The sequence below is a fragment of the Thermogemmatispora aurantia genome (assembly GCF_008974285.1).
Taxonomy (GTDB): domain Bacteria; phylum Chloroflexota; class Ktedonobacteria; order Ktedonobacterales; family Ktedonobacteraceae; genus Thermogemmatispora; species Thermogemmatispora aurantia.
Genome location: NZ_BKZV01000003.1, coordinates 517,303 through 574,973 on the forward strand (window position 1 = coordinate 517,303; position 57,671 = coordinate 574,973).

General features: G+C 60.3%; 41 protein-coding genes and 1 CRISPR repeat array (2 of these 42 only partly in view). Of the genes, 25 read left to right on the forward strand and 16 right to left on the reverse strand.

The features are described from left to right. The 6 genes from KTAU_RS11795 to KTAU_RS11820 form a co-directional block, all read right to left on the reverse strand. Positions 1–1,675 carry the 5' portion of a TOMM precursor leader peptide-binding protein gene (locus tag KTAU_RS11795; RefSeq protein WP_170293238.1) on the reverse strand. It extends 365 nt beyond the left edge of the window, so only the first 1,675 of its 2,040 coding nucleotides appear in the window; the start codon lies at positions 1,673–1,675; the stop codon falls past the left edge of the window. Next, the gene (locus tag KTAU_RS11800) at positions 1,665–3,854 is read right to left on the reverse strand and encodes a TOMM precursor leader peptide-binding protein (RefSeq protein WP_151728565.1); all 2,190 of its coding nucleotides are present in this window, start codon (positions 3,852–3,854) and stop codon (positions 1,665–1,667) included. Before KTAU_RS11800 ends, KTAU_RS11795 begins: the two co-directional genes overlap by 11 nt. A gap of 180 nt (positions 3,855–4,034) precedes the next feature. Continuing rightward, positions 4,035–4,232 carry a thiomuracin/GE37468 family thiazolyl RiPP peptide gene (locus KTAU_RS11805; protein ID WP_112425978.1) on the reverse strand — a complete coding sequence of 66 codons (198 nt, stop codon included), beginning with the start codon at positions 4,230–4,232 and terminating at the stop codon, positions 4,035–4,037. A 92-nt stretch (positions 4,233–4,324) separates the two neighbouring features. After that, positions 4,325–4,525, reverse strand: coding sequence for a thiomuracin/GE37468 family thiazolyl RiPP peptide (locus KTAU_RS11810; protein WP_223258147.1), 201 nt, complete (start codon positions 4,523–4,525; stop codon positions 4,325–4,327). 144 nt (positions 4,526–4,669) lie between these two features. Beyond that, positions 4,670–4,879, reverse strand: a complete 210-nt coding sequence (locus KTAU_RS11815; protein WP_223258146.1) for a thiomuracin/GE37468 family thiazolyl RiPP peptide — start codon at positions 4,877–4,879, stop codon at positions 4,670–4,672. A 1,153-nt stretch (positions 4,880–6,032) separates the two neighbouring features. Beyond that, the gene (locus tag KTAU_RS11820) at positions 6,033–6,977 is read right to left on the reverse strand and encodes a class I SAM-dependent methyltransferase (RefSeq protein ID WP_151728566.1); all 945 of its coding nucleotides are present in this window, start codon (positions 6,975–6,977) and stop codon (positions 6,033–6,035) included. A gap of 818 nt (positions 6,978–7,795) precedes the next feature. Beyond that, positions 7,796–8,647: direct repeats of the CRISPR family, unit length 38 nt; unit sequence GTCTGAAGTAGCTCCCCTGCCCGTCTGAGATTGAAAGT. A 122-nt stretch (positions 8,648–8,769) separates the two neighbouring features. Here KTAU_RS11820 and KTAU_RS11825 point away from each other — a divergent pair. The 18 genes from KTAU_RS11825 to KTAU_RS11910 all read left to right on the forward strand — a co-directional run bounded on the left by KTAU_RS11825 (position 8,770) and on the right by KTAU_RS11910 (position 32,090). Continuing rightward, a complete protein-coding gene (locus KTAU_RS11825; protein ID WP_151728567.1) occupies positions 8,770–9,219 on the forward strand; it encodes an HIT family protein in 450 nt (149 codons plus the stop codon). An 855-nt stretch (positions 9,220–10,074) separates the two neighbouring features. Then, a complete protein-coding gene (locus KTAU_RS11830) occupies positions 10,075–11,376 on the forward strand; it encodes a TolB-like translocation protein (RefSeq protein ID WP_151728568.1) in 1,302 nt (433 codons plus the stop codon). Between the two features lie 524 nt (positions 11,377–11,900). After that, positions 11,901–12,284 (forward strand): toll/interleukin-1 receptor domain-containing protein, encoded by a 384-nt coding sequence (locus tag KTAU_RS11835; protein WP_151728569.1) that lies wholly within the window; start codon positions 11,901–11,903, stop codon positions 12,282–12,284. Positions 12,285–13,118: 834 nt separating this feature from the next. Next, the gene (locus KTAU_RS11840; RefSeq protein ID WP_228026420.1) at positions 13,119–14,915 is read left to right on the forward strand and encodes an ABC transporter permease; all 1,797 of its coding nucleotides are present in this window, start codon (positions 13,119–13,121) and stop codon (positions 14,913–14,915) included. 80 nt (positions 14,916–14,995) lie between these two features. Further along, positions 14,996–16,414, forward strand: coding sequence for an ABC transporter ATP-binding protein (locus tag KTAU_RS11845; RefSeq protein WP_151728570.1), 1,419 nt, complete (start codon positions 14,996–14,998; stop codon positions 16,412–16,414). A gap of 549 nt (positions 16,415–16,963) precedes the next feature. Beyond that, a complete protein-coding gene (locus KTAU_RS11850) occupies positions 16,964–17,629 on the forward strand; it encodes a DUF998 domain-containing protein (protein ID WP_170293239.1) in 666 nt (221 codons plus the stop codon). A 2,134-nt stretch (positions 17,630–19,763) separates the two neighbouring features. Beyond that, a complete protein-coding gene (locus KTAU_RS11855; RefSeq protein ID WP_170293240.1) occupies positions 19,764–23,240 on the forward strand; it encodes an AfsR/SARP family transcriptional regulator in 3,477 nt (1,158 codons plus the stop codon). A gap of 364 nt (positions 23,241–23,604) precedes the next feature. Next, positions 23,605–24,063 (forward strand): hypothetical protein, encoded by a 459-nt coding sequence (locus KTAU_RS11860; RefSeq protein ID WP_151728573.1) that lies wholly within the window; start codon positions 23,605–23,607, stop codon positions 24,061–24,063. A 32-nt stretch (positions 24,064–24,095) separates the two neighbouring features. Continuing rightward, complete coding sequence (locus tag KTAU_RS11865; protein ID WP_151728574.1) at positions 24,096–24,548, forward strand: hypothetical protein; 453 nt, start codon at positions 24,096–24,098, stop codon at positions 24,546–24,548. A gap of 46 nt (positions 24,549–24,594) precedes the next feature. Continuing rightward, positions 24,595–25,059 (forward strand): hypothetical protein, encoded by a 465-nt coding sequence (locus KTAU_RS11870; RefSeq protein WP_151728575.1) that lies wholly within the window; start codon positions 24,595–24,597, stop codon positions 25,057–25,059. Positions 25,060–25,187: 128 nt separating this feature from the next. Next, positions 25,188–25,664: a hypothetical protein gene (locus tag KTAU_RS11875; protein ID WP_151728576.1), complete on the forward strand. Its 477-nt coding sequence runs from the start codon at positions 25,188–25,190 to the stop codon at positions 25,662–25,664. A 227-nt stretch (positions 25,665–25,891) separates the two neighbouring features. Next, positions 25,892–26,932 (forward strand): radical SAM/SPASM domain-containing protein, encoded by a 1,041-nt coding sequence (locus KTAU_RS11880; protein WP_151728577.1) that lies wholly within the window; start codon positions 25,892–25,894, stop codon positions 26,930–26,932. After that, a complete protein-coding gene (locus KTAU_RS11885) occupies positions 26,929–27,840 on the forward strand; it encodes an ABC transporter ATP-binding protein (RefSeq protein ID WP_151728578.1) in 912 nt (303 codons plus the stop codon). The genes KTAU_RS11880 and KTAU_RS11885 overlap by 4 nt, the downstream gene beginning before the upstream one ends. Next, on the forward strand, positions 27,833–28,702 hold the full coding sequence (locus tag KTAU_RS11890) for a hypothetical protein (RefSeq protein ID WP_151728579.1): 870 nt from the start codon (positions 27,833–27,835) through the stop codon (positions 28,700–28,702). Before KTAU_RS11885 ends, KTAU_RS11890 begins: the two co-directional genes overlap by 8 nt. A gap of 268 nt (positions 28,703–28,970) precedes the next feature. Next, positions 28,971–29,204: a PLD nuclease N-terminal domain-containing protein gene (locus tag KTAU_RS11895; RefSeq protein WP_228026421.1), complete on the forward strand. Its 234-nt coding sequence runs from the start codon at positions 28,971–28,973 to the stop codon at positions 29,202–29,204. 1 nt (position 29,205) lies between these two features. Further along, the gene (locus KTAU_RS11900; RefSeq protein ID WP_151728580.1) at positions 29,206–30,171 is read left to right on the forward strand and encodes an ABC transporter ATP-binding protein; all 966 of its coding nucleotides are present in this window, start codon (positions 29,206–29,208) and stop codon (positions 30,169–30,171) included. Further along, a complete protein-coding gene (locus KTAU_RS11905; RefSeq protein WP_151728581.1) occupies positions 30,168–30,944 on the forward strand; it encodes an ABC transporter permease in 777 nt (258 codons plus the stop codon). The genes KTAU_RS11900 and KTAU_RS11905 overlap by 4 nt, the downstream gene beginning before the upstream one ends. Before the next feature lie 207 nt (positions 30,945–31,151). Beyond that, entirely contained in the window at positions 31,152–32,090 is a 939-nt protein-coding gene (locus tag KTAU_RS11910; protein WP_151728582.1) for a WD40/YVTN/BNR-like repeat-containing protein, read from the forward strand. Between the two features lie 540 nt (positions 32,091–32,630). On the opposite strand, the gene KTAU_RS11915 is transcribed toward KTAU_RS11910, so the two are convergent. After that, a complete protein-coding gene (locus KTAU_RS11915; protein ID WP_151728583.1) occupies positions 32,631–33,683 on the reverse strand; it encodes an NAD(P)-dependent alcohol dehydrogenase in 1,053 nt (350 codons plus the stop codon). A 520-nt stretch (positions 33,684–34,203) separates the two neighbouring features. Between KTAU_RS11915 and KTAU_RS11920 the strand changes: the two genes are divergently transcribed. After that, positions 34,204–34,992, forward strand: a complete 789-nt coding sequence (locus tag KTAU_RS11920; RefSeq protein WP_151728584.1) for a phosphate signaling complex PhoU family protein — start codon at positions 34,204–34,206, stop codon at positions 34,990–34,992. Positions 34,993–35,139: 147 nt separating this feature from the next. Here KTAU_RS11920 and KTAU_RS11925 read toward each other — a convergent pair whose 3' ends face one another. Beyond that, entirely contained in the window at positions 35,140–36,303 is a 1,164-nt protein-coding gene (locus KTAU_RS11925; RefSeq protein WP_151728585.1) for a baeRF3 domain-containing protein, read from the reverse strand. 444 nt (positions 36,304–36,747) lie between these two features. Between KTAU_RS11925 and KTAU_RS11930 the strand changes: the two genes are divergently transcribed. After that, a complete protein-coding gene (locus KTAU_RS11930) occupies positions 36,748–37,818 on the forward strand; it encodes a universal stress protein (protein ID WP_069802342.1) in 1,071 nt (356 codons plus the stop codon). Between the two features lie 138 nt (positions 37,819–37,956). Here the strand turns inward: KTAU_RS11930 and KTAU_RS11935 are convergent, their stop codons facing one another. The 4 genes from KTAU_RS11935 to KTAU_RS11950 all read right to left on the reverse strand — a co-directional run bounded on the left by KTAU_RS11935 (position 37,957) and on the right by KTAU_RS11950 (position 40,523). After that, positions 37,957–39,150, reverse strand: a complete 1,194-nt coding sequence (locus KTAU_RS11935) for an NAD(P)/FAD-dependent oxidoreductase (RefSeq protein ID WP_151728586.1) — start codon at positions 39,148–39,150, stop codon at positions 37,957–37,959. A 30-nt stretch (positions 39,151–39,180) separates the two neighbouring features. Continuing rightward, positions 39,181–39,432 (reverse strand): sulfurtransferase TusA family protein, encoded by a 252-nt coding sequence (locus KTAU_RS11940; RefSeq protein ID WP_069802346.1) that lies wholly within the window; start codon positions 39,430–39,432, stop codon positions 39,181–39,183. A 94-nt stretch (positions 39,433–39,526) separates the two neighbouring features. Further along, positions 39,527–39,943, reverse strand: a complete 417-nt coding sequence (locus KTAU_RS11945) for a DsrE/DsrF/DrsH-like family protein (RefSeq protein WP_151728587.1) — start codon at positions 39,941–39,943, stop codon at positions 39,527–39,529. A gap of 94 nt (positions 39,944–40,037) precedes the next feature. Continuing rightward, positions 40,038–40,523 carry an OsmC family protein gene (locus KTAU_RS11950; RefSeq protein WP_228026422.1) on the reverse strand — a complete coding sequence of 162 codons (486 nt, stop codon included), beginning with the start codon at positions 40,521–40,523 and terminating at the stop codon, positions 40,038–40,040. 362 nt (positions 40,524–40,885) lie between these two features. Here KTAU_RS11950 and KTAU_RS11955 point away from each other — a divergent pair, with 362 nt between their 5' ends. After that, on the forward strand, positions 40,886–41,902 hold the full coding sequence (locus tag KTAU_RS11955) for a universal stress protein (protein WP_170293241.1): 1,017 nt from the start codon (positions 40,886–40,888) through the stop codon (positions 41,900–41,902). A gap of 126 nt (positions 41,903–42,028) precedes the next feature. Here the strand turns inward: KTAU_RS11955 and KTAU_RS11960 are convergent, their stop codons facing one another. Both KTAU_RS11960 and KTAU_RS11965 read right to left on the reverse strand, forming a co-directional pair. Beyond that, positions 42,029–43,813 carry a bifunctional aminoglycoside phosphotransferase/ATP-binding protein gene (locus KTAU_RS11960; RefSeq protein WP_151728589.1) on the reverse strand — a complete coding sequence of 595 codons (1,785 nt, stop codon included), beginning with the start codon at positions 43,811–43,813 and terminating at the stop codon, positions 42,029–42,031. 301 nt (positions 43,814–44,114) lie between these two features. Next, positions 44,115–46,184 (reverse strand): heavy metal translocating P-type ATPase, encoded by a 2,070-nt coding sequence (locus KTAU_RS11965; protein WP_151728590.1) that lies wholly within the window; start codon positions 46,182–46,184, stop codon positions 44,115–44,117. A gap of 305 nt (positions 46,185–46,489) precedes the next feature. Here KTAU_RS11965 and mgtA point away from each other — a divergent pair, with 305 nt between their 5' ends. After that, the gene (gene mgtA / locus KTAU_RS11970; RefSeq protein WP_151728591.1) at positions 46,490–49,093 is read left to right on the forward strand and encodes a magnesium-translocating P-type ATPase; all 2,604 of its coding nucleotides are present in this window, start codon (positions 46,490–46,492) and stop codon (positions 49,091–49,093) included. Between the two features lie 188 nt (positions 49,094–49,281). On the opposite strand, the gene KTAU_RS11975 is transcribed toward mgtA, so the two are convergent. Further along, positions 49,282–49,554, reverse strand: coding sequence for an SHOCT domain-containing protein (locus KTAU_RS11975; RefSeq protein WP_151728738.1), 273 nt, complete (start codon positions 49,552–49,554; stop codon positions 49,282–49,284). A gap of 330 nt (positions 49,555–49,884) precedes the next feature. Here KTAU_RS11975 and KTAU_RS11980 point away from each other — a divergent pair, with 330 nt between their 5' ends. After that, positions 49,885–52,692 carry a bifunctional acetate--CoA ligase family protein/GNAT family N-acetyltransferase gene (locus KTAU_RS11980; RefSeq protein ID WP_151728592.1) on the forward strand — a complete coding sequence of 936 codons (2,808 nt, stop codon included), beginning with the start codon at positions 49,885–49,887 and terminating at the stop codon, positions 52,690–52,692. A 126-nt stretch (positions 52,693–52,818) separates the two neighbouring features. On the opposite strand, the gene KTAU_RS11985 is transcribed toward KTAU_RS11980, so the two are convergent. After that, entirely contained in the window at positions 52,819–53,844 is a 1,026-nt protein-coding gene (locus tag KTAU_RS11985; RefSeq protein WP_151728593.1) for a universal stress protein, read from the reverse strand. 423 nt (positions 53,845–54,267) lie between these two features. Between KTAU_RS11985 and KTAU_RS11990 the strand changes: the two genes are divergently transcribed. Then, complete coding sequence (locus KTAU_RS11990; RefSeq protein ID WP_151728594.1) at positions 54,268–55,410, forward strand: MFS transporter; 1,143 nt, start codon at positions 54,268–54,270, stop codon at positions 55,408–55,410. A gap of 61 nt (positions 55,411–55,471) precedes the next feature. Further along, positions 55,472–57,671 carry the 5' portion of a molybdopterin oxidoreductase family protein gene (locus KTAU_RS11995; protein ID WP_151728595.1) on the forward strand. Its footprint extends 89 nt past the window's final position, so only the first 2,200 of its 2,289 coding nucleotides appear in the window; its start codon is at positions 55,472–55,474; its stop codon lies off the right edge, out of view.

A 57,671-nucleotide genomic window follows, 5' to 3' on the forward strand; every position in this document is an offset into this window, starting at 1 on the left:
CTGGCAGGCAGTAGAGCAAAGCATGATCGCGCATCTGGGTGACACGCGAGGAATCGGCCAGCATACTGCGAGCGTGCTCCCGCTCCTGGCGGTAGAGGCCGATATGGCTGCCTACGATCGGCGCCAGCTCCTGCAGGGCATTGATCAGGGCCTTTTCTGGCAGCAGATGCGAGCCAGCGGCACACAACACACGCGGATAGTCCGGACGTTGTTGCTCGTCAACAGCCATCACCCAGAAGCAAGGGATGCGCTCCGGCAGGGTGATATTGAAGGCATGGACACTATAGCCCGTGAGATGATACAGACGCTCGCACATCAGCCCGACCAGTGGGTCGCGGGCCGACTGCAGCTCGATGCGCGGCATCGGCAGACGCGCGTACCAGGTCAGCAAAAAGGCGTCGCGCTCGGCAATCTCCAGAATACCGTGCAGCAGAGCCTCCTCCAGGCAATTGCCGATCGCGCAACCGTTGGAGATCTCATAGACGTACGGTCGCTCGTGCGTCCAATAGTGGAGACCATAGTAGACGTTGCATTCAGGCACCAGCACTGGCTGCTGGCGGGCGAAGGAATAGCCCCAGACCCAATTGAGCACGAGGTCATCGCTATAGCGCACGTAGGGGAAATGAGGCAGGCTATACTGAGCCTCGCTGTGCAATCCCAGCGTGCGCGGATCAATAGCGGCCTCCCCCAATTCACGCCGACAGGCTCGCACCACTGTACGCTTGCCGCCTGGCCGCATACCAGCGTAGCGCTCCAGGGCCTCGGCGATGGCGGCCACCTGACCCTGTTCGTAGTTGAAAGCCCTGCCGAAGCCAACCTCTTGACGCCTTCCCTGCTGAAAGTGGATGTGGGCAGCGAAATTGGCGTAGAGATTGCTACTATCTTTGGTCAGGCCGCAGATCAGACCGCACTCTGGATCGACGTAGCGCGCCAGCAGTCGATCCTTGAGAGAGAGCAGGTCGCGCACACGGTAAGTCTGAGGAGCGAGTTTCTGCCGCGTGACGAGCGTCATCGCCGTCTCGGCGGCAGCAGCGCTATCGTCTGGCAGAGTTGAGCAGTCGGGACAGTGCGGCTCAGGCAGGAAGGGATGACGGCTGATTCTCAGCGTTGCCAGATCCAGATAAAGCAGCGCATTGAAGGTCAGCATGGCCTCTGGTGCCTGCAGAAATTGCACGACCTCCCGCGCAACCTGCTGCACCAGGATGGCCTGGGCAAAGGCTGTCAGCCAGGTTCTGGCCAAGGCAGAAACCGAATCTGGTCGCAGCTCAGAGCGCGCCTGCTGCGCCAGATAGGCCCGCTCCGCCTGAAACTCTTCCGCCCGCTTGTGGGCGTTGACCCGCCGCAGCTCGGCACAGGTGAAGCAGGCGCTGTGCCCCGGCAAGACACACGGACCGAGCACGGCGCGCCCTGGCTCGATCGATAGCCCCAGCCAGGGTCTGCCGCTGGCCAGACTCCAGCGATTGGCCTCCTGCAGCAGCGGCCCATGCCAGCGCTCACTGATCACCAGCAGCAGCGCGCAGGCCGGCACTTGTCTCGCCCGCAGATCGGCCAGGGTGACCTCCACAGGTTCACCCCACTCGCGCAAGACCTCACGGACGGCCTGACCCAGGTGGTGACCTTCGGCCAGCAAACCCAGCAATGGCCTGGATTGGGCATCCTTCAGATCAGCAGCCATCGTCGGCCCTCCTCTTCCCCAGCACAATCCGTACAATATAGGGGAGCGCCTCACTGAGCGCCGCATCGTGATCGAGTGGCACAACCAGCGCTCGCCGTCCTTGTGACTGCAGGGCAGCGAGCAGGGCCGGTAGCATCTGCTCCCACACTTCTACCGACGGATAGAGGGGAGCGATCAAGGTCTCGCCGCGCAGCGCTGACGGTAGAGGAGTGACCGGCGACAGTGCATAGTCCGACTCACTATTACGCAGAGCCTGAGCGTGCTGGAGGCAAAGCTGCAGGCCCTCCTCGATGGCTGCCTGGGCCTGCACGTGACAGGTATAGGTCCAGGTCTCCTCATGGCAGCAGAAAGCGAAGGCCAGCAGCCCCCAGTCGGAGAGCAAGGCAGAGAGATCATAGACAGTGATGGCGACCTCTTGCAAGGCCAGCAAATGCCTGTAGCGCTGCGCAGCCTCGGAGAGAGCCAGGGCCCCAATCTCAACCTGGGGAAAGGGTTCGCGACTCTGTGCTAGACGCTGCTCAAGAGCCGCGCGTCCATGAGTGAAGAGCGCGCGACAAAGGGCCTCGGACCAGCTCATACCGGCGGCCACGCCGATGGGCGGCAGCTGAAGACGCCCTTCTTCAGCGGACAGAGGAAAGATCGCCGCAGCCGGGACCAGGGCGACCTGCTCGTCCGGCAGCTCCCAGGCCCAGAGGTAGTCTTCTTCAGGGTCAAGGCTGGTCGATGGCTCCAGGCTGCGTGTGTAGCAGGTGAACGATTCCGGGGCCCTGCCAACAATTTCTGGCGCACTCCCGCTCAGGCTGCGTCGGGGATCATAGCACCAGGCAGCGTAGCCTTCGCAGGCGCGCAACGTTGCTGCCCGACGAGCCGCCCCAAAATCGCTGCCGGCGCCGAAAACGCGCCAGGTCTCTGCTCTGGACAGATAAGGCGCTGGCCGTGCCAGATCCACACGCGCAATATTTAAAGGAATCTGAGTGTAGTTGTGTTCATCCAGGGCGCTGAACAGCCCCAGCCTGGGATCGAACAGATGGGCCGCCTTGCGGGAGAACTCTTCCAGAGAGAGGACAGGCCCCGTGCTGCGCTCCCTCACCAGGTCACGGAAGTGCGACGCTGTCAGCGGGCCGGCCTGGCGGCAGCAATGGCAGTGGGCAGAGGCGTTGAAGGGATGACGCTGGCTCTGCAGCGTTTCCAGATCGATGAAGACCAGATGGCCGCTCGTCTCCAGCGGTCCCGCTTCAGTAATATACTTAAATAGTTCAAAATTGAGAGTATTGGCGACGACGGCGGCGGTTGGCCCAGCCAACGCATAACTCAGGGGAGCCTCGGGGTGATCGGCGAAGTCGTAGAGGGTAGTGGCCATTTCAGACGGCAGATTAGCCAGCAAGCGCAGCCAGGCGCATTCCCAGCAGCCGCGGCTAGCTTCCTGTCGCCCCGGAGCGGGAGAAACCAGCGGTCCCAGCCAGGCTTGAGTGTCCAGGATCGTCGCGCCGAGGAAGAGTTTGCCTTGTTGGTAGCAGAAGCGGTTGAGCAGGGCGCTGCGCCGCAGCATTGGTCGATCTGAGAGATGCAGGACGGCCTCAAAGGGTGCGAGAGCGCGCGCCACAGCCTGCTCGTCGTCCCAATTGAGCGGTTCCAGCATGTGAAGCTTCTGGAGCGGATCGCGCGTCCGGCGCAGAGCCAGATATTCCTGCAGGCGCTGGCGATCGAGCGAGCACTCGCTTGTGATCAGGACAGAGATGTCTGCCAGGCCACTATGCAGGGCGGCCTGCACCAGCGCCTGGAGCGTCAGACCGGAACCGATGAGCAGCACGCGGCTCTGGCGGTAGCGTTCGAAGCGCCAGGCACTCGAATCTTGAAATGCCTCGATGAAAGCGATCTCCGCCGCGTAGGTCTCCTGCTCCCTAACACTCAGCTGATGGGGATGATCGGGAGTCAAATCCCTGATGAAGCCGCGAGCGGTCAGCATCTCAATGAGCTTGCTGATCAAAGCGCGCTGCTCCTCTGGCGCCTGCTGAGTGATCTCTTCCAGTGTATACCGACCATCCAGATAGGGGGAAAGCAAGTCGAGCAGGCGAGCGAGACCTTTGCCTTTCAAGTGGAAGGCGCCTTGATTGTTACGCAGGTAGACCCCTTCAGGGGTAGGAAAATAGAAGACATCGCCTCTCATCCTGGGGCGCATGGCCAGTTTCTCTCCTCATCGTGCGCATAGATGCCCTGCGGCGACGGGCTGGGCTGACAGATGGTGCGTGAGGTGCAGCATAGCGGCTCAGCAACCACGCTGCACCTCAGATAGGCCAGGTAAAGGAGAGCCGGCCTGGTTTATTTCCGCCGGCGCTCTCGATCTCTGTCTTGCAGCTTGCTACCAGCAACAGCAGCAGGGTATGCAGCAGCTGCAGCAGCCCTCGGGAAGGACAGAGGCGCCTATCTCGATCATACCGTGACCAAGCGTGAGCGCTTCCAGCCCATCACGATCTGCAGTGAGTGGCTGGATGTTCAGCTCGTCCAGCTGCAGCTCGTCAAGGGTCAGGTGAGCCAGCTCCTGTTTTAGATCTTCCATGCTGCGATCTCCTTTCTCCCGTCGGGCAAGTCGTGTATCGCCTCAGTAAGCAGGCAGATAGAGCAGTTAGCTACACCTTAATTAGTTAGCGATTACCAGCAGCAGCAGCAGACAATACAGCAGCTACAGCACGCGGTCTGGCCCGAGGAGGCGCCGATCTCCACCATGCCGTGGCCGGTCGTGAGTAGCTCCAGGCCGCCTTCGTTGGAGAGCTTCAGATCCTCGATCTCCAGGCTATCGAGGGAGAGGCCTTCGAGTTCCAGCTGGGCAAGTTCGCCGTGCAGATCTTGCATGAGTAACCTCCTTGCACATCATGTAGATGGGATGGCGCTTGTGGCATGAAGCGATGCCTGCCCTCCTGTCAGCCGCTAGCCCGCGCGGGAGGCCGATCAGTCTGCCGACCGGCGCTGAATATCTTGCCGAGTGGTGAGCCTTACTTAACCCAGGCAGGGGCAGCAGCAGCAGACAATGCAGCAGCTACAGCAGGCGGTCTGGCCCGAGGAGGCGCCGATCTCCACCATGCCGTGGCCAGTCGTGAGTAGCTCCAGGCCGCCTTCGCTGGAGAGCTTCAGATCCTCGATCTCCAGATTATCGAGGGAGAGGCCCTCGAGTTCCAGCTGGGCAAGTTCGCCGTGCAGTTCGTTCATTTCAGACTCCTTTCTCTTCAAAAGCTCTATTTGCAGCTATGTGAAGGCAAAAACTGCTCCTCTGCCGCTCTTGACGAGCGATACACGACAGATCTAAAAATACGTCTAGCGGTTAAGAGGGCAGTATCACCTCATGCCCGTAGTTTGGGTGCTGGTGCTTGGATGACTGGAGACGAGAAGGAGTGGTATGCCTCTAGCGAAGCTATGGGCGCGGCCTCTAACGTATCTGATTTTGCGGAGCCGGCGCTGGTAATCAGCCAGATTGCGATGGCAATCACTCCTGTGATACACCTGACAGTACTAGGCAGATGCTCCTTCACATCCAATCACCGAGCAGCATCGCTCTTGAGTGAGATGTCATCTGGCATGGTAGACCAGCCTTATAGCACGGCTCAGGCCCACGATAGAATTTTTCTATTTATCTATTCATTACCCAGCCTGCCATCCAGCATGGCTGAGCCTGCCTGGAAGCGATCTACCTGACAGCGATCTGAGGAACTGGGCGCGAGCATGGCGAACTCAAGGGAACCTTCGCCCTGGGCCTTTCCCCCCCAGGAAAGGACAGGTGGGTTGACGTTCGCATGGTGACGGAGGAGCCGGGCGATCTGCACCAGGCCTGTCTGGCTTTCGACCGTCCATCTCGATGCCTCCCTGTCCAGATGGAGGCTATTCATGCTCACGCTTCGAATATACCATTATGGTGGAGTTAATGTCAAGTGGGGTAGCGAGTCTAGAGAGGGATGTGACCAAGAAGACGTTTCGTAGCCTCTCTGGAGCTTTTGCCAGCCCCGCCCGGGGGTAAGGTGAAACCTCTCTTGTTTGGTGAACATGAAAGGCTGTAAGAGCTGGCCTTACTTATTCTTCCGATCCAGCAGTATGGGCCTGAAAAATTGATCTGGGTGCACTCACTGTGATCCCCTCTTGTGTCCGCAAGCGCCGCCTGGTAGCCCCATCGTCAGGCCCCATGCTGACCCATGCTGAGCGCCGGTGGCTGGTCAGGCACCCCTGGCACCAGATCCAGCAACCGCTGTGGCACCAGGGGCGAGAGGGCCAGCCGCTTGTCTGTCTTGCATCCTTCATGCTCCTGCTCTACCCCCAGGAAGGTGAGATTAGGGCGAGGCAGGCTTTCCTTCTGCAAGAGACGGCTGGGGGATCAGAGTTTCCGTCCATAGGCGGCGACAAAGTGATACATCGTTTTCAGCTCATTGCACTCTTGGAGCATGGTCTGAACAAGCGACTGATACTGCTGTTGACTCAGCTGAAAGCGTTTTGTTGCCGCCCCGCTCAGGGCCAGGGCGAACTCGCGGAAGTCCAGGGCTAGCAGGGAGCCGATGCGCCCGCCCCAGTCTCCAAAGGGGACTTCGATCACTTGTCGCTGCACCTGTGATAGACCAGCCTCCCACAAGTAGCGATCCAACGAGGCGGTGACAGCTCCTTCGCCATCCAGCCCCCTGAGCGCCGCCAGTTCCTTGATCATGGCATCCAGTTGGCGATGCGTCGGCCCCATAGGAGCCGCTTCCAGGCCAGGTTCCAGCAGCTCAACCCAGCCGCCAGGGGCGGTCACCCGTGCCAACTCTTGCACCACCCGGGGCCAGGCTGCTAGTGGCAACGCTGTCCACAAGAAGCGTTGATGGACGAAATCGAAGGAGTGATCCGGGAAGGGCAAGCCATTGAGCACATCCCCTTTGACAAAGCGGTAATTGGGCGGGGGTGCTGTCTGTTGCTTCGCCTCCTCTACATCCAGGCCCACTACGCTTGCCTGGGGGAACTCACGCGCCAGCTCGGAGGCCCATTGTCCAGTGCCACAGCCAACATCAAGGATCTGGCGCGGGGTCTGGATAGGAGCCAGATAGTTGCGGCGCAGGGCAGCACGCAGCACGTAGTGCTGAAAGTCGAGACGGTTGACTTCCTGCAGGTCCTTGGGCAGCAGATAGGGCTGCTCCTCAAGATAGCGGCGCTGATCTGTGTCGACACGGTCGGCTAGAGTGGTCACGTTCGCCCGACTGGAAAATTGGGCTGATTCGGAAGCGTCAGAGACCGATGGGGAACTGCTCTGGGGCACTGTTGGGCGCTTGCGTCTGAAGAACCACCAGGGCATACTGCTACCTCCTTGTCATCTCAGCTGGTCCTGCTCTGTCCGAAAAGAGCCAGTATGAATGAGAACAGATGGAGAGCGAACACTGTCAGTCTAGGAAATGAGAAGAAGGATGTCAACGAGAAGCGATTGCTATAACGCCTGATTATTGATTTTTTTATGATTTCCTAATGCAGAACAGCGCTGGCAGGCCCGGCTGGGGAACTTGCTCACGCGGCGTTCTCGGGCAGAGAAACAGTCAGCTCAAACGCCGGTCTGTGGACACCTCACATGGAGACCGGGGCAGAACGGGCGCTGTTGGACAAAAGTTCATTTTCCACCTCATCTATGCATCTGTACAGCAGCTATAGAGAGTGTTCAAGGTTTGTTATCGCGCACGCACAGCTCTGTCGTTGCTGAGACGGAGGCGCGGACCTGCCGTCGGTGGGGGAAGCAGCTCACGCGCCGGAACCAGCGGCAGATCTTGATTGATAGCTCCAGCGTCGTTAGAGGCTCTGCTGCGCTGCAGGAGCCTATCGCAGATCAGTCCACCAGCCAACAGGTCGACAGGCAGGTTTCTCAGACTCAGGCAGTTATGCCTATTTTTATTGATAATATTAGATAACATATATTTTGCATTTTTTACCCGATATACTCGTCGCTTCGAGGATCTCGGCACCCGACTTCTCACGCAGCGATCCTCGAATGGCTTCAGAAGTGCTCGGAGTGGCAAAGTGCCTGGCATCATTACCGTTCTAGACCGGTCACTAGTGACCGTTTTTTTGGGATCATCGAATCTGCTTGACGGAGGCTGCTCCAGATGCTATCTTAGAAGGGGTACCGTCTGAAGTAGCTCCCCTGCCCGTCTGAGATTGAAAGTTTCCTCGAAAATATCCTTCTGCATCTCCTCGAGATGTCTGAAGTAGCTCCCCTGCCCGTCTGAGATTGAAAGTGCGTGCGCGCGCTTTCGCTGCTTTTGCTTGATTGAGTCTGAAGTAGCTCCCCTGCCCGTCTGAGATTGAAAGTCCGTCCGCACACGCGGGTAGCCAACACGTACAGCAACGTCTGAAGTAGCTCCCCTGCCCGTCTGAGATTGAAAGTTTTGTCATTAGGACTGCCAGGAGGGACTATGTCCTCTGTCTGAAGTAGCTCCCCTGCCCGTCTGAGATTGAAAGTTGAAAAAACTTCGTGATCATCCATTTTTCGACTATGTGTCTGAAGTAGCTCCCCTGCCCGTCTGAGATTGAAAGCTGGCAGCGAGCCGTCCGGTCGACAGAAGATCGGAAGTCTGAAGTAGCTCCCCTGCCCGTCTGAGATTGAAAGCTCATCAGAGTCCTCGGTCCACCGGGTCCACCGGCGAGTCTGAAGTAGCTCCCCTGCCCGTCTGAGATTGAAAGCTCATCAGAGTCCTCGGTCCACCGGGTCCACCGGCGAGTCTGAAGTAGCTCCCCTGCCCGTCTGAGATTGAAAGCCTTCGTACAAACCAGCACTGGGTGCCATTCAGGAAGTCTGAAGTAGCTCCCCTGCCCGTCTGAGATTGAAAGCTTTTCTTGAAATTTCTCTGGCAATTGTCTCGAATTGTCTGAAGTAGCTCCCCTGCCCGTCTGAGATTGAAAGTACGAGAAAAGGTGCATCAAAGCCAAACTCAGTATGCGGGTCTGAAGTAGCTCCCCTGCCCGTCTGAGATTGAAAGCACCGAGATCATTGGCGAATGTCTCCGGCTCTGCGGCGCTCTGAAGCAGCCCTCCTGCCGGTCGGAATTTGAAAAGCGAGAGAGCATGGTGCTGCTGTGGCCTGCTCTCCAAAGGAAGATCCTATGAAGCCAGCCGCTGCCTGCTTCGTCTGCCAGAAGGTACGAGGCAAGATTGCTATTCCTGGAGGACTGATCTATCGAGATGAGTTAGTACAGGCAACGCATCTGTTTCCCAACCAGCAAGGATCGGTCTATCTGGGCTACCTGATGATTGAGCCGCTACGTCACGCGCCGGAGGTGGCGGATCTGACTGTGGAGGAGGCCCAGGCAATCGGACTGCTGATGAGCAGGCTTAGCCGGGCTCTTAAGGAGGTACTCAAGGCGGAGCATGTATATGTTTTTGTGCTGGGTGATCATGTGCCACATCTGCATCTGCATCTAGTGGCTCGTCATCCTGGGGCCCCCCAGCAATACTGGGGTGTGCACGTCACGGAATGGCCAGAGGCTCCACGAGGAGGAGAGGCGGAGATCAGCACGCTCACTGCACGCCTGCGTGCTTTCCTTGCTCGTTGAGCACCAGCTCTCGCCTCGCTTACTGTGCGCTGGCCTGGACAGCATCTTGCAGCGTCCAAAACGCAGCGCTACCTGGTATCGGTCGAGGACGTCTTCCCTGATCGGCTCATGGAACTGCCCGACGGCGACCTCCGCTGTCTCGCTCGGCCTCAACAAGCATAGCTCCCAGCCAGACCCACGAGTCCCCTCGCCGTCGCAACGGGCCATGATACCTACCAACGACAACGCTCGCACCCCCGACGTTGCCTGGCGCTTTCGTCTACTCTACCTACTCATCTCTTCCAGCGCTGCGATTCCTGGCTGCTCCGCTAATGCAATGCGCTGAGCAAAGCGAGCAGCAGCAGGACGACATCATCGATCACGACCGACCCCACTCCCCCACGAGAAAGTTCCTCCGCAAGCAACCTGGGAGGGGCCTCCGCTTCTCACCGCCAGTGTCTGCGCCAGGATCTGCACGAAACTCTGACTCATCCAAAGACGGCGGTAGGGAAGGCTGGTTCGGTAGATAGGTAGTTATGAACGAAGTAACAATGCCACCGTGGAATGGCTCATAGCTGCCTGCGGCTGCAGATGCTAAATGAAGCAGTGAGAGTGCACCAAAGCATTCGCTCCCGAGTATCTCAGCGAAGATCTGAGGCCCATTGCAGAGGTGAAACCATGAGCATCATCGCACGGAGCATAGCCAGACCAATAAGCTGGCTAGTGGTTTTCTTCTGTCTCATCCTGACGGGTTGTAGTGCAGCTATCAGCGTTTCTGGAGGCGGCGGCTCCGGCCTCCAGCAAGCGAGAGCAACGCCCACGACGCCAGTGCAACATCCGCCGACTTCTACTCCCACGCCCCGGAAGAGTGTGCCCATGCCAGTCACTCAGACCTCCTGCCCCGACATCTCGCCCACCAACCCCTTCGGTACGCGCCCGGCGGTCATGCGCCCGCTGGCTCTGGGAAGCCATCAGAACCTTGTCTACATCTATAACGAAGGCCGGTCGCAAACCTCCACGGCCCACGGCCACCTTGTGCGCTACGACGTTGCCACCGGTCAACGAGTAACTATTATCACCAGCGGCTTGCTCATCAGCGAGGCCCAGGTCTCTGCCGATGGGCAATGGATTATGTTTCTCAGCCTGCCAGATCCGCAGCGCGACCCCAACCATGCAGCGCTGCTACAGATGGTACGCATGGATGGACAGGGCCTCCAAACCCTCTATTGCTTCCCCAAGCTGCCCTATACTCCGAAAGGCAAGACCTTCAGCGCCTTCGAAGGACGGGGCCTCATCAGCTATACTGGCTATCCCCCAGTTCGCTTTGTCTGGTCTCCCGACGAGCGCAATGTTCTCCTGTCTGCCGATTTGCAGAGCACTACCAGCCTGATGACGCTCCTGGATACCAGGACCGGGAACTTACGGCAGCTCTTGCTATACTCACAATTTTGCTCGATGGCCATCCCTTTGACCTGGCTTAACAGCAGCCAGGCCTACATCGCTACAGAGAGCCGCGCCACCTGCGGCTCTCCGCCGCTACCAATGAACCTCTACCTTATCGATGTCAACAAAAGCATCAATCCAGCCAATCCTGTATGGAACGATGTAATAGAAGAAAATGTTCGCTATACAGACGTAGCAGTAGATACCAGTCCTGATGGTTCACATCTCTTTGTCTCTACATGCGAACAAACGGAACCAGCAATCTCCACCATCGTGAGCGAGCCAGCAGCGGGGGGATCTCAGACGACCATCTACCGTCAGCTGGCTTCGGCCCAGAATCCCGAAAGCTGCGTAGAGAGCATACGGGCCGCTACGACGAGGACGCTACTGGTGCTCATGCGTAGCGGAAACCCGTATCTCCAGTGTGGCGCACCATACCAGGCCACTTTTCAGCTCGCTATGCTCAGTAGCGATGGTCGTGGTCAGCCTCACGTGCTGGCGAACCTGGAACAGGGGAGCAGCTATAGCCTGGACCAGGCAGTGCCTGCGTTCTGGTCCCTGATCTCCCGTGACGGTCACCTCTATGCCATGACAGGGAGTAAACTTCTAGCCTGCAGCAATAGCCTGATTGAGGAAACGACGGTCTTCTACGGGAGTCTAAGCGGTGGGAAACCTGTAGCCGTAGCGACAGTCAGCAACGGCACGGTTGATGTTGTCGGCTGGACGGCACTCTGATCTGAGAGGAGAGAGAAACTGGTGCAAGCTGCCCTGCCGGTCTTGGGCAGTCTGAGGATCTGAGGAAGTCCCGGCAGAGGAAAGAGCCGCGCCGGGCATTGTGAGCCACCATCCACAGTCAGGTCGACAGGATCTTCTCAAGACGAGATCCGGGTGGCAGGCACGTCGCATTTCTGATCTCGAGGCCATGATTTCGCCCGAAGTCACGGGTGGTCGGCCCGCGCTTCGAAACGGCGTCGGCCTTGAAGGGCATTCAGGAGCCAGATCATGCCAGCCTGGCACAGCGCCGCCTGTGCCCGATCGAGATCTGACGCCTTCAGCACGATTGTCTGGCAGAGAGGCCGCCTTGGCTGATCGGCTGATCAGCAAGCCTGGCATGTCGCTCCTTGTCCTCAAGCGTTTGAGGACAAGGAGCAGCCTCTCGAAGTGTTCTGCTCCTGGCGCGAGCGCGTGCTGACCGCCCTTAAGCCGCTCGAACAGCAGGGGATGATCTCGCTCTGGCACGAAGACCTGCTCCCCCCTGGTTGCGACGTCGACCAGGAACGTGCCCGCGCCTCTACCATACCATCCTCCTCTTGCTCAGTCCGGACTATCTGGCTTCCGAGCAGGGCTACAGCGAGCGACAGCAGGCCCTGCTCTGCTACGATGCCGGTGAGATTCGGCTCATTCCCGTGCTCCCACGGGCCTGCGTCTGGGAAGAGGCGCTTGGTCGCGATCTGCAGCCACTCCCCTCCGATCGCCAGCCCCTTGCCGAGCGCCCCTTCTCCATCCGTGAGCAGACCCCTGGCCCACACCATCCTCTCACGGGCCAAAGTCGCGACGCGACCTCTATCGCCATCTCCTGCAGGCTCAAGATAAGCCGTGATCACTCTCGCGCTCCTCTTCAGGCGAACTCGCGCGCGCCTTGACCAGGGACCGACGGTAATCGTCCCGCCGCGCGAGTATGCAAGGAACTCACTGGCTTGCCTCGGGTCCGCTGCAAGCCCCTTGACCGCCTTCCTCTGGCAGCTATATAATTCTTCGCAGAGATTGTCTAGTTTCAAAAGCGGGCCTGGTATGATTGCTGCTGAAGATCCCCCGGCAGGCAGATCAACCTCGGGTAGAGAGTCAGAAGCCATCACCCCAGGCCAAAGCTCAGGAGGATCGTGACCATCTATGGAACCGGCGAGTAGATGCTCGGAACCACCGCCACGGCGAGGGACTTTCCTACGCATGGAATGGGTGAGTGCTGACGGGAACAGGGGGTGGAAGCCTGACTGAAGCAGGACACCAGTTCGTAGACTCCCCCCTCAGAACCTCTCCCTCAGTGTTGCTCCCCACCTCATCCCTCTTTTCTTGCGTGAGCGCTGACTCGGCTCTCAGCTTTCTTGTCCTTCTACGATACGAAGTGTTGCAGGCTCATCAGGATCGGGTCCTGCCACTTGCAGCCGATCTCTGTCTGCCTGGCAACAATCGGTCGCTTGACCCTCGCTCAAGAGGCACCGGGCCCGGCAGTACAACGTTATAGCTGCTGCCAATGCGCTATGCCTGAGCGTGGGGAAGCTCTCCTGTGCGCACGCGCAGTGAGCGGCCATCGTGGAAGCCAGTAGTCGGTACCTACTGGAAAGGGAAGCTATGCCTTCGCCCAGGCATGGTTGCTTGCTTGCTTTTGTGATGGTCCACTCACGCCAGCTGTGCGCCCTGGTCGTCCAGTGATGGGCATGATCGTCCTGGCCTATCTCACCAGACACAGGAGAGACACTATGGCTCGCATGCTTCAGGTCCTCCCGCAGCAGCGGGGAAGCCGGCACGGCCTATCCGGGTCAGCCGTTTATCGCTGGCTCTGGCTACGGGATCTGATTCTGGGAGGGAGTTTTCTCTTTCTGTTGTGCGCCTTGCTTGTGCTGGCCGCCTCACGTTGGGCAGCTCCCCTGACACCAGTCGTTGCCATCTCGCTCTCACCGCTGGCGCTGCCACTCTATGCCGGTTACTCCCTGCTGCGGATGCTCCTGGCTTATGGGCTGGCGCTGCTGTTCACCCTGCTCTACGGCCACGTGGCTGCAACCAACCGCCAGGCCGAGCGCGTCTTGATTCCATTGCTTGATCTACTTCAAAGTATCCCCATCCTCTCCTTCTTACCAGCGGTGGTGCTGGCTCTGGTGGCAGCGTTTCCGCAAAGCAATATCGGGCTGGAATTGGCCAGTATCCTGCTGATCTTTACCAGTCAGGCATGGAATATGACCTTTAGCTTCTACCATTCTGTGCTGACACTCCCCCGCGATCTGGTCGATGTCTGTCGTTTGCTGAGGTTACGACCCTGGCAGCGGTTCTTGAAACTGGAACTTGCTGCTTCCATCATCGGCCTGGTCTGGAACAGCATGATGAGCTGGGCCGGTGGGTGGTTCTTCCTGATGGCCTCCGAGCAATTCTCGTTAGGGAATCGCTCCTTTCAACTGCCCGGCCTCGGCTCCTATCTGCAGCTCGCTGCCAACCGAGGCGATCCCAGGGCGCTTACCCTTGGGCTGCTCACCTTGATCGGTCTGATTGTCTTCCTCGATACCTGTCTGTGGCGTCCACTGGTGGCCTGGGCAGAGCGCTTTAAGCTGGAAGAGCAGGCCGAGACGACTCCGCCGCACTCGCTGGTGCTCGATCTGCTGCGGGCCTCACCGGCACTGCACTGGCTGCGACAGCACCTTGGAACCCCCCTGTGGGAAGCACTGGCTCAGCTACTCACTCGCCTGCAGCCGCCGGAGGGGAGACCAACGCTCACATCTGGCCTGGAGCGTGCTCATCACGAGCGGTCTCGGTCCTGGCTGCAGCGAGGGGGAACCATACTGATCCTGGGCTGGCTCGGGCTACTGGCCATCGGGATCTGCTGGCAGGGAGGACAGCTGCTCCTGCACGTGCCCCCTGCGACATGGGGACGCCTGGTGCTGGCCGCCGGGGCTACCTGGCTACGCACACTGGCGGCCCTGGCCATTGGCACCCTGTGGACGATCCCCGTTGGGGTGGCGATTGGCCTCTCGCCTCGCTGGTCGCGCCGTTTGCAGCCGCTGGTCCAGATCGTTGCCTCCATCCCCGCCACTGCACTCTTTCCGGTGCTGCTGGTCCTGCTGATGGCGTTACCCGGCAGCCTCTCGCTGGCGGCAATTCTGCTCATGCTGCTGGGAACCCAGTGGTATGTCCTCTTCAATGTCATTGCCGGGGCGATGGCCATCCCTCGCGACCTGCTGGAGGCCGCGGCCCTCTTTGGGGTGACTGGCTGGCGCCGTTGGCGCACCGTGATCCTGCCCGCCATCTTCCCGTACCTGGTCACTGGGCTGATTACGGCCAGTGGCGGCGCCTGGAACGCCAGCATCGTCTCCGAGCTGGTGCAGTTTCATGGAGAAACACTCCGCACCTTCGGGCTGGGAGCCGAAATCGCGGCGGCGGCAGGGGCTGGGAACTATCCCGTGCTGTTGGCCGGAACGCTGCTCATGGCAGCACTGGTCGTGCTGCTCAACCGGCTCGTGTGGAGGCGGCTCTATCACCTGGCCGAACGGCGCTACCGCCTGGCTTAGGTCCAGCCGTGCCTGGGAATACCATGTGCCCCATCAGGGAAGGCGCTTCCTTAGCGGGGCCTGATGAAAGGAGGAAGACGATGGCTCAGAGACAAACAAGCGAGACAGACGGGGCTGTGATCCTGGAGGCTCAGCGGATCACCCATCTCTATCAAGGACGAGGGGAGCAGGGACGGAGAGGACACGCCCCTGTCGTGCTGGAAGAGGTGTCATTGCAAATCCGCGCTGGTGAGCTGGTGGCCTTGCTGGGACCTTCCGGCTCGGGGAAGTCGACGTTGTTGCGTATTCTCGCGGGATTGATTCGCCCCACTCAGGGAGAGGTGCGCGTTCATGGCCAGCCGCTGCGAGGCCCTACCCCATCGTGCGCTCTGGTCTTCCAGAGCTTCGCCCTCTTTCCCTGGCTGACCGTGCTCCAGAATGTCGAGCTGGGCTTGGAGGCGCTGGGACTGCCACGTCTGCAGCGCTTGAAGCGCGCCCTGGCCATCATCGATATGATCGGACTGGATGGCTTCGAGGAAGCCTATCCCAAAGAGCTGTCAGGCGGCATGCGCCAGCGCGTAGGCTTCGCGCGTGCACTGGCGGTCGAGCCGGAGCTGCTCCTGCTGGATGAGCCTTTCAGCGCGCTCGATGTGCTCACGGCGGCCAATCTGCGTCGCGAACTACTGCAGCTCTGGTACCAGGCGAAGATTCCTACCCGCGCCATGCTGCTGGTCACCCACAATATCGATGAGGCCGTCAGCATGGCCGACCGGTTGCTGATCCTGGGGGCCGACCCCGGGCATCTTCGCGCGGAGGTCCAGGGGCTGCCTCGTGGGCAGCGGGAGCCACATAGCCCTGCCTATACTCATCTGGTCGACCTGCTCTATCGGCTCATGACGAGTCCGGATGAGGATGGAGCAGCGTTGCTCGCTGCTGAGGAGCCAGCCTTTGTGCAGCGGGGTCAGCCGCGTCCAACGCGCCCTTATCAAACGTTGCCCCACGTCGCCCCAGCAGATATGATCGGCTTGCTGGAATTGGTCCAGGCACGAGGAGGGCGGGCCGATCTGGCAGAGTTGGGTCGGGAGCTGCAGCTGGAACTGGATGAGCTGCTGCCGTTGGTGGATGCAGCGGATCTGCTCCAGCTGGCGTGTCCGGAGGAGGGAGATCTGGTGCTGACAGCAGTGGGGCGCCTGCTCGCTGAGGCAGACGTGCAGGAGGAGAAGCGGCTCTTCCGCCAGCAGGCTCTGGCGCGCATCGCCCTGCTGCGCCGCATTGCCGAGGATCTGGCCGCAGCACCGGGCCATCGAGTAGACGAGGAGCGCTATCTCGAACGCCTGCGCGAGCACTTCAGTGAGGGGGAAGCGGAGGCACAGTTGCAGACGATCATTGACTGGGGCCGCTACGCAGAGATCTTTACCTACCAGGAAGAGGCAGGGGTTTTTGCGCTGGAAACGGATGAGGAGACGGAGGAGCAGCCCACCGAGGCCGCCGGCGACACATGGCGGAGAAACATTCGATGATTTCCTACCTTCTCTTCCTTTCCGTGCTCAGGACTGCTGCATGCAGACAGCATTTTGAGGAAGTCAATAGCCACTTGAGGCTGGGGCGTACCACTTCGCGCCGCTGGGGGCACAAGCCAGGCGAAGAAAAGGCTTGGCGAGGGTTAGGCACTTGCGGAATCCGCTGGCGGTGATACAATAATCTTGTTGTAAGATCGTTTGTTCCCACATCATATAATAATGCCAATTTATCGACCTTAACAGGTGCCACTTGTGGCACTCGAAAACTTACTTATGCAGCTTGTTGGTGCACGTTTCCTTGAGGAAAGGAGATCTGAAAGGCTTTGGCCGGGCTATGAAAGAGTCCGAGGAACCGTCATATAGCTTCGATCCAAGATCCAGCAGCACCCTGCTATACCTGCTTGAAAAGCGTGCATTTTATTGCACTGGAGATGAGAGGCACATATGCCTGAAGAACCCTCGATGTCTGGACCTTTCTCGCAAGGCCCCCCTGTGAATCAAGCAACCTCAGCCAGGAGCACGGCAGTAGAGTCAGGATCTCTCATACCAGTGCCGCGGAAACTGCTCATGTGGCTGACCTATGGGACAGCTGGCACCGTGCTCTTCCCTGTTATCTACCTGATCGAGGGTGCCACCCGCCCCGACTATAATGCCCTACAGCAGGCCATCAGCGCGCTCAGCCTGGGTCCAGATGGCTGGATACAGCAGGTCAATTTCGCTCTCTGTGGTGTAAGCGTCCTCTGGTTGGCTTTTGTCTGGCGCCAGATCCTCAGAGACGGCGTCTGTGCGACTCTTTATCCCATCATCCGTGGTATCGAAGGAGTGGGATTAGTGGCTATTGCAATCTTCTCGCAAGATCCAGGCTATGGCTATCCTCCTGGGGCGCCAGCCGGGGCGGGACCCTCGACCCTTGGGGGCACGCTTCACCTGAGCTTCACGATCCTGGTTGTACAGGCTATGTGCCTGGGCTTACTGGTCATTGCCTGGCGCCTCTGGAAAACTCCCCACTTGCGCGGTTGGGCAGCATTTTCGCTGGCGTGCGGTCTTCTGCCAATGGTGTTTATGCCTTTTTTCGTTCTCGCCCAGAACAATCCCCACAGTGCATTGGCTGGATACGCTGGCCTCTTCGAGCGCCTGGCAACCAACGCTGACACCATCTGGGGAACTGTGTTACTCATTCCTCTCTGGGCCGGAAAGAGGTTGATGCGGCCTTAAAGGAGAACTGGTTTAGAAGAGCGGGCAGATCTATTACTTCTTTACCTGCAAGGCCGGGATGCCCAACTCTGTCAGTAGAGAGGAGAGGCACGCAGGAAATTTCATTTTAAGCGACCAGGGCATCGTTGCGAGCGCTGTAGATGACTCGTTTGCGGATAGTTAGTTGGGGAGCCTGCTGATGGAGCTGCTGCTCACAGGATGCTGCCCGACGGGCGTCTGGGCCAGAGAGCAGCCTGAGCTGAGCATGGGAGTCCAGGCAGCTATTTCCGCTGAGGCAGTGGCGCAAGGTCACCACTGAGAGTTTCGGAGAACGTTCTCACTGCCGCCTTCGCTCAGGGCAGGCTGGGCTGTTCTGCTGACAAAAGCCAGCCTCAGTTGCCTCAGCTGCTCTGTGAGGCAGGTTTCCAGGGTATCTCTTCTGGGTCCTGGTAACAACAGGAAGCTTCCCCGGGTCCCAACCCCTACCCTGGGGGTACCCACTGGGGCACCGCTCCCTTTCTCCATGATCTTTCCGGAGGTTTGCTCTCTCCATCGACGTCGCCTGGTCCTTTTGGAGGAGTTTGGGGGCGAGCACCATGACCTCCCCTGGTATTGCCAGATCCTGCTGAACAGGCTCATCCATTGACTCTGGGATGCAGAAAGCTCCTCATGAAAGTATGGACAACAGGGAGCTAATTTGTTATCCTCTACAGAGGGAAACTCTCCAAACAGATCGAGCACCAGGGTATCTCTGGCGCCGGACTCAGCAAGAGGAGAAAGCGGTTTGCCTCGGCCAGGTGCTTTGCTCTGGGTGTGATTCTGGGGAAGAGCCGCTCTGCTCGCGTGTCGAGTGGAAATCACACGAGGGCAGAAACTGACATCGACGGATTGTCAGGCTCCAGGAGAGAGAAGTCAGGAGGCATGCTGAACCGTTACATAGACGGTCTCCGATCTTGGCTATCGTCGGACAACCGGAACGAAGGGCCAGGGAACCAGTGAAAGCCAGCCTACGCTGACATGGGGGTGTCAGCGTACCTACAGAGAAAACCAGGCTGTTGATCCTGGTAGAAGAGGACGGACTTTGGCAGAACCTGTAGCAGGCAGAGCAGAGAGCCACACGTGGTAATTGCTGATAGCAACCACAGCAAAGGTGAGTGTGTTCTGACAAAAGCCGACCTGAACTGTACCTCATACACACGAGAGCTGGTGCGATGTGATCCAGGGATACTTCCCTGGCAGCGGGCTTGCCCGTTCTGAGAGCACAAGCAGGCCCAGTCCTCCCCAGTCGTGCGGGGAGGGTGAGGCTGTTTTTGCCTGGCAGACGCATCAGGCAAGAGCAGCTGGCCTCTCTTGGGCAGAAGCCCAAGGGCCAGGAATCAGGTGTTCATCCAGCTCTACTAAGCTTGGGTTGACTTCGTTGAAGCAATGAAAGCGAAAGCCTGGCATGAGCGCCCTGAGCAACTCAAGAGCACTCCGGGACGCGCCCCTAAATCTTTGCTACACGGAGCACGAGCTGGCAAATCGTGCCCATCTCTCACAATGATCGCCGCCTCCCAGGTGAGTCTGCTCTGTTCCCCTGGACTACATCCATCCTGTATTGATCAAATCTGCAGCGAGCGAGTGCTCCTTCTATTCCCAAGGCTCCCCCTCAGACTTTCAGGCCAAGGGATAAGAGCCGGACAGGAACCGTTTGATCCTGGTCCACTCGCCACTGCCGATTGGGATGGTGGGGTGCTTCCCCGCCTGGCCTCAGCCAGACCGGGAAGCACCCCGCGTCTGGCTGACGATCCTTCCCTCAGGAGCCTCCGACTGTTGTTCCGACAAACAATGCCCTCACCCTTACAAGCGCCCTGCCTCTGCCAGCCACTCCTCCCCTACCCGCTTCATCACCGTGTGATGAAGCGCTTTTGCCATTGGGAGCAAAAACATGATCTAAGCCGGAGTGCAAGATGACAGGTAGCAGGAATGGAACCACTGACGGGAGCAAGTACCACGTTCCGTGCTTTCTGGGCCTCACCATTGCTATCCTCAGCGGACAGGGCTAGACAGAACATGTTTTTGCGCCAGGCTTCGCCGCTCTAGCCCTTGCAGACACAGAAGAAGGAGGAGGAAAACCATGCAGGAGAGAGACCTCCAGAAGAAGATAGCTGCGCCTATGCTGCCCGCTAGAATTCTCCATCGCCAGCGTTTAGTGACTTACCTGGAAGAAGCTGTAGGGCAGGTACAGAAAAGAGATGGAACCCAAGCTCACTATCAACTGGTGTCGCTGTGGGCACCCGCTGGTTATGGAAAGACAACTCTCCTGGCTGATTTCGCCCGCTCCACCTCGTTACCCTGCTGCTGGTATTTCCTAGAGCAAGAAGATAGCAATTGGGCTATTTTTATTCGCACACTTCTAAAGAGCTTGCAGAGTCTGTTCCCCTCTCTCGGTGAGCTGGAACCCCTCTTGACGAATCTGCTGTGCGAGGAGGTGACTGCTCCGGCTAAGAGCTACCAGCCAGCCCTTGATGCTCTCGGTCAGGCCCTGACAGAGGTAGCCAGACAGGATTTTGCCATTTTCCTGTGTAACTATGGAGCAGCCTATGCCTCCCTCACACAGCTCCTTCACCACCTGCTCAAGAGATTACCACCTTCAGCCACACTCGTGATAGAGAGCCGCACTGCCCTGGATCCCTCGTTTGCTCCGCTCTTTGCCCAGCGGCAGATCTGCGCTGTAAACAAAGCGCTGTTGCGCTTCACCGCCCGGGAGATTGTCGAGCTGGCCCGCTTGCAGGGCCTGAACAGATTGTCTGAAGAGGAAGCTGAACAGCTCGCGCGCGACTTTGACGGCTGGATTACTGGCATACTCCTGGCAACTCGTCTGGGAGAGCAGGCTGTCCCTGATCTCGGCGAGCTCGGAATACCTGAGCAGATGAAGCCATTGTATCAGCAGAGAATCATTGCTGAACAGAGGCGTGCTCATCTCACCTCATATTTGATAAATGATGTTTTCTCTCATGAACCAGAAATAAAAAGTTTTATACAGTTAGCATGTATATTTCAAGAAATGCACCCAGAGATATGTGATGCTCTCCTGGAAACGGACAAAGCCAGGGAGTGGCTGACCTATATGGAGCAGCAGGGGTTATTCGTCACCTCGCACCTGGATCACGGTCAGCGCTTCTATACCTGCCTCCCTGTAGTTCGTAGCCTTTTCCTGGAGCAGTTCAGACAAAGTGATCCGGAACGCTTCTATGCTCTCCACTGGCGCGCTGCCCGGCTGTGGCAGGACAGAAAGAATTACGAGCAAGCCATGTATCACGCACTGGAAGCGCAAGCCTATGAGCTGGCAGGAGAGATTCTGTTCACCTATGCCAGATTGCAGCTCCAGCAAGGACAGATTGATGGCATCATGCGCTGGCTCAACGCGCTTCCTGCCAGTCTGCTGGAACAGCATCCTCAGCTGCTGACGATACGAGCACACGTCCTGTTAGAGGAGGGTCAGCACCGGGAGGCTCTCTCACTTCTTGAGAGGGCCTTAACGCTTCTATCCGGAGTTGAGTACACACCTGCATCGTCTAAAAAAGCTACTTTTCTGGCCGAAATCTATCTTTTGCGCAGCAAAGCCTTGTTTCAAGAGGGAGAGTACACTCAAGCTTTGCAGCTCTGCCAGCAGGTACTGCTGCACTTGCCTGAGCACGAAGATGAGTTGCGGGCTGCAGCGGAGATGCGCCTGGGGATCTGTGCCTGCCTCCAGGGAGATGTGGCCACTGGCATCACTTATCTTCAGCAGGCGCTGCGGACCTGGAGTCATCAGCCATCGCTCAACCTGGCCATCGCAGTCCATAGCGCGCTGGCTAACACCTACTATCTCGTCAACAAACTTGACCTGGCCGAGCACCATCTCCTTTGCGCGATCAGCTATTGCGAGCAAGCGCGCAATATACGTGGCATTATCAACAACCGTATCTTGCAGGGGCTGATCCTGGGAAGGCGGGGGGCGCTCACTGAGGCGGAAGCTGTCCTGCAACAGGCACTGGTCATGGCCCGTGCTGCCCCAGGCTATCACCGAGGGGAGGCCTATGCGCTTGGGAATCTTGGTTCGCTGGCATTGGTGCAGGGGCACAGCCGGCAGGCACTCGCTTATTGCCAGGAGGCATTGGTGTTAGCCTGCCAGTATGGCAATCGTAGCTTGTGTAACTCCATCTACTCGACCATGGCCCTGGCCTACCTGTTCCTGGGAGATCAAACCAGCGCGCGGCATTTTGTGGAAGCGATCAGGGTAGGGGAAAGAAGTAGCGCACAAGGTGGCTACGAGTGGTCCTGGAGTAGACTGACCGCGGGCCTGGTCTATCTCTATCAGGGCTGCTACGAGCAGGCCTATACCAGTCTGGCAGAAACCGTAGCTCTTCTACGAAAGGCGGACCTGCGGCAAGAACAATTGCTGGCCACGCTGCGTCTGGCTGCCTGTCAGTTAGCACGTCAACACGTCGGCGAAGCCGTAGAGCTGCTAGAGGAGGTGGGGAGGCTGCTTGAGGAGGGCGAGACTGACAAGCTACTGGTGCTGGGGGAGATCGAGCGGCTGGCAGAGTTGCGTACGCTGATCGAGCGCGAGCCAGAGCTGGCGCACCTGCGAACACTGCTAGCGATAGAGAAGGCCCCTGAACAGAATGCCTCGGCCACACAGGGAGGCGTCACTGGCGGAAGCGTCGAGGAGCCGGGAGCCAGATTAAAGATCCTGGCCTTTGGTGAACCAATGGTGCTGGTTGATGATCAACCTATCAAGAACTGGCGCCGTATGAGTGCTATGGAATTGTTCTTTTTCCTCCTGAATAGTGACCAGCCGCTGAGCAGAGAGCAAGTGATTGCAGCGCTCTGGCCAGAGGACTGCGAGCAAGTCGATAAAGCTTTCCATATGGCCCTCTACTACCTGCGTAAGGCGCTAGGTAAGACATGCGTTGTTTTTAGCGTCGATGGCTATAGCCTCAACCTGGCGACCTGCTATGGAGGGAGCATCTGGTATGACGTCAAAGAGTTTCAGGGGAGATGGTCAGAGGCCAGACAGGCCCTGGCGCGAGGAGAGGAGGAAAATGCTCAGCAAGCATTACTCAGAATGGTCGAACTCTACCGGGGTGACTATGGAAGACCGTTCTATAGCGACTGGTGCCGCCAGCGACGAGACGAGCTGCGCACTGCCTATCTGGAGGCCCTGTGCCAGCTAGCGCAGATCGCCTGGAATCATCAAGACATGGAGGCGTGTATGTATTACTGGCGTAAGGCATTGGCAGTGGATAACTGCATGGAAGAGGCACACTACGGCATCATGCTGTGCTATATGGCACAGGGCAAACGCAGTGCCGCGCTACGCCAGTACCAACTCTGCAAAAAGATTCTGCAGCAGGAGTTGTGCGTAGAGCCTGGATCATTGTTACAAGAGCTGTACCGGAGACTCAGCAGCACCGCCGAATCCGCTCAGATGAGACAGATGGCACCAGGCAAATTAAGCGGGTTCTCTGGTTTCCTCCAGAGCCAGGCAGGGGATAACACTGACAAGGTATCCATACATAGGACGCCTGCGCAGGCGGAGAGGAAGATGGAGAGAGAATGGAGAGAGGAGGAGCAGTATGCTCCTAAAAGAGGGAAGGGACAGTGAGAAATAGGGGAGGGCAACATACCGCAGACTAAGATCCTATGCCTGATAGGAGAAAGAACATGCTGACGAGCAATGGAGACCCCGTCTGGCCTTGAGTTCTCACGGAGCTTCTGTACCTACTGCGGCCATAGCTTATGAGCTGATCCCTGGCAGTGAAGGTCTTCCAGGTCCAAGGAACAATAGCAGGTAAAACACCTGAATCGCTCAGTGGATCTGCTATGAAAAGATTCTGCTGGTGAGAGGCAGTGTCACACTTCGCGTGAAGATTAGCCTGTTCCAGGGTCATACTCAGCTCGATGGACTAATGCAGATTCTACGAGCGATGAAGCGTTGTATTACAGATTTTAAGGCACAAGGAGGTCACTTGAGGAAGGCGATAGAGGCACGGAAGGTGCTAGATGAGCGGAAGACCGGTACTGCTATCCTCTCAGCCCAGCAATTGCGCTGGCGCGAGAGCGTGGCCTTCGACACGGATCTGGCGGTGACGTTTGAACCCAGGCAGCTCTATGAGTTTAACACCCGGCTGTGGACCGATCCGACCCGGCTGAGGGCACTGCAGGAGCGACCGGACGAGCTGCTGGCAGCCTTCGGGCTGGCGAAGGCAGCGGCCTTGCTGCCCGAGGACACGGTGCTGGAGAACCGCCGGCTCACCGCTGAGGAGCTGGCCGCCATGCGCCAGATCATGGCTGCCGCCAGCCAGCAGGAGCTGTTCCTTCAGGCTCAAAAGGCACTGGGAACAGCCCTCAAGGATGACGGCTATGGTTTGCCACTCCTTGTAAGTCCAACAATTATCGCAGTCATTATGATCACCCTGCTGTGGTGAGATTCTCTTCAAAGAAAAAAGGAGGCTGTTCAATGAACGCGACAGAAGCACGGAAAGCTCTGGATGAGCGGAAGACCGGTACTGCTATCCTCTCGGCTCAGCAATTGCGCTGGCGCGAGAGCGTGGCCTTCGACACGGATCTGGCGGTGGCGTTTGAACCCGCGCAGCTCTATGAGTTTAACGCCCGGCTGTGGAGCGATCCGACCTGGCTGACGGCGCTGCAGGAGCGACCGGATGAGCTGCTGGCCACCTTCGGGCTGGCGAAGGCAGCGGCCTTGCTGCCCGAGAACACGGTGCTGGAGAACCGCCGGCTTACAGATGAGGAGTTGGCCGTCATGCGCCAGATCATGGGAATCGCTAACGAGCGGGGCCTACTCTCCCAGGAGGCACTGGAGGGAATGCTCAACCAGGATGGCTATGGTCTGCCAGCAGTCGCAGTTCTGGTTCTCCTCCTGGTTGTAGTCGTGTGCATCTGTGTAGCCTAAGCATGCTAGCTCAGCAGCCTGACTTTCAATCGTGGAGAGGACTGACATGTTAAACGCGACAGAAGCACGGAAAGCTCTGGATGAGCGGAAGACCGGTACTGCTATCCTCTCGGCTCAGCAATTGCGCTGGCGCGAGAGCGTGGCCTTCGATACGGATCTGACCGTGACGTTTGAACCCATGCAGCTCTATGAGTTTAACACCCGGCTGTGGACCGATCCGACCCGGCTGAGGGCACTACAGGAGCGACCGGACGAGCTGCTGGAAGCCTTCGGGCTGGCGAAGGCAGTGGCCTTGCTGCCCGAGGACACGGTGCTGGAGAACCGCCGGCTCACCGCTGAGGAGCTGGCCGCTATGCGCCAGATCCTGCTGGCCGCCAGTGAGCGGGGCCTGCTCTCCCAGGAAGCGCTGGAGCTGGCCCTCAGTGATGAGGGCTACGGTTTGCCTGCAGTTGCCGCTCTCGCTTTGGCAGTAGCCGTTGCTGTTTATCTCTGGGTGTATCTCTGGGGATAGGCTCCATTCCAACGAGCGAGGGACCGGTACAGTGCTGGTTGCCTGCCCCGGTCCCTTTTGTGAAGTGGCCTGCAGTGGCGTTGGAATCATACCCACGGGATGGACCTCGAAAGGAGCCAACTGTTTCGATGGACACGACAGAAGCACGGAAAGTTCTGGATGAGCGGAAGACCGGTACTGCTATCCTCTCAGCCCAGCAATTGCGCTGGCGCGAGAGCGTGGCCTTCGATACGGATCTGACCGTGACGTTTGAACCCATGCAGCTCTATGAGTTTAACGCCCGGCTGTGGACCGATCCGACCCGGCTGAGGGCACTGCAGGAGCGACCGGATGAGCTGCTCGCTGCCTTCGGGCTGGCAAAGGCAGCGGCCTTGCTGCCCGAGAACACGGTGCTGGAGAACCGCCGGCTTACAGATGAGGAGCTGGCCGCCATGCGCCAGATCCTGCTGGCCGCCAGTGAGCGGGGCCTGCTCTCCCAGGAAGCGCTGGAGCTGGCCCTCAGTGATGAGGGCTACGGTTTGCCTGCAGTTGCAGTTGTGTGCGTTGCGGTCACTGTTGTTACTTGCATGTCTCTGTTTATTTTTTTGTGGCTCACAGGAGCATAGGAGTTGGTATTGTCCTGTGAGCTACCTCCGGCAGGAAACTCGATCTTGGGCCAACTGGGCGTAACGAGTGGTTAATGCAGTAGTAAGAACTATACTCAGCCACTCGTGCAAAAGAGTCTGCGGCTACAGTACATTTGTCTTGTGCGCATCCATCGGGAATTGAGAGAGGGCAGTCGTCACTGACCTTCTGGGTTCAGGGTGATTGACCTAATCTGAAGGAGGGGAGCATGCTTCCAAGTCTTTTTTCGATATTTCTAGACTACAAGTGTAATTTCTGGTGTGGCCACTGTAGCGTAGGAAGCAGCCCTCGCACAGTCATGCCCATGCCACGAGAGCTTCTCCTCAAGATTATGACCGAGCTTCGGGAAGTGCCAACGGCCAAGGTGGTCGTTTTTACTGGCGGTGAGGCGACGTTGCGCAAGCAGCTCTTGCTCGAGGGGATCTCTCTCGCCAAAGCAGGTGGCTATGTGACGCGTGTGGTCAGCAATGGTGGATGGGCGACGACGCCAGAGCGTGCCCGCGCGATGGTCCGGGACCTCAAAAGCGCCGGTCTAGACGAGCTGAATACCAGCTATGACGATTTTCATGCTCCTTTTGCATCGATAGAATGCATTGTCAATCTGGTACGAGCTGGTCTGGAAGAGGGGCTTCGGATTGGCCTGGGGGTGATCGTGGACAAGAACGCTACCTGGGATGCGGCAGCCGTGCGACGTGCCCTCAGCGAAGGGCTAGGGATGGAGATCGCCGAGATCGAAAAACGGGTGGCAATTCTGGAGGACTATCCAACCCCTACTGGCTCAGGGGAACAGTTGGATGTGAACGGCCTGGATGCGGGAGACAAGCTCAACATGGGCTGTCCAGAAGTGCTCAAGACTGTCTCCCTGCACCCGAATGGTATGGTCAAGGCTTGCTGTGGGCATGCGATGTTCTACGCTCAGGATTTAACCTTGGGCAATCTGAACGAAGAGCGCCTGATTGATATTCTTACGCGCAGTCAGCAGAATCTCGTCTACTGGTGGCTTCATATGTTAGGTCCGAAGCGCATTCTTGATAAGCTTGGCGTAGAGGGGACCTATACCAGCATCTGTCATGCCTGCCAGGCGCTGCTTGCTGACCATCGGCAGGCAATGCTGGAGTACTTGAAGGCCCACCGTGATGAGGTGCTCCTGCAGGATGTTGTGCTTGGCGATAGCCTGAAGCGCGTTTCGACGATCGTCCTCAAGCGAAAAGAAGAGATTCTTGCTCAAATGAGAAGGCTGGAGTCATGAGCACCATTACATTAGAATCCGTCACGGCTGGCTATGGACAGTCACTTGTCCTCCACGAGATCAATCTGGCCTTCGATTCAGGTTTTCATGTGATCCTGGGAAGCAATGGAGCGGGCAAGACAACACTGTTCCGTGTCGGGGTGGGTATTCTCCCACCCCGCGCAGGCATCGTTTCTGTCCTGGGGTATGAACCGCATCGAGACAGTGAAGTCAAGCGTCTGATCGGCTACCTCCCGCATCGCCCTTCCCTCTCGGCAGCGCTCAGCGTGCGAGATAACCTGGAATTCTGGGGGCAAGTGCTCCGGCTTCCTTCCGCCCAGCGGCGGTCACGGATCGACCAGGTGGTCGCTGATTTGGAACTGAGCGATCTCCTATCCAAGCCAGCAGCTTCCTTGAGTAGAGGCCAGGCGCAGCGGGTAGCTATTGCTCGTGCTCTGCTCGGCGCTCCACAGGTGCTCTTTCTGGACGAGCCGACGACGGGTCTCGATCCATTGGCAGCACGTTCCTTGCGCGAGCTACTCAAGGGGTTGGCTCGGGCAGACAAAACGATCATTTATTCAACACATAATCTCTATGAGGCAGCTGAGCTGGCTGATGATGTGACCTTGATTGCGGCTGGTCGGGTAGTAGATCGTGGCTCCGTAGAAGCGTTGCACCAGCGTCATGCTCGTGCGCAGCGAGTCTGTCTGACAGTCGAGGGAGATCCGCGAACTATCCTGAGCGACCTGGGGTATGAAGCGGTACCAGACAGGGAGCAGTGGATTGTAGATCTTTCGGACCGGGCAGAGCGCAGTCGCATCGTGGCAGCGCTGGTGCAGGCGGGACTTCCTGTCCTTGAGGTACGGGAGCTGGGCAGTCCTCTTGAGGCAGTCTATGAAGACCTGGAGAGCGGAGGTCAACGTGTCTGAGTTAGAGCACGAGGTTTTCTCTGACGAGGATGCCGATCTTCTGGAGGCATCCAGTGGCCTGGATCGGGTGCTGCAGCTTACCGGGGCGTTATTATGGCGTGGGCGGCGCGAGCAGGGCGTGCGCTTGCTGGTGATTCCTCTCGCATTTGCTCTTTTTTTCCTCCTGCTTTGCCTGGTCACTCTGTATTTCCCCGGGCTGCTGACACCGCTTTCACGTTTCGCTATTCAGGCGCAGGCCCAGGCCTACTTTGGAGCGACGGTGCATGGCAATGCGGGCTTGGCTATGGCTTTGCTCCTCATTCAGGGACCCTATCTCATTGCCCTGTTCGCGGCCTTCATGGGTGCGACCCTGGCTCAAAACCTCGTTGGAACGGAGGCCGCTCGTGGCGGGCTAGAGCTGCTGCTGAGTTCCGCCTATCGCGTGCAAGAAGTCTTTGTGGCCTTCCTTCTGGCTTCCTTTGTCCTGACCATCTGCCAATGGGCGATTCTTGCCCTGGGAACGCTCGGCGCAGCGGCGACTGTTCTGGCCTTACTGCGAATCGCTTTCACGCTGCAGGCCCGCTACATTGCCCTTGCCGTTGCCGTGCCATTGCCTATTGCCCTCTGGGCAAACCTGGGGGCCCTCTTTCTGGGTATGGCTTTTCCGCGGTTAACCCAGATCCGTACTGGCAGCACGACCAACTTGATGCAATTGCTCGCCGCACTGCCAGCCCTGGCGCTGCTGATCCTGATTAATATTCGCCCGGATCTCAATGCCGGATTAATTGCAGCGATTGCCCTGGGAGTAGGTCTTGCCGGATCTCTCGTCAGCGCCGTGCTGCTGCGGGTCCGTTTTCGACCGGAGTTCGTGCTTGAGACCTGAGTGAGAAAGGTGATGGGGCAGGAAGCGACTGCTCCCGGCTCGTGCAACAACGAGGGAGAGCATCGTGGTTCCCCCCATGCCCTCGCGCGGGGTGCCGGTGCTTCTCTGAGGAACTGCTTGAGAGGCACCTGGCTGGAACAACCGCGATGCTCTCTGGTGACAGGATTCAGCAGTGAGATGTTCCGCTGTCCTACCTGGCAAGGGCGATATGGACCCACGGACAGCGAAAACTCGCAGCTATGGTGAATTTGAGAAAGGGGAAGAAACAATGCTGTTACCGCTGTCAAGTCTGATGACCCATATGCAAAGTACGGCCCCCGTCGGCTTGCTATGGCCCCTCTTGGCTTTGGACCTCATTCTGATTGTGATCGCGCTAGTGGACCTGATCCGGCGAGATCCGCGCACCGTGCGTGGCAAGAAGATCATCTGGGCTCTGATCATCCTTTTCATCAGTACCCTCGGCCCCATCTGCTACTTTGTCCTGGGTCGTAAGGAGGTCTGAGATGGCCGCTCCTGGCGAGGCGATCATCCGGTGTGAAGGTCTGCGCAAGACCTATGGATCGGTTGAAGCTCTCAAAGGGTTAAACTTGACGGTTTATCCTCACAGCATCTTTGGCCTCCTCGGCCCCAATGGTGCAGGTAAGAGCACTACCATCAAGCTGCTCACGCGCCAGATTAGGCCCACCAGTGGTCAGGCCTGGGTAGCGGGGGCGTCAATCACTAGCGCGAAAGCTGATGTGCGAGCTCGCATCGGCTATCTCAGTGAGCAGCCTGCTCTCTACACGTGGATGAGTGGCCAGGAATTCTTGGATTTTACTGGCGAACTGTTTGGGTTGAGTGCTAGAGACCGACGGCGCCGACGTGATGAGCTGCTTGAGCTGGTCGGCCTGACCGCTGCTGCCAGGCGCAGAATTGGCAGCTACTCCAATGGGATGCGCCAGCGCCTGGGCATCGCTCAGGCGTTAGTGAATCGCCCGGAGGTCCTTTTTCTAGATGAACCTGTGTCTGCGCTGGACCCAATTGGTCGCAAGGAAATCCTGGAGCTTTTTCAACGGCTCAAAGGCGAAGCCACTGTCTTCTTCTCGTCGCACGTGCTGGCCGACGTCGATCGTATCTGCGACGCTGTGGCAGTCCTCAATCGCGGCGAGTTGCTCGTGCAGGCTTCGATCACTGAACTGAAGGAGCGCTACGCTCCGCCGATGATCTCGGTTGAGCTGGAATGTGCGGCTGAAGATCTCCAACGTCTGCTGGCCCGGGAACCCTGGGTCCAGCACATCACTGTCAGTGGAAGCAGAGCGACTATCCTGGTGAGAGACCTGGCAACCGCTAAACGCGCTTTGCCAGCTCTGCTGGTCAACGCTGGTTTGCCGCTGCTGCGCTATGAGGTAACGCAGCCTACACTTGAAGATGTGTTCCTTCGCCTTGTGGGGAAAGAAGGCAACCTGTCAGGAACGGGAGAGGAAGCATGAAGCTCTACACCTTCTGGCCCATGCTCAAGAAAGAATTTCGTGAACAGAACCGGACCTATCGTCTAGTGATCTCTGTCATCGTTTTTCTCTCGCTGGGCATCTCTGCCCCGATTATCACCTGGCTGACGCCTGACCTTTTGAAAAACCTGGGGAACGGCGCCACGATTATTCTGCCACCGCAGACTGCCACTGATGCGCTCAGCACCTATTTGAAGAACATGGTACAACTGCCAGCCCTGGTCCTCATCTTGCTGGCTATGGGAACCATCGCCGATGAGCGCAGCCGGGGGACGGCAGTGACGATCTTGACGAAGCCTGTCCCACGTAGCATCTTTGTGCTGGCCAAGTTCCTGGCCTATGAAGGCACACTCATCATTAGCCTGATACTCGCTGCCTCTGGGGCATACTATTACACGAGCCAGCTCTTTAGTCCGCTTCCTGTTGGGTCCTTTGTGATCCTGAACATTGCTCTGCTGGCCTTCTTGACACTAACTCTGGCCCTGACGATCCTGTGCAGCGCGTTGGTACGCAACAGCATTGCAGCCGGGGGAATGGCGTTCGTTGGCTTCCTTGTCCTCGTGGTAGTGCCCAATCTCAACGCCTCGATCAGCAGGGTTTTGCCATCGGTACTCTTCCGCCCCGAGCGCGTAGCACAACTTGTAGCCGGCACTGCATCGCTGAGTGAGACGCTCTGGCCGCTGCTCGTCGGCCTGGGTCTGGCCGGCCTCCTCGTTGCGCTCACCTGTCTGGTGTATCACTACCAGGAAATCTGAACGCTGGCTGGCCTCAACAAGCAACAGCCTGTTCTGTTGGCGAGAGGACAGTGCCACTATCATAGCTTCACTCCTTCATTGCGTTCCGGTTTCAGCCGACCCACCCTGCTCTTGCTCCACACCCGCTGTGCATCGCGCTGCCTATGGCGGATCAAGGGTACAGCCCCGGATGATGACGCTGCACCAGCAGCCGCGTGGTCTGTCGAGATGCTGCTCGACGAGCAGGCGGTGACCAGCCTGGCCGTCGATCCGCTGAATCCACAGGTGCTCTATGTGGGAACCAGGGGCAATGGAGTGCTGTGCTCGAACGATGGCGGCAGAACTTGGCGCCCAGCAGGATTAGCTGGATACTTCATCAAAGCCCTGGCCGCCAGCCCGACCCAGCCTGGAACGGTCTACGCCGGGACCAAACCAGCGCGCGTCTTCGTTTCGCACAATAGCGGCGCGAGTTGGACGGAGCTGGCCGCGTTTCGGCGCATTCGCTCGCGCTGGCTCTGGTTCACGCCTGCTGAAAAACCTCACAGTGCTTACGTGCAGGCGATTGCGCTCTCGCCCACCGACCCCAAAACCATCGTGGTGGGCGTTGAGTTTGGAGCGGTGGTGCAAAGCCGCGATGGGGGGCACTCCTGGACAGGCCACCGTCGGGGTGCGCTGCGGGATTGCCATTCGCTTGCTTTCCATGTCAGCAATGGCTCCTGGGTCTACGAGGCGGGCGGTACTGGGGCAGGCGTCTCGGTCAGTCGGGATGCCGGCGTTACCTGGACGCAACCCAGGGAAGGGCTTGACCGGCACTATGGTTGGGCCGTTGCTGCCGATCCTGCCTGTCCGGAGGTCTGGTATGCCTCCCTGTCTCCCAGTCCTGGATCAGCCCACAGCGAGCACAACGCTCAAGCGGTCATTGCTCGTTCAGTGGGAGACGCGCCCTGGCAACTCCTGGCAGGGGGGTTACCGCAGCCACTCAATCATATGCCGTACGCGCTGCTCACCGACCCTGCGGCTCCGGGCCATGTCTACGCTGGTCTCGCCAATGGCGAGGTCTGGCATTCAACTCATTACGGTGAAAGCTGGCGTCGTCTGCCAGTCCAGTTTGAAAACATTCACCGGACGTTGGTGCTGCTCTCGTCAGGGAAAGCGGCTCTGTCATAGCCACACCCAGCAAGGCAAGCCCCTGCTGCCGACCCATCCAGACCAGACGGGTTTGCGTCTTCGGTGCTGTGTGTTCCTCTGAGCAGCAATCCAACGCGGGCGAGCAGTAGACAGCGCTGCTGGGATACCCGCGCGAGTCAGAGAGCAAAGAGAACAGGACAGGCCCTTTCGCTGAAGGGCATCGACTCAACTTTGCTTCCACCAGCCAGGCAGCCTTCGTCTTATCAGCTCACGCCAGCTCGTCTGGTAGACTGATTTGACACCATAGCCAGAGGATACCAACCACACGATAGCCGGAGAGAGCACCAGTTTCAGTGATGCAGCCCTCCCGAGGTATGAGTTCTGGCACGTGCATTGCCTCTTAAGCAAGAGGCATCAGCCAGACTGCTGCTGACCTGCAAGTCGATCACTTCCTGCCAGCTGCCATCCCTCGGCAGAGCCGGGGGAGACAGCCGGCTACAGACTTGGCCAATGCCTCCTTTCTCACTCTAAGAGATGGACGGGCCTGGGTCCTGTCCCGCCATCGCCACGGGTGACGGCTCAGGTGAAGACAATGAGCGGTTTGATGATGCCATCTCGCTTCTGGTCCATCATCTCAAAGGCTCGCTCCATCTCTTCGAACGGGAAGGTGTGGGTAGTCATCGGCGTTGGATCAACGCGCTTCTGCTGGAGCAGGAGGAGCAGACGCTCCAGGCGCAGACGCCCGCCAGGGCAGAGCCCCGTAGTGATCGTTTTTTCTGCCATGCCCACTCCCCAGTCCAGACGCGGGATATGGACAAACTCGCCATGTCCGTGGTAGCCGATGTTCGAGATGGTGCCACCTGCTTTGGTCACCTTCACGGCGTTCTGGAAGGTGACATCGCTGCCCAGTGCTTCGATGGCCGTATCCACCCCCTGCCCGGCGGTCAGTTCCAGGATACGCTTGACCACATCCTCGCGGGAGAAGTCGACGATGACATCCGCCCCGTAGAAGTGAGCCAGCTCCTGCCGCCGGGGCACCGACTCCACGGCGATGATCAGTCCCGCTCCCAGCAGTCTGGCCCCAGCCGTGGCCATCAGCCCGACGGGTCCCTGCCCAAAGACGGCCACTGTTCCGCCGAGCGGGATACGCCCCTGTTCCGCTCCCATGAACCCGGTCGAGAGCATATCTGCGCAGTAGACCGCCATCTCGTCAGAGACATCCGGGGGGATCAACGCCATGTTGGCATCAGCCTCATTCACGTGAAAGTACTCCGCGAAGACGCCATCTTTGGTATTGGAGAATTTCCATCCTCCCAATGGTCCACCTGACTGAGAAGGATGGCCGGCCTGGGAGGCAAGAGCCCCCCAATCTGGGGTAATAGCTCCGACGACCACCCGGTCGCCTGGGCGAAACTGGCGCACCTGGCTGCCAACAGTGTGCACGATGCCCACTGCCTCATGGCCGAGCGTCAGATTGGTGCGAGGGCCGATGGCTCCCCGCACCGTGTGCGAGTCCGAGGTACAGATGAGCGCCCGCGTCGTGCGCACAATGGCATCGTTTGGACCTGGCTCAGGCACAGGCTTCTCCATGAAACCCACTTGACCAATGGCCTTCATCACAAAGGCTTTCATGATCGTCGCTCCTGTGTTTACTAGACTCGCCCGCTAGCGAGTACACTGCCAAAGCAACACTCATTCGTGTCGTCGAGAGCACTGCGGTTTAGCTCCTGCGCTGGCAGGTCGCTGCGCTGCTGCTCTCCTTCGAGAAGTATAGGCTGTTCCTGTCACAGGTCCTGCACAGCGGTCCCTTGCCTTATCACGGTTCACCTCCGAGGAAAGGAGCCAGACACCGCTCTGCTCAGCGTTCCCCAGGTGCGGCGCTGGCCCCGCAGGAAAAGGAAAGACCGTACAGGCATGGGCCGGGCTTTTCCTTTGATCTTGATTTCTCTCAGGAGAGCGACCAGTGACCAGAGCGGTGCAGCGAGAACCTCCTGTGATGAGCGAGCCTGTTCTTGTGCAGGCCCTGTGAAGCGCCGGGGGTATATATTCCCCATGAGTAAGGAAAATGGGGGAATGACCGTGTGCTCCACCGCTGGTAAGCAGAGGCCGGGGCCTCCGAGCCAGTCGAGAAACGGAAAGAAGGAGAGCAGTCATGTGCAAACGAGAGGCTGAAGACTTCCGCTCTCTGCGGGAGCTTCAGGACAAACTGGTACGCCTGGGCATTCTGACCGACGAGCGACTGACGCGCGCGCTGAAGGCCGTAGAGCTGTTCGATCCAGCGCTGGCACAGACGGTCCTGCCGGCAGACCCGACGATTGCCAGCCTGCAGGCCACGATCGAGGACGAAGTGCGCGCCTTCTTGCTCGAAGCGGAGGAGATGGGAGACAGCACACTGCGTTTCCTGGTGTCATTGCCTGTGCTGGGCAGCGAGCTGCGCCTGCTGAGCGAGGAGGCGCAAGAGCTGGCCCGGTTGGTCGTCTGGCTCAGCTCCTCCACCGCGCAGGTTGGTCAAGCAGATGGGAAGGCGGGACAATGGCCTCCCGCCCTGGCCGGGCAGGGGGAGCAACTCCTGACCTTCGGGCGTCAGATCAGCGCCTCGGCGATGGCGCTGGCCCTGGCGCTGGCAGAACAGGATACCCAGGGAGCGCAGCGCCTGTGGCGGCAACAACGCCGTCTGCAGCATGAGCTGACCAGGCTGCAACGCAGTTTGCTTCTGACCATGCCAGCTGGCGCGCTCACTTCCACGGGGACCAATGCCACGGCACAGCCCTGGATCGCCTATCTGTCCGCCCTGGCCCTGCTCTTGAAACGCATCAGTTCCCACGCTGCCACGCTCTGCGAGCGGCTCATCTTCGTGGTTGAAGGAGTCCGCAGCATGCGGATGCTGCAACGTCTGGAGGCTCGCCTGCTGGTTGACCGCTGCCATGAACCAGCCCAGTGAGGGGACGCAATGAGAGGGGAGGAGCCTCTGAGTCCGCCGTTCTGTCACTGCGTCCGGCTCCTCTTCAGGCTCTCTCCCTCCTCGCCCTCCCTGTCTCAGCTCCCAGAGGGTGGGAACTGGTCCTGCCAGCACCAGCCCGGACCCGTCTCAGAAGCGGAAGATGGCCGCCAGCGGGCCTGGTGTGGGCATATGCTCCGGCGCCACTACGGAAACCAGGCCATCGTGGAGGATCGTCTGGGCCGCCAGTTGATCGACCAGGTCTTCATCGCCGGGCCGTGCTTCGGCGTGGACATCGATGGTCTGTGTCACGGGGTCCAACCGTCCCCAGATAGTGGCCTCCTCAGCGATGAAGAGGAGCTGGATGCGCCCACTGCAGGCCGCCCGAGCAATCTCGTCCAGGTCTGCAGACGCTTGCCCGGTGCCCTCACGCTCGCGAAAGCGGGCCAGGGTCTCCTGTTGCGCCTGCCGCAAGGAAGAGACGACCAGCGGCCAGGCTCGCTGACGGAGCAGAGCGGCGCTCACCTCATCAAAATTCCCCTCCAGGCCCTCTTTGAGAAGGAACGGATAGGTGTTGACACGGCGATAGAGCGCCTGGAGTGGGGAAACAGCGGCCAGCACCAGTGGTGCTTGCTGGCTGCGCAGGAGAGCATGCACCGCATGATCGATCTGCCGGATATACCGTAACTCATCCGCCTGCTCCTCCGGTTCGCCCGCGCCCTGGCCGTGATACATCACGGCCCCACGCCTTCCGTGGTGAGTCACCGGGCTACCGCTATGGTATTGGAGCGCATGGGCTCGTGACCACCGCTCCCGCCAGGAGCCTGGGGGGCTGGTGATGCTCTCAGGCAAGGGTATCTCTTGCTGGCCGAATGGGTGACAGACCAGCAGCCGCACGTGCTTGCGGCTCAGCACGAGGAGATAGAAGTGCTCGTTGTGGCTCAACAGTGGTAACAGCGGTTTGATGAAAAAGTGCGCTCCAATCACTACCTGGGGGCGAGGGGCATACGAGAGGTGATAGATCCGATAGAGGGTAGCTGAACGGAAGACCGCCAGCCCGGGCGAAACTGTGTTCCACAGCGAGGTCTCGGCGGGCAAGGCCTCGATGGGCGCGAGGAGACTCCGCTGCTTGGCCACACTGAGCTGCGTTTGCGCCAGGCGCTCACGCGCCTCGTGGAGCAAGCGCTTCAGCAGCCGTGGTCCAAGGTAATAGCCCTGACCTTTGCTGGGTGTGGGCAGATAGAGCGAGAGGCACGGAGCATCCTCGCTGGACAGCACCGTCTTGATTTCCTGATAGTATCGGCTCTGCTGCATGGGGCATCTCCCTGACAACCGACTATGCTATAGCTTTCTCTTCTTGAGAAAAGCCTAGAACGGACCGCTCACGAGCCTCTCTCAGGAGGCCCTGTCGTCTTCACAGCCTGGTTACAGGACGCATGCGCGACAGCGCTCGCTGCACCGGGGTGGCAGCTCCCTCCTTCCTATTCTGCTTCTGCTGCGTTCAAGAGGGCTGTTTGTGAGGCAGGCGCACGCCCCTGTAACGCTTTTGTGAGATCGATCAGGTATGCTCGGAAACAAGGAGGAGACAGGCAGACAGTAGAGCAACAGTCAGACGATGCAAGGACCAGCGGTCTCCAGCCAGTGCGTCTGGTGTGCTCCGAGGCGGGTCCCTGATGGTGCCATGGGGATGAGCGAGCGGCAGAACAGCAGACCACTGAGCACCGCTGGCAGCACAGAGCAGAAAGGAGGAACAGACCCATGTTTCGCCGCATTCTTGTGCCCCTGGATGGCACCCCCGCCGCTGAGCGAGCCTTGCTGATCGCCGCGCACCTGGCGCGTGCGGCCCAGGGGTCAGTGACGGTGTTGCGCGTGATCGAGTGGCCTCCCCCGGGGGTGCTCGCCGACAGCAGCACACTCTTCGACCCTTCCAGCAGCCTGGCAGAGCACGAGATTGCCAGGGCCACGCGCTACCTCAACGAGACCGTCCAGAACTACGCGCAGGCCCTTGAGCACCTGCCAGTCGAGCAGGAGGTGGCCTTTGGCCCTCCGGCCTCGACGGTGTTTTCGGCAGCGCGCCTGGAGCAAACGGATCTCATCATCCTATGTACCCACGCCGCCAGTCGGCTCAAACGGTGGCTTGTTGGCAGTATGGCGCAGCAGGCCGTCAGACGCAGCCCGGCTCCCCTGCTGGTCTTCCATGAACAGGGGCCGTTGCTGCCGTTCCCACGGCCAGGGCGCCCGCTGCGTTTGCTACTGCCGCTGGACGGCTCGCTGACCGCGGAGGCCGCTCTCAAACCGGCCTTGCGGCTCCTGGCGCTGCTTGCTCCACCCGAGCTGAGCCTGGTACAGTTGTTGAGTGTCGTCGATGTCCCTGGCTACGGGACGCTGGGGGGAATGCGTATCCCGGACCCGGGCCTGCGCGAGCAGCTCCAGGAGGAAGCCAGGAGCTACCTGGAGGGAGTGATGCAGCGCGTGCGCCAGGAGCAACTGGCCGACCCTGCTGTGACAATCACGTCCGCAGTGATCGCCAGGAGCAATGTCCCTGGGGCCATTCTCAAGCATGCCGCGGCTGAGGATGCGCAGGACCCGGCCCAGCACTTCGATCTGATCGCGCTGGCCACCCACGGACGCAGTGGCCTGGCCCGTCTCCTGCTCGGCAGCGTCGCGGAGCAATTGCTTGCGAGCAGTAAGCTCCCCCTGTTTATTGTTCGTCCTGGGATGCTGCATGAGGGCGAAGGCTCAGCAGAGGAGTCAGCGGGCCAGGCAGAGGAGCGCAAGCCGCCGGCGGCTGACGAGTCAGGGGCCGCTGGTTGGACGGGCCTCCTTTGATCTGACCGCGACTGACTGCAAGGGGAGCGTCCAGCCTTGACGATGAGAGGCGTGCCATCTTGCCAGGCACGCCTCTCATTGATTACTGGTAGACCTGACCAGCTCGCTCCCTGGCTGCTCCCTTGCACCGACCTCAGCCTAAATGAGGCCCTGGGGGATCAGGTGCCAGTAGGCATGGTTCAACAGCTGCTTCTCAAGGTGGTAGAAGAGGCTTGGACGCGGAGGCTCAGGCGGGTGCTCATAGTTAAACACCAGCTGGGTGGCCCGGCGATTCCCTGTCTCCAGGAAACACATCACCTCTCCATCGTAGAGAGCCTCATCCCCCTCAAGCGTCTCTCCACGGATCGCTGCCGCCAGACGCCTGGCCAGGACGCGGGCTTCAAAGTGGGCGGCGGAACCGCTTTTAGGCACCGGCAGATCGGTGGCATCCCCGAGAGCATACAAATGCTCCTGTCCTTTGACCTGCAGGGTGTAGCGATCGGTCGGAATCCATCCCTGGCTATCTCCCAGGCCGGATGCTTCGATGACCTGCGCCCCGCGATGCGGAGGGACCAGGATCAGCAGGTCGAAGGGGACTTCTTCGCCTTCCAGCGAGCGAATCACCCGGCGCTGCTGGTCGACAGCCTCCGGCGTAAAGAAGACTCGTGTGGCGATCTCGCGCTCTTCCAGCCAAGGAGCCACCATTTCCGCCACCCGCTCGATGGTAAAGACGCGCGGGAGCGGATAGAGGTACTCGATGACGGTGTGCTCCCGGAGGTAATGCTGGCGAAGCCAGTCGTCGAGCAGAAAGGTGAATTCCAGGGGAGCTGGAGGGCAGCGGTAGGGGATACCGGCTACTGCAATCACGATGCGCCCGCCGGGAAAGGTGCTCAGGGCCTGACGCAGCCGCAGCGCTCCCTCGGTGTCATAGAAATGATGCCATACCCCCGGCCCTTCTTCCAGTCCTGGCAGATCGGCGAAGGCGAGCCGCGCCCCTGTGGCCAGCACCAGATCGTCGTAGACAAGGACGCTCTCCCTCTTTCCCCCGGCTGGTTCGAGGGCGTTGCTCTGGTAGACGTGCACCTGATGATTGGCCACATCAATCTGTTGCACCTGCCCGATCAGCAGGTGAACGCGCTGGTGCAACAATGTCCGCTCATCGCGGACCAGCAATTGGCTCTGCGGGTCGCTGTCGTTGAAGGGCATATAGAGCCAGAAAGGCATGTAGACATGCCTCCCTGTGCTATCAATGAGGGTGATCTCGGCTTCATGCGGGCGTAACTGCCGCGCCAGCATATTGGCCGTGACCGTCCCTCCGACTCCTCCACCGATGATGATAATCTGTCGAGGCATAGGTAGGCCCTCCTCTCGGTCTGCCTGGCATTAGCGTTTTCTGCGGACAACGAAACGGGTATATCCCTGCTCCGGGAAAGTCCCCAGCAATTCGTGCCCGGCCTTCTGTACCCAGGCCGGAACATCGCGGGCCGAGCCTGGATCGCTGGAGAGGAGCGCCAGTGTCCCTCCGACCGGGATGGCTCTGATCCCCCGTATCAGCTCCATGAGGGGACCGGGGCAGAAGCTGCCCCGCGCATCGATTTCTTTATCAATCTGGATTTCTCCCGGCTTCTCTGGCATGGTATCCTCCTTTCTGGCTCTCATCTGCTGCTATGCTGCCCGCTGCCTCCGTTCAGGCTGGGTAAAGGAAGAGGGGCAGACAGACAGGCAGGCCTCAGATGAACAGGGTGATGCGGCTCTCGCTGGCCCGTTCGATGAAGCTCGCTACGCCGACAACCTCTTCGACTATCGGCTCGAGATCTTCCAGCTTCATGTCGAGCAGCTCCAGGGTCATAGCGCAGGCATAGACATGCACCTGACCCAGCTCGTGCGCCTGCTGTAGTGTCTCTAGCCAGCCAGGAACCTGCTTTTTACGCATCTGCTCCAGCAGGGCAGGCCCGAGATCGCCGGCATCTTTGCTGACGCTCACAGTGGCCTGGGCTGCTCCCTTACGGAAGGCCTGCAAGCCCCACGTCGTGAGGAACAGCTCGACCTCCAGCCCCATCGCGACAGCCCCACTGGTCAATGTGGCAACGGCCATGAGCTTGTCCGCTGTTCCAGAGAAGACGATCAGCGACATGCGATTTTCCATGATGCCTGTGACTCCTTCCTTCTTGTCTCGTCTCGCTTGTCTCGACCAGGGACGGGCATTCAGGTCAGCCAGGCGGGCCGCGTGGGCTGCGTGCTCACTGTGCTGTGGTATTCTTGTTGGCGACTACCTCCGCGGCGACCTCCCGTCCCGTGTCCACGTCAAGCAGCCGAAAGGTATGGGTAATGCGCGCAGCTTTGTTCAGCATGGCCTCGGCGCCACAGTAGCGCTGTATTGAAAGATCGAGTGCTCGGGCCACTGCCTCGGCCTGGAGCTGTCTTCCGGTGAGGAGATGCTCTACCTTGATCTCTTCAAAGACTTTCGGATGGGTGGTCGAGCGGATACCCTCGACAACGATCTCGTAGGAGATCACTTGCTGACGCTGCTTGCGCAAGATGGAGAGCACGTCCATCCCGCTGCAGCCGGCCAGGCCGATGAGCAGCAGTTCCATCGGACGGAAGCCAGCATCGTGGCCGCCGTGCTCTGGCGCAGTGTCCAGTCTGAGATGATGGCCGGAGCCAGCTTCGGCTTCAAAGCTCAGGCCCTCGACGAGCCTGACCCGGGCTGTCATTTGTTCTGCCATTGGTCTTCTTCCTCCTTTGAGAAAGCCCAAGGGGCTTTCTCTCGTTAGAGCAGTATAGGCGCCGCAGCTCGCCATACCATCACGAGGGGCTGGCCAGCCTTCTCAAGGCGGTCACAACAGCCAGGAGAGAGGTCACTGGTATCTTTCTTTGTCCGTGCCAGCTCCCTTCCCAGCCTGGCAGGAGAATGGTCCTGGAGTGGTCTAGAGGTGAGCGCTGTCTGTGAGGAGCAAAGGAAAGAGTTGAGAGAGTCCTGAGAAGGGGAGCAATCATGCTATGTAGGGAAAGGGGAGAAAGGTCGACCCCCCTGCGGCTTCCTTCACGACATGAGGAAGACCGCTGCCAGGAGTGGAAGGAAGAGATCATGTTTCAGCGCATTTTCGTTCCTCTCGATGGCTCGCGGCGCGCTGAGCAAGCCATAGGCATCGCAGCGCACCTGGCTGCTGCGGCCCACGGAAGCGTTCTGTTGTTTCAGGCAGTCGATCTGCAGCCTGAGCGATGGCCTGTGTTTTTCCGCAGCCAACAGGTGCTGGAGGCTGCCACGTTCACCGCCGTTGCTCAGGCGCAAGCGTACCTTGAGCAGCAGGCTCGCGACTCTGCTCTCACGGGCCTGCCCGTGGAGGCTCGGGCCAGGGCAGGGAAAGCGGCTTCTACCATCCTGCGTGAGATTGAGGCGACTCAAGCCGACTTGCTGGTGTTGGCCTGTCACGGTCCCAATCCCTGGGCCGTTGGCAGTGTCACAGCCCAACTGATACGCCATGCTCCCGTTCCTCTCCTGATATGGCGCGAAGATAGCCCGAGCCTTAGTCAGGCTGATATGCAGACCAGACGTCGCTGGCGGCTTTTGGCTCCCCTCGATGGATCACTCTGGGCCAGGGCTGCTCTTGAGCCGGCGGTTGCCCTGATGCAGGCGCTGGCCACCCAGGCCGAAATCTCGGTGCATCTGTTGCGCGTGGTCGTGCCTGTCCCTGTCCAGGGTGAACAGGAGGGAGCGCGCTGGCTACTGCAGCAGCGCCTTCGCCAGGCTGAGGAGTCTTTGTCGCAGGCAGGCAAGGAGCTGGAACGGCTCTGGAGACGCAGCGCGGCCACAGTACAGCCTCCGGCGCTCACCTGGTCCGTCGCTGTTGATCCTGATGTTGTGCATGCTATTGGGCAAGTGGCCCATCCCGATGAACCGTTTCCTGGCCGGGATGGCACGGGCACACCCGACTTGCTGCTCTTAAGTGCCTGGGGAAGCAATGAGGCGGATCAGCGGCGACTGGGCAGCGTAGCCGAGCGCCTCTTGCAGCTTGTGAGTCTCCCCATCTTGCTTGTTCCCACCCGAGCCTTGATACAGATCCTCCACGGCGCCGCTCAGGCACCGCCACAGATGGGCCAGTGACCAACCAGTAAGAAGCGAGCCGGGCCGCCCCCAATCAGAGAGATGCCACCTGCCACCAGACAGAATCGCAGCCGTTGGCAAGAGAAGAGACCAACGGCTGCGATTCTGCGAGCACGTGTCATGAGCCTAGGGCTGCACGAGTCGACAGGCCAGGCGCGGCTGCCCCAGGATGTCGAGCAATTGGGCAAGCAGCACCGGCAGCGGACGGTCAGTACGGAATGGCACCCCGATGATCTTCTCCGTCTCCGGAAGGCATGGCTGCCAGTGAGCACACTGGGCATCATAGAGGTCTGGCCGCCCGTCAGAGGCCTCGACTGTACTCGATCGCAACGACAGCTCGCCGGTGCCGCTTGAGCCTGGGGCGGCGACTCGCTGGCGCTGGCTCCAGCGATGACGGAGCCGCGCTAAGGCTTCTTCCTTTGGACAAAAGCACTCGATGAAGAAAGTGGGAACGCCTTGAGCAGCAGCGGCCTGGGCCATGATCTGCCGATCTTCGCGGCGCAGAAAGGAGGCATCCAGAATCACCGAGCGCCCTTCTTGCAAGGCCAGGATGGCCAGGGCATGGAGCGCCTGATAGGTACGTGTCCCCCAGGCCGGGGCATAGATACCTTTTCCAAAAGCCTCAGCCCGCGTCTCACCGGGAGCGAGGCCCGCCAGACGCTTGCGAATCACATCGGACGAAAAGAGCGCCGCCCCAGTCGTTTGTTGGAGGGTCCGCGCCAACGTGCTTTTGCCCGTACCCATCAAGCCGCCAATCATGACCAGCGTTGCTCCGGCAGGTCGACTGGCATAATGAGCGGCCAGCGCAAACAAGGCGCTCGCCTGCTGCTGAGCCTGATCGCGCTCCTCCAGAGGGACCTCGGGTTCATCCAGCAGCAGCGAGGCCACTTTGCCACGCACGCAGGCGCGATAGCACAGATAGAAAGGCAGCACCTCGCGTAAGCTCTCATCCTCTGTGGCCCTGACATAGGCATCGACAAAAGCATCCGCCAGGTCCACTCGTGCGCTATATTCCAGCTCCATCGCCAGGAAAGCTACCTCAGCGGCGATGTCAGCATAGCGAAAGCGGGTATTGAACTCGATGCGGTCCAGAAAAAGAAGCTGTGGCTCCTGCTGTCCGTCCTCGGGGGGAGACTCCAGCCAGTAGACATGCTGGAGGCGCAGGTCTCCGTGCCCATCTCGGATGCATCCCTGGGCGATGCGCCCCAGCAACAGCGCCCGGCGCTGCGCAAGAAACTGCTCGACGTAGCGTTGAATCTGCTCGTAGGTTGACTGATCCAGGGTGCGACCAAGGTAGGGCTGAAGCTGGGTCAGGGTCTCCTGCCAGTTGAAGGCTAACAGCTCCGGCTGGCCATAGCGGCGTACTTCGTCATCTGCGCGGGCCTCGGCATGGAAGGCGGCCAGACGCCGGGCGACCGCTTCGAGCATCGCCGCCGAGAGGCGCCCGCTCTGGAGCCAGCCGGCCAGGGTTGCTGTCTCGGGGAGACGACGCATCACTACTGCATAGTCAACAACCGTCCCCTCTTCGAGAGAAGAAGCAGGCTCTGGCACGCTCTCCGGCGAGAAGATCGGGCCAATATGCATCTCCTCTCGCTGGGTGCGCACGATGGGGGCCACGCCCAGATAGATGCCGGGCGCCAGCGGGGCATTCACAAGAACCTCCTCCCGACACCACTGGCGGCGCAGCATCGGCGTTGAGTAATCGAGAAAGCCCAGATTCACCGGCTTCTTCAATTTATAGGCCAGATCAGGGAGGAGCACAACCACGGAAGCGTGAGTCTGCACCAGATGAGGAGCTGAAGCGGCAGGCGTCGACTGGTGCTGGGCGCTTGCCGCGCGCGCTGGCGCCTTCCCTGCCAAAATAGTGGTGATCATGGCCTCTGCTGCCTGCATGACCGATGGCGCTGGCATGGTGCTTCTCCTCAGATGGCTCAGCAACACGATGTCCTGAAGACGGCAACCTGACTGACAGGAGGCAGGAAGGTCGCTGCCAGACTGCCCCTCCTACCTGGTCGCTACGGCTCCATTGCCGCACCGGCCCTGAGCCACCCCGCTGGTAGAAGCCAGCTGGCAGCGCCTTCCAACCCGAGACAAGATGAGCAAGGCCATTCGTTCTGCCCCTGAGCGAATCCCGGCTGCTCCTGTCAATAGAACCATAGCACCTGCACCGCACGGCTCCCTCTCCAGGCCTCGGCCAATGCTCACAGGGCGCTCACAGTACCCGCCTGCCCTGCCCGGTTTCTAGCGGGATGCGGCTCACGCGCAAGGCATTGAAAATGACCAGGACATCAATGCCCTCTTGCAGAATGGCGCCTACAGCCGGCGGTATCCAGCCAAAGGCCGCCAGCAGCATCGCTGTCGCGCTCAATCCCATTCCCACCCAGATTCCCTGACGGGCGATACGCATGACACCGCGCCCAAGCCGTACAGCGGTGGCGATGCGCCGTACATCCTCGGAGAGGAGCACGGCATCCGCGACGCTGGCCGCTGCGGTCAGCCCCTGCTGTCCCATGGCGATCCCCACGGTGGCGGTGGCCAGTGCGGGCGCATCGTTGACCCCATCGCCGACCATCAATACTTTGCGCCCTTTGTTGAGGTAATCGCGGATGACCTGGACTTTCTCTTCCGGTAAGCAGCGCGCTACCGCGCGGTCCATGCCGGCAAGGGCTCTGATCCGCTGGGCCATCTCCTCGCCGTCGCCGGTCAGGAGCACTCTTTCCTCAATGCCCGCTTGCTTGAGATCAGCCATGAGTTGGGCAAGATCAGCCCGGGGTCGATCCTCCAGAACGATCAGCGCCAGGCAGTAACCATTCACGGCCAGAAAGCTGGCGATCTGGCCGGTCGCTGTCCACTGCTCGCGGGCCAGCAAGAGGACCGGCGGGAGCGGGATTCCGCGCTGACGCAGAAAGGTACGGTTGCCCACTGTGACCTCATAGATCGGCTCCTCCGGCGCCGCAGTCAGACGGACGCGCCCCGCGACTCCTTTGCCAAAGACTTCCTGGAACTGCTCAGTTAGTCCAGGAGCCAGCCCTTGCGCGCGGGCGGATTCGACAATAGCCCGCGCCAGGATATGCGAGGAAAGCTGTTCCACTGAGGCCGCCAGGCGCAGTAAGGTCGCATCATCGAGGAGGGGGGCCTCAGCAGGCACCTCCGACGCCGGCGCTCGCCAGAGCCTGGAGACGGAAGGCATCCCCAGGGTCAAGGTTCCGGTCTTATCAAACACGGCCACCTGCACCTCACCGAGAGCTTCCACAGTCGCGCCGCTCTTGACAATGAGGCCTGCTCGGGCCGCCCGGTCGATGCCGGACATGATGGCGATCGGCGTGGCCAGAATCAGAGGGCAGGGCGTGGCTACTACGAGCACAGCCAGGGCCGTGATACCGCTCCCGGTAAGCAGCCAGGTCAGTGCAGCGAGCGAGAGGCTCACAGCGGTAAAGAGGACGCTGTAGCGATCGGCCAGGCGGTGAAGAGGAGCTTTCTGCTCTTGAGCCGCGGCGACCAGGCGCACAATCTGAGCGTATTTGCTCTCAAGGCTGCGTCGGGTGGCACGCACTTCGAGCGGGCGATCGAGATTGAGGCTGCCGGAGAGCACGGTCGCCCCCACGGTCTTCGGTTGCGGCAGCGGTTCGCCCGTGAGATCGGCCTCACTCACGTATGAAGAGCCAGCTACTATCTCGCCATCTACAGGAACCAGCTCGCCGGGCTTGACCACCACAACCATGCCCACTTCAATGTCCTCGGCGGCAAGATCGACCAGCTCCTGCCCACGCCAGATATGGCTAATGCGCGGCGCGCGCTCAGCCAGGGCTGAAAGAGAGCGGCGAGCCTGCCGGAGCGCATACGCCTCCAGGGCTTCGCCCCCAGAGAGCATCAGCACGACAAAAGCCCCAGCCAGATACTCCCCCGCCAGGAGCGCCCCGATGATGGCGAGAATCGCGATGAGGTCAACGCTCAGTTCCCGACGGCTGAGCTGTCGCAGCGTCTGCCAGCTCAGGGGAATGCCTCCCATCACCGTGATCACCAGGAGCACCCAGCGCGCAAGGTCAGCGCGTCCGCTTAGCCAGCAGAGGAGCGCGACGAGGAGCAGCAACAGCGCTGCGGAAGGCAGAGGATAATGACGCAGCAACTCCCCCAGGGCTTTGCGACCAAAGCGCGGCGGCAGTTGCACCGCCGCCTGGGCTGGGATAGGCGGCACGGGAGTCGCCGCTCTCTTCCCGTGCTCTGGGTCTGAGACAAGCTGAGACTGCGGAAGGGCAGGCTGGCGCCGATGGACCACTGGCATAGTTGGATATCCTTTTTCTCCTGTAGTGGAGGGGAAATGTTCCACTCCGAGGAACGTTGCTTCTCACCACCAGGATACATGCCAGTGGTCACACATCCATCACAGCCTGTCAGCCCTATCTCACGAAGCGTTCTCTACCTTGTCTGCCTGGCCTGGATTCGCTGACCTGCCTCAGAGGGGCATTGTGATAGCGCTGTAACCATGCCAGGGATGTCCGTGAGGTAATCGTGATGACAGCCTGTTAGATTCGGAGTGTTTTTGTTACTGCCTACTAATAGCCAGGGGAAGAAGAAGGAGCAACGCTGATGCCCGGTCTACCGCCCTCCTCCCACAGGGAGCCGATCACGACCACGATAGCCGCCGTTAGTCCACGCTACAGCCAATCGCTCAGCCAGCTACTGACCGAAGTGCGCTCCTCAGAGCAAGGACTGACTGAGGAAGAAGCGCGCCGCCGCTTGCGCCAATTCGGCCCCAACGAGGTCGCCGCTGAACGGACCAGCTCAGGGGTGGTCCAGCTCGTACGGCTCTTCCTCAACCCGTTAGTCGCCGTCTTGCTGCTGGCAAGCCTGGTCTCCGCCTTACTCGGCGAGCTAACCAACGCTCTCATCATTGCGATTATCGTCTTCCTGAGCCTGGTGCTGAACTTCTTGCAGAGCTATCGCTCTCAGCGGGCCGTCGAGCGCCTGCGTTCGTCTGTCGCCCCTGTGGCTCACGTCTTGCGCGATGGCCGCTGGCAAGATCTCCCCCGCCGGCTGCTGGTTCCCGGCGATGTCATTCGCCTGGCCGCCGGCGACCTGGTGCCGGCAGATGCTCGTCTGATTGAGGCCCTGGATCTCCATGTACAGCAGGCCGCGCTCACAGGTGAATCACTGCCGGTCGCTAAACGGGCCGAGGAGACAGCAACCACGCTGGCCCATCCCGCCGAAGCCCCCAACTGGGTCTTCCTCGGCACCTCCGTGGTGAGTGGCAGCGCCCTTGCCCTTGTGGTAGCCACAGGCCCCCGGACAGCCTTCGGGGATGTGGCCATTCGTCTGGCTCAGCGCCCACCTGAGACCGAGTTTGAGCGTGGACTCCGCCGCTTCAGCTTCCTCATTCTGGAAACGGTCTTCTTTTTAACGCTCTTTGTGTTTCTCACCGGTGTCCTTCTGCATCACCCGCTTTTCGAGTCCGTACTCTTCGCTCTGGCTCTGGCCGTTGGGCTAACCCCCGAGTTTCTGCCGATGATCGTCACTATTACCCTGGGACAGGGAGCCGTGCGCATGGCCAGGCGCAAGGTCATCGTCAAGCATTTGGAGGCGATCCAGAACTTTGGCAGCATTGATATCCTGTGCACGGATAAAACCGGTACTCTGACCCGAGGAGAGATGACGCTGCAAGAGGCCTGTGATCTACGGGGGCAGGCCTCCGAGCGTACTCTCTTCTTCGCTTACCTCAACAGCGCCCTCCAGACCGGTTTCAACAGCCCGCTCGATCAAGCGATCCAGCGCAGCGGCGCATTCTCGCTGGCCGCTTATCGTAAGTACGGCGAGATCCCCTTTGATTTTGAGCGGCGCCGCCTCTCCGTCATCGTCGAGCAGACCAACACCGCCAGGCGGCTCCTCATTGTCAAAGGGGCCCCCGAGCATATCCTTCCGCTCTGCACTGGCTGCGAGCTGGATGGTGTAGCCCAGCCGCTGACAGCCACCCTGCGAGGTCAGGCTGAGGCACTCCATCAGCGCTTCAGCCAGGAAGGACTGCGCGTGCTCGCCGTGGCCTATCGCGAGCTGCCTCAGCAGGAGCGCTATGGCCAGGCGGAAGAGCAGGACCTGATCTTGTTGGGATTGCTGACCTTTGTCGATCCACCCCAGGCCGGCGTCGCTGAGGCTATTGCCGCCCTGGCGCGGGACGGGGTCCAGGTCAAGATCGTCACAGGCGATAACGAGCTGGTGGCGCGCCATATCTGTCGCCAGGTAGGGCTGGATCCAGCGCGCGTGCTGGTAGGCAGCCAGCTAGAGCGCATGAGCGATGCCGCCTTGCTCGGCGCGGTGGAACACGTCACGCTCTTCGCCCGGGTCTCGCCTGCGCAGAAAAGTCGCATTTTGCTGGCCCTCAAACGCCGTGGCCATGTCGTGGGCTTCCTGGGCGATGGCATCAATGATGCGCCCTCGCTGCACGCGGCAGATGTAGGGATCTCGGTCGCCGGTGCCGTCGATATCGCCAGAGAGGCCGCCAGCATTCTCCTCCTGGAGCAGAGCCTGCAGGTGCTCCACGCAGGCATTCTGGAGGGGCGCAGGGCCTTCGGCAACGTGATGAAATATCTCCTTATGGGTACCAGCTCCAACTTTGGGAACGTCTTCAGCATGGCCGGGGCCTTTCTCCTCCTGCCTTTTCTGCCGATGCTGCCGGCCCAGATTCTGCTCAATAACTTTCTCTACGACCTGGCGCAGGTCACCATTCCCACCGACCACGTCGACGCCAGCCTGATGCTCAAGCCGCAGCGCTGGAACATCGGCCTGATCCGCAACTTCATGCTGCTGGTTGGACCCATCAGTTCGCTCTACGATTTCTTGACCTTTTTTGTCATGCTCGCGGTCTTTCATGCCTCCGAGGCCCTCTTTCACACCGGCTGGTTCATCGAGTCCCTGGCGACGCAGACCCTGGTGATCTTCGTGATCCGTACCGCTGGTCATCCGCTGCGCAGTCGTCCCAGCCTGCCATTGACGCTCACCACCCTGGCAGTGGTTGGCTGCGGGCTGCTGCTGCCCTGGACGCCGCTGGCCGCTCCACTGGGCTTTGTGCCGTTGCCTGCCGGCTACTTCCTCTTCCTGGCAGTTGCCACACTGACCTACCTGGCACTGGTCGAGCTGGTGAAGGGGCGCCTGTTGCCAACCAGCCAGCAAGCTGGCCTATCGGGTCAGGCGCAACCGTGAGCAGCGTCGGCGGCTCCCGACCAGAAGCAAGCGCCGTCAGCTCTCAGTCAGAAGGCAGCGATGGAACCTTCTGCAGAGCTGACGGTGTGACGGTGGTGCACGGGCGGACCAGCCACATGCAGTGTGCCGGACAAGATGCCTGTCCGCTAGTCATCTGCGCTTCTCCGTCGCTGGTAATTCCTCCGGGATCATGGCCGGCTCTCTTCCGAAGAGCGCAGGCGGGCCAGCATTGCGTCAAAGGTCGCGGCGTCGATTTCTCCGCGCGCGTAGCGCTCCTGTAGAATCTGCAAGGGAGAGCGATTCGGCCCCGAGGGATACAGGCGAGACGGTCCCTCTGAGAACCAGCCTTTCCCTCTGGCCAGACGAAACAGGGCCCAGGCCAGGGCCGCCAGCAAGATCAGCCAGAGAACGGCCCCGAGCCACATCCATAGCATGCCTCCGCAGCCAAAGCCCCACATCATCAAGATCACCTCATTTCTTGAGCGTTTCCTCTCCTTGAACAAGCCAGGCACACTCGTTGCCTTACTTCAGATACTATGATCCACTCCCACACTCTCGATCTGTTCACAGCGCCGCCCAATTGACTCACAGTGACCTCACAGGACGCCGGGGTGAGATGGGGAGAAGCATGCAGCGCGGTGTCCCTGCTCTTCTGGCGACCCGTCGTGATGGAACTGAGAGGAGGGCGGCCAGGTAAGAGAGCAGATCGTGAGTTGGACACGCTAGGCTGGTGATCGAGACCAACAGGATACACGTACGCTCTCAATATGTTGAGGAAAGGAGCCACCACAATGCCCCAGCCCCAACCCGCGCCGGGAGGTTCAGCAGCTCAGAAGGGGCAGCCGACCACACTCTTCGACCTGCCCTTTTCGCACCCCCTGCGTGTCTTCTTCGCGCCTCGCAGTATCGCCGTCATCGGAGCCACTGAGCGCCCGGGGAGCGTCGGGCGAGCCGTGCTCACGAATCTGACCACTGCTCCTTTTGGCGGTTCCATCTTTCCGGTCAATCTCCACCGCTCCAGTGTGCTCGGCAGACGCGCCTACCCGCGCGTCACGGATCTTCCAGAGCCGGTGGAGCTGGCCGTGATTGCCACGCCGGCGGAGACCGTCCCTTCTGTGATCGCCGACTGCGTGGCCGCCGGGGTCGAAGGGGCGATCATTCTCTCCGCTGGTTTTCGCGAGCGAGGGCCAGCTGGCCAGGCACTGGAGCGCCAGGTCCTGGAAGAGGCACGGCGGGGTGGGCTGCGGCTTCTGGGACCCAACTGCCTGGGCCTGATGAACCCACGCATCGGGCTGAATGCGACCTTCGCCAGCGGGATGGCCCTGCCGGGACAGATCGCCTTCCTGAGCCAGAGCGGGGCCTTATGCAGCGCCATTCTCGATTGGAGCCTGCAGGAGCACATCGGCTTCAGCGCCTTTGTCTCGGTCGGGTCGATGCTCGATCTGGGCTGGGGGGAGTTGCTCGACTACCTGGGGGATGATCCACATACCAGCTGCATTCTCCTCTATCTGGAGACCGTGGGCGACGCCCGGGCCTTCCTCTCCGCGGCCCGGGCCGTGGCACGGCGCAAACCCGTGATCCTCTTGAAAGGGGGTCAAACTCCCGAGGCCATACAAGCGGCCATCTCCCACACGGGGGCCCTTGCCGTGAGCCAGGAGATCTTCGAGGCAGCCTGCAGCCGCTGCGGCCTGCTGCAGGTGGAGAGCATCGACGAGCTGTTCGCGATGGCTGAGGTGCTGGCGCGGCAGCCACGCCCCCAGGGGCCGCATTTCACCATCGTGACCAATGCGGGCGGTGCCGGCGTACTGGCTGCCGATGCTCTGGCGAAGGCCGGCGGGGCGCTGACCCCGCTCTCCTCGGAAACACGGGCCGCCCTCGACGCGCTGCTCCCCCCCTACTGGAGTCGCCAGAACCCGGTAGACATCCTGGGAGATGCCGATCCCGAACGCTATGCCCAGGCCATTGCCATCCTCTCTCGTGAGCCGGCCAGCAATGGCTTGCTGGTCATCCTGACACCCCAGGCCATGAGCGACCCCACCCGTACCGCCGAGCGCGTAGTTGAGGCCGTGGCAGGCAGCAAACGGCCCGTGCTGGCAAGCTGGATGGGAGGCAGCAGTGTGGCAGTCGGCCACGAGATTCTGACACGCGCCGGCATCCCGACATTTGCCTCCCCGGATACGGCGGCCCGCGCTTTCTGCGCCATGTGGCGCGCCAGCAAGCATCTGCAGAGCCTCTACGAGACGCCCAGTGTGGTGGATGATCCCGAGGAGAGCGCCAGTCGGCGCGCGCAGGTCGCCGGCTGGCTAACCGCGGCCCGCCAGGCCGGGCACACACTGCTCAGCGAGCCGGAGGCGAAGGCAGTGCTCCAGGCCTATGGCATGCCAACCGTCGAGACCCGCGTCGCGCTCAGCGAAGACGAGGCCGTCCAGCAGGCGGAGCAGCTCGGCTATCCAGTGGTTCTGAAGCTGCTCTCGCCAACCATCACCCACAAAAGCCGTATTGGAGGCGTCCGCCTTGCCTTGCGCACGGCTGAGGAGGTGCGGCAGGCCTATCGAGCCATTGCCGAGGCCGCAGAGCGCCAGGCGGGAGCCGGGCAAATGCAGGGTGTGACAGTGCAGCCAATGATTACGCTGGAGGGCTACGAGCTGATCGTCGGCAGCTTCTGCGACCCACAGTTTGGGCCGGTGCTGCTCTTTGGCAGCGGCGGGCGCCTGGTCGAGGTGCAACGCGATACCGCCCTGGCGCTGCCGCCGCTGACCACGACGCTGGCGCGGCGTCTGCTGGAGCGCACGCGCATCTTCGCTGCCCTCCAGCAGGGGGCTGCCGGACTGCCCGCTGTGGATCTGGCGGCGCTCGAGCGCCTGCTGGTGCGCTTCAGTCTGCTCGTGGTCGAGCAGCCGCTCATCAGGGAGTGCGATATCAACCCTGTGCTGGCAGCGGGCGGTCATCTGCTGGCACTCGATGCCCGAATCGTGCTGCACTCATCCGGTGTGCCCGAAACAGCGCTGCCGCGCCCGGCGATTCGTCCCTACCCGAGCCACTACATCGGGAACTGGCAGCTCCCTGATGGCACGCCGGTGACGATCCGCCCGATTCGCCCGGAAGACGAGCCGTTGATGGTGCGCTTCCACGAGCGGCTCTCAGAGCGCAGTGTCTATCTGCGCTGGCTACATGTCCTTGGCCTGAGTCAACGCATCGCCCATGAGCGGCTGGTAGATCGCTGCTTCATCGACTACGATCGAGAGCTGGCCCTGGTGGCCATCTCGCGGGAGGAGGCGTCAGGCACTGGTACAGAGACGCTCCTGGGCATTGGACGCCTGATCAAGCTGCCCGGGGGAGAGGAGGCCGAGTTTGCCTTGCTGATCGCCGATCAGGTGCAGGGGCAAGGACTGGGAACGGAGCTGTTGCGGCGCTTGATGGAGATCGCCCGGCAGGAGGGCCTGCAACGCTTGCAGGGCCGCATGCTGCCGGAGAACCAGGCCATGCTGCGGATCTGCCGCAAGCTTGGCTTTCAGCTGACCTACCATCCCGAGGAGCAGCTGATGCAGGCAACCTTCCTGTTGCGAGAAGGGAGCGAGCTGATCAAGGGACACCCGTGAGAGAAGGAAGGGAGCGCAAGGGAGCCACCAGCACATCGGCCTCGCCGCGCCTGGACGAGCCTGCGTGCAGGTCCCTCGAGCCAGTAGCCGTGGCCAGTGGCTTCCTTGTCCCTGACTGGCGACCGCTCAGTCAAGGTCGTCCTGCAGCGTGCCCCAGGGCGTGCGCGGGGTCTCTTCGATTCCCTGGGGGCGAACGACCAGCAGCGGCAGGCGGGTCCGTTCCAGCACCCGCTCGGTCACGCTCCCCAGGAGCCAGCGATTCAGGCCCTCTCTGCCGTGGGTCGACATGGCCAGCAGATCACAGCCGCCGGGCAGAGGCGTGTCTACAAGGTCCTGGCCGTGCTCTACGACATCGAGAATCGTCTGCGCCACATCAGAGCCAACATGCACCGACCAGGTCAGCTCAAGCTGCAGGCCAGAGACCTTTGGGGCCACCAGCCCGGCGCGGATCTGCTCCACGGTGTGAGCCAGATAGCGGCGGGCCCGCGCCAGTCGTCGCTCGCGCTCACGTCTGGCAGCCTCATCCTCCGCCTCTTCGTCGACCTCCACGACAGCCAGCAGGTGCAGGGCAGCTGGCGCCGGTGTGGCCAGGGCGTGCACCAGCGCCGCGGCGGGTTCCAGGGCAGCCTTAGCGTGGACAGACCCATCGAGCGGTACCACGGCCCGAAGAGGGCGTTCATAGCCTGGTTGCGGACCGGCCAGCATCTCGCCGTGAGAACGGAGCACCAGGACAGGGAGAGATGCGTGACGGATCAGCTTGAGCGCCACGCTCCCCAGCGCCCAGCGCTGCAGACCGCGGTAGCCATGACTGCAGAGCACCAGGAGGTCGGCGCTGACCTCTGGCACGAGACGCAGCAGCTGATCCGCGGGGAGCCCCGACCGCACAATTTTTTCTGTGGGCACATCGTGGAGAACCGGCAGAGCGGCGACGCGCTGCAGATAGGCCTCTGCCGCTTCGGTGGCGCTCTCCAGCCATGAGCGCATCGTCGCTGGATCAAGCGCGGTCGGGGCCCAGAGCAGTGCGGTACCAGGCTGCACAATGCGCGCCAGAATCAGGCGGCCTCTGCTGGCGCGTGCCAGCCGGGCTGCCAACGGGAGGGCCTGCTCGGCGCGCGGCGAGCCATCCAGCGGGACAAGAATACGTTGAAACATCCATGACCTCCTGTTTCTCACATGGAGCTGCTGAGCAGAGGCCAGCTCGCTCAACTCAGCACATCACCTTTTACCGGCAGTATGGCAGGACGGGCACACCGTCTGCTCTCAACGGAGCGAGCTGGACTCACAGCACGATCACAGCGCTTTCCGGCTGGTGATGGTCGCGCTTTACCTTTGTCTTGAAAGGCGAAGAGAGGTGCTCGGCGCCAGGACGCTAACTGTGAGGAGAGCGTGACCTGTTCCTTGGCGCACAGACCCGAGCAGCGTGTTATAGTTGTCTTACAAAGAGAGAAAGAGGCCCGGCTCGCTCGCAGCTCAGCCGGACGAGAGAGAGAGTGGCTCTTTCGTTCGTTGTCGCTCGCGCGCTGGCTCGAGTGTCTCTGGAACAGGCAGCAAGGCAAGAGAAGAAAGGAGACTGTCGTGAGTCAGGCCGCTGCTCAGCAGCAGCGTCTCCCGGAGCCTGCCCACTCCCGGACCACTGTGACTCGCCCTCGTGTTCAGCTGGGATTGCGCACCCGTTGCATCCTTTATGGGGTGCTGGCCGCCGCCGTCTTGACCGGCCTGATCGCCCTTGGGTCGCGCGGCTTTCACTGGTTCGATGCGGCACTGATCGGCTACGTTGTGGCCACGATCTTCGCGGTGGCCGCCGTGACCTACAAATACAGCTTCTGGCTGGCTCGTCCCCCAACCGGACGCTATTGGAGGCGCAGCTGGCGGCTCTTTTTCTCCTATGAGAACTTCAGGCGCTACACGGCGCTCATTCCTCTGGCGATTCTTGACCTATTCTCTCAACAATTTATCCGCCGCCGTGGCCTCTATCGCTGGATCATGCACCAATGTATCTTCTGGGGCGTACTGCTGTCTTGCTGTATCACCTTCCCCCTGACCTTCGGCTGGATTCGCATGACGCTGACGCCGGCAGGCGAGCACCTGCTCTGGTTCTTCGGCTTCCCCCTCTTTGCTTTCCGCCCTGAGTCGGTCCTTGGATTCCTTATTTATCACGCGCTCGATATCACCGCCCTACTGCTGCTCGTCGGGCTGGTGCTGGCCTTCCATCGCCGCTTCCACGATCTGGCGCTCATCAGTATCCAGCGCTTCGGCTTCGACATTGTGCCCCTGGCGCTGCTGCTGGCCATTGTGGTCAGCGGGCTGGCTCTGACGGCTGATAGCGCCTGGCTGGGAGGCGCCTACTACTGGTATCTTTCCCTGGCCCATGAGGTGTTCGTTGTCCTGTGGTTGATCTCTCTGCCGTTTGGCAAATTCTTCCATCTGATCGAGCGCCCGGCCACGGTTGGGATCGAACTCTACTGGAAAACTGGCGAAAGGACGGCGATGCAGCGCTGCGCACGCTGCGGGGAAGAGTTTGCTCCGGCGCGCTTTATTGAGGATCTCAAGAAAACGCTGTTGGAGGTGGGGGAAGATTATACGCTGCGCCATGACAGCTCCCCTCCAGGGCCGGAGCAGGCGCTGTGGTGGCAGGATCTTTGCCCCGCGTGCAAGCGGGTCGCCCGCGGTCAGGCAACCTTGGCCGCACTTGATCCCGAGGGCAACCGCTTCCTCTGAGGAGAGCAGAGCCACATCATTCTATCTCATCCTTTGTCCAGGTTGAAGAGAGGAACACGTCATGTCCGTCGATAAGAGTATCTTTCGGCGACGACAGCGCCAGCAAGAGACCTTTGACTTCCATGCGGCGACACCGGTACCCACAGCCTGGGAGACCAGCATCGAGGTAGAGCGCTACGTTCCCACTCACTGCTGTTTCTGTGGAGTGCAGTGCGGCATGTACCTGAAGGTCGCCAATGGCAAAGTGGTTGGCGTTGAGCCGCGCGAGGACTTCCCCCTCAATCATGGCATGCTCTGTCCCAAGGGGACCAATGCCTATCAGCTCGTGCACCATCCCGATCGGCTCACGCAACCGTTGATGCGGAAAAGAGGCAAGGAGAGCCCATTAGAGCCTGTGGGCTGGGACGAGGCGCTTGATACCATCGTCCAGCGTTTCCAGGAGGTACAGCGCGCCTATGGTAAGGATGCGGTGGCAGTCTTCAGCGGTTCGACGATGACGAACGAGAAATGCTATCTGATGGGGAAATTCGCCCGGGTCGCTCTCGGGACCCGTCATATCGACTACAACGGGCGTCTGTGTATGTCCTCCGCCACCGGGGCCAACGAGCGCGCGCTGGGGATCGATCGGGCCGCCAATCCAATCAGCGACATGCTGCACGCCGACTGCATCTTCGTCATCGGTGCCAACGTTGGTGAGTGCTTCCCGATCGTCACCAGCTATCTCTGGCAGGCGCGTGATCGCGGCTGTAAGCTCATCGTGGCCGACCCGCGCCAGACGCCGATTGCCCGCACCGCAGATCTCTTCCTGCCACTGCGCCCCGGGACCGACTCGGCCCTGCTCAACGGCATGTTGCACGTCCTCATCAAGGAAGGTCTCATCGATGAGGACTTTATTCGCGAGCGCACCGTAGGCTGGGAGGAGGCCCGTGCGCTGGCGGAGCAGTATCCCCCAGAACGGGTTGCGCGCGTCTGCGGGCTGCGTCCGGAGGCAGTCGTCGAGGCGGCCCGTCTCTATGGGCAGGCGCACGCGGCCCTGATCTACACGGCTCGTGGACTGGAGCATCAGAGCAAGGGTGTTGATAATGGGCTGGCGGCGATCAATTTAGCCCTGGCCACTGGCAATTTTGGCCGACCAGGCGCAGGCTACAGCACCCTGACTGGTCAGGGCAATGGGCAAGGTGGCAGAGAAGTTGGTCAAAAGGCCACCCAATTGCCGGGTTGCCGGGAGATCGAAGACCCCGAAGATCGGGCCTACATCTGCTCGGTCTGGGGCATTCGCGAGGAGGAGCTGCCCCATGCCGGCTATCCAGCCACCTTGATGATCCCGGCAATGCTGCGGAAAGAGATTCGCGCCTGCCTGCTGATCTGCTCGAATCCTCTGGTGTCCCTACCCGATCTACATACCGCCGAGCGAGCCTTTCGCAGCCTGGACTTCTTTGTCGTCATCGATCCCTTCCTCTCAGAGACCGCCGAGCTGGCCGATGTGGTGCTGCCGGGCAATCTGTGGGCTGAAGAAGAGGGCACGACGACCTCGCTGGAAGGGCGGGTCATTAAATACAATCAGGCCGTTGACCCTCCTGCGGGACGCCAGGATTGGCAGACGATTTGCGAGCTAGCGCGGCGCCTTGGCAAGGGGCAATACTTCGCCTATCGCTCGCCCCGCGATATCTTTGATGAGCTGCGCCTCTGCACGCGCGGCGCCAGGTCAGATTATTGGGGAATCACCTATGAGAAGATCGAAGAGCAGGGAGGCGTCTTCTGGCCCTGCCCCAGCGAGGATCATCCGGGGACGCCGCGCCTGTACGAGGAGCGCTTTGGCTTTCCCGATGGGCGCGCCCGCTTTCACGCTGTGCCCTACATTCCGCCGGCGGAGGAGCCAGACGAGACCTATCCCTTTGTCCTGACCACAGGGCGGGTGATCTACCATTACCTCTCGGGTAACCAGACGCGGCGCATTCCCTTCCTGCGCGAAATGGCCCCCTATCCCTGGGTCGAGCTGCACGAGCAGGCCGCTCAGCGTCTGGGCATTGCCGATGGGGACTGGGTGACGGTGCGTACACGCCGTGGTGAGATGACGGCGCCGGCCCTGGTCGTGCGCACGATTCGTCCGGACACGCTCTTTATTCCCTACCATTACGGTCACAGCCAGGCAGCCAACCAGCTTACCAACCCGGTGCTGGAGCCAATGATGAAGATCCCCGAGTTCAAGGTCTGCGCTGCCGCGCTTGAACGCGCCCCTGGGCCGCCGGAGTGGGCGCGCT

Excerpts from the sequence above, each read along its gene's own strand:
- KTAU_RS11800 (WP_151728565.1), bottom strand. The coding sequence starts at position 3,854 with ATGCGCCCCAGGATGAGAGGCGATGTCTTCTATTTTCCTACCCCTGAA.
- KTAU_RS11805 (WP_112425978.1), bottom strand. The coding sequence starts at position 4,232 with ATGGAAGATCTAAAACAGGAGCTGGCTCACCTGACCCTTGACGAGCTG.
- KTAU_RS11810 (WP_223258147.1), bottom strand. The coding sequence starts at position 4,525 with ATGCAAGATCTGCACGGCGAACTTGCCCAGCTGGAACTCGAAGGCCTC.
- KTAU_RS11815 (WP_223258146.1), bottom strand. The coding sequence starts at position 4,879 with ATGAACGAACTGCACGGCGAACTTGCCCAGCTGGAACTCGAGGGCCTC.
- KTAU_RS11820 (WP_151728566.1), bottom strand. The coding sequence starts at position 6,977 with ATGCCCTGGTGGTTCTTCAGACGCAAGCGCCCAACAGTGCCCCAGAGC.
- KTAU_RS11825 (WP_151728567.1), top strand. The coding sequence starts at position 8,770 with ATGAAGCCAGCCGCTGCCTGCTTCGTCTGCCAGAAGGTACGAGGCAAG.
- KTAU_RS11830 (WP_151728568.1), top strand. The coding sequence starts at position 10,075 with ATGCCAGTCACTCAGACCTCCTGCCCCGACATCTCGCCCACCAACCCC.
- KTAU_RS11840 (WP_228026420.1), top strand. The coding sequence starts at position 13,119 with ATGGCTCGCATGCTTCAGGTCCTCCCGCAGCAGCGGGGAAGCCGGCAC.
- KTAU_RS11845 (WP_151728570.1), top strand. The coding sequence starts at position 14,996 with ATGGCTCAGAGACAAACAAGCGAGACAGACGGGGCTGTGATCCTGGAG.
- KTAU_RS11855 (WP_170293240.1), top strand. The coding sequence starts at position 19,764 with ATGCTGCCCGCTAGAATTCTCCATCGCCAGCGTTTAGTGACTTACCTG.
- KTAU_RS11865 (WP_151728574.1), top strand. The coding sequence starts at position 24,096 with ATGAACGCGACAGAAGCACGGAAAGCTCTGGATGAGCGGAAGACCGGT.
- KTAU_RS11870 (WP_151728575.1), top strand. The coding sequence starts at position 24,595 with ATGTTAAACGCGACAGAAGCACGGAAAGCTCTGGATGAGCGGAAGACC.
- KTAU_RS11875 (WP_151728576.1), top strand. The coding sequence starts at position 25,188 with ATGGACACGACAGAAGCACGGAAAGTTCTGGATGAGCGGAAGACCGGT.
- KTAU_RS11880 (WP_151728577.1), top strand. The coding sequence starts at position 25,892 with ATGCTTCCAAGTCTTTTTTCGATATTTCTAGACTACAAGTGTAATTTC.
- KTAU_RS11885 (WP_151728578.1), top strand. The coding sequence starts at position 26,929 with ATGAGCACCATTACATTAGAATCCGTCACGGCTGGCTATGGACAGTCA.
- KTAU_RS11895 (WP_228026421.1), top strand. The coding sequence starts at position 28,971 with ATGCTGTTACCGCTGTCAAGTCTGATGACCCATATGCAAAGTACGGCC.
- KTAU_RS11900 (WP_151728580.1), top strand. The coding sequence starts at position 29,206 with ATGGCCGCTCCTGGCGAGGCGATCATCCGGTGTGAAGGTCTGCGCAAG.
- KTAU_RS11905 (WP_151728581.1), top strand. The coding sequence starts at position 30,168 with ATGAAGCTCTACACCTTCTGGCCCATGCTCAAGAAAGAATTTCGTGAA.
- KTAU_RS11910 (WP_151728582.1), top strand. The coding sequence starts at position 31,152 with ATGCTGCTCGACGAGCAGGCGGTGACCAGCCTGGCCGTCGATCCGCTG.
- KTAU_RS11915 (WP_151728583.1), bottom strand. The coding sequence starts at position 33,683 with ATGAAAGCCTTTGTGATGAAGGCCATTGGTCAAGTGGGTTTCATGGAG.
- KTAU_RS11920 (WP_151728584.1), top strand. The coding sequence starts at position 34,204 with ATGTGCAAACGAGAGGCTGAAGACTTCCGCTCTCTGCGGGAGCTTCAG.
- KTAU_RS11925 (WP_151728585.1), bottom strand. The coding sequence starts at position 36,303 with ATGCAGCAGAGCCGATACTATCAGGAAATCAAGACGGTGCTGTCCAGC.
- KTAU_RS11930 (WP_069802342.1), top strand. The coding sequence starts at position 36,748 with ATGTTTCGCCGCATTCTTGTGCCCCTGGATGGCACCCCCGCCGCTGAG.
- KTAU_RS11935 (WP_151728586.1), bottom strand. The coding sequence starts at position 39,150 with ATGCCTCGACAGATTATCATCATCGGTGGAGGAGTCGGAGGGACGGTC.
- KTAU_RS11940 (WP_069802346.1), bottom strand. The coding sequence starts at position 39,432 with ATGCCAGAGAAGCCGGGAGAAATCCAGATTGATAAAGAAATCGATGCG.
- KTAU_RS11945 (WP_151728587.1), bottom strand. The coding sequence starts at position 39,943 with ATGGAAAATCGCATGTCGCTGATCGTCTTCTCTGGAACAGCGGACAAG.
- KTAU_RS11950 (WP_228026422.1), bottom strand. The coding sequence starts at position 40,523 with ATGGCAGAACAAATGACAGCCCGGGTCAGGCTCGTCGAGGGCCTGAGC.
- KTAU_RS11955 (WP_170293241.1), top strand. The coding sequence starts at position 40,886 with ATGTTTCAGCGCATTTTCGTTCCTCTCGATGGCTCGCGGCGCGCTGAG.
- KTAU_RS11960 (WP_151728589.1), bottom strand. The coding sequence starts at position 43,813 with ATGCCAGCGCCATCGGTCATGCAGGCAGCAGAGGCCATGATCACCACT.
- KTAU_RS11965 (WP_151728590.1), bottom strand. The coding sequence starts at position 46,184 with ATGCCAGTGGTCCATCGGCGCCAGCCTGCCCTTCCGCAGTCTCAGCTT.
- mgtA (WP_151728591.1), top strand. The coding sequence starts at position 46,490 with ATGCCCGGTCTACCGCCCTCCTCCCACAGGGAGCCGATCACGACCACG.
- KTAU_RS11975 (WP_151728738.1), bottom strand. The coding sequence starts at position 49,554 with ATGATGTGGGGCTTTGGCTGCGGAGGCATGCTATGGATGTGGCTCGGG.
- KTAU_RS11980 (WP_151728592.1), top strand. The coding sequence starts at position 49,885 with ATGCCCCAGCCCCAACCCGCGCCGGGAGGTTCAGCAGCTCAGAAGGGG.
- KTAU_RS11985 (WP_151728593.1), bottom strand. The coding sequence starts at position 53,844 with ATGTTTCAACGTATTCTTGTCCCGCTGGATGGCTCGCCGCGCGCCGAG.